This is a genomic window from Mycetohabitans sp. B46 (assembly GCF_037389205.1).
GTDB lineage: Bacteria > Pseudomonadota > Gammaproteobacteria > Burkholderiales > Burkholderiaceae > Mycetohabitans.
Map to the genome: position 1 here is coordinate 173015 of NZ_JADBGL010000005.1, position 57671 is coordinate 230685.

The following is a 57671-nucleotide window of genomic DNA, read 5'->3' on the forward strand; positions in this document are numbered from 1 at the left end:
ACTAAAGCACAATGGCCCACAAAAACAAGTTTTTGGGCAAGATTTCGGTTCAAGTTTAATTTTTTCATCTCTATAGCGCGTAGTACTTACATCTACACTGTAAATTACAGGATCTTCTTCGCATACGCCAATACCAACCAATTTATTATCTATAACAACAATTGAATTCCCCAAGATTTCCCCAATATCCTTCCTCTCCTCCTGATCCAAAAACATTAATGAATTTTTTTCTAAATTTTCATTTTGAGTTAAAACAGAAAACCATCCACTATTCGAGCGATAATTATCATAACGACTACAAGCGGCATCCGCCCATGAAAAATCCTTAACCTCAGGCCCAAATGGCACGCCATTTTCATCAAAAACAGAGCGGAGTAGATTGTATATTTTTTTTAATGATTCTTTTCCGAGCCCCTCAAAAACCTCCTTCGAAAATATATCGCCCTGCTTTAAACAAAGCCCTTGCGAAGTGCCTTCAAAATGACTCGCGGCATCGAGTTTCAGGCTTAAACCACCATTAAATTCCACGCCCCTTATCTTATCAATCTGGACGCTCAATTTATTTTGATTATTTCCCTCATCCGGGATGACCAGCCCCTTCTCTTTAATTACATCCAACTGCAAGGTAGAATCGAGCTTGAACCCACTATTTTCCTTGCACTTCAACCCCAGTCCTTCTTTTTCATCCAAGACTAATGCGTCTTTGCTCTTGAGTTTTAATTGGACTTTCTTACCTTTACCACCTTCACCGTCCTTTGTCACTTCAATGCCATAGCCCGCCTGCAGAGCAAGCATCGTCACACCACTCTTATTCTGTTCGCCCCTCAACTCATTGCCAAAAATACATCTCAAACCTTTATTATCCGAACCGATTCTTCGATCCCTGTCCACCTTGACAGCCACACTACCTGTCTTGCTGGTCATTGACCGTTTTTCATCCAGGTACACAGATAACTGATAGTTATTGTTGGGCAATTTACTTAAATATAACCCATTCGCAGGCAACTCTGGCTTTCCCTCTGAATCGATACCAATGGTCTTAAAACATTTCGACAATCCGTCCAAAATAGCCTCGAAATGCTCCTGCCGTGGAACATGTTTGGCTTCAAAGCACGATTTCAGCTTTGACAGCGACCAGGGTCCTTCTATAGAATGACCCTCTTCATCGGCAATTTTTTTCGTATCAGGATCTTTATCTAATTCCATTACTCGCTATTCGATCGAGTCCCGCTGATTCCACGTTGATACGAAGACTGTGCCCCGTTATCTAAAATTTAACGTTTTCATCAACTTTCGTCGAATCGCCCTATTTTCCCGTCAAGATTAAAAGTATTAATTTACCGCCTTTTTACTACGCGCAGCATTCTTGTTTATCCGGCTTTATCATATATTATCCTGTGCAGCTTCACATAGAAGCTGATAAATATCCTTCAGGATCTGGCGATCTGCTGGATCTTCATCGAGTTTTCTAAATGTGGCAACATCACAAAGCAACGTGTCTTCCTTTATGCGTAAAGCGTTTTGGCCATTCTCTTCGACCTTCTCTATCACGTTATCTTCTTGAGGATTAAGCAGCAAATCGACAGCACTTTCACCATTAAATATCAAACCACTATCTTTTGCCAGATTGAGTTCGAGAGTTTTATCTTGATCATTCCACTGCAACCCTTCACCCAGCACAACCTCAAGTGGCCCATTATCGATCTTGATGGCCGGCCCGCAATGGATCTGCACGCTATCTCCGTTTGTGCTGTCAAACTTCAAACCTTTTTCCTCTTGCAACTTCATCGCAAGGGTTTCTTTGCCCGGGCTCCTCATAACCTCTAGTCCTGGCCCTGTTTGGATCTGAAGCAAACCTTCCCCCTCCAGCTCCGAACTAAAAACAAGCTGAAGCTTCCCATCATCAGAAACCTGTAACGCGCCGGCCGGGTTCGTTTTCAGTTTCAATGCCTTTGACCCCGCTTGCTCGACGCCTAACTCAGTTGTCTGGCCGTCACACTTAACGCTCAACTTCAACGGACCGTCCGGTTTTGCTGACGGCGAGGACAGCTGCAAACCCGCTCCCGGATTACGATCCACTGCCCCAACTGCTTGACAGGCTTCTTGCAACAGATCCAATAGTTCGGAAAAGTCAGCTTCAGTCGGGATCTGCCCCGCTTGAAAATATTTTTTCAGCTCTGCAATCCGGTCTCTCAGCGGGTTATTCCGAACGAGCGTATTTTGCGACCTGCCGTTTTCATCGTCTGGACTCATGTCAACTCATCCTCCTCTTTTTCTTGACCTGCTTTCACTAAAATCCGCCATATCTCTTGACGCTGAGCGAGCGGCATCTTTTCAAACGTTTCGACCGAGACCAAAGCGCTCGGATCGAGCGTCAATTGACCACTGCCGTTCAGTCGCAGCGCGTTGCCTTCGACGGTATGCACACGGAGTCCGTTTGCATCGAGCGCCAACGCTGTGTCCTGCGCCAGCGCGACGTGCAGCCCGCCCTGGACACTCACACCGCTACCGCAGACCACTGCCAGCCCCTCGCGGGTCGTCAGCCCGCTGCTGGCCACCGCCACCTTTAAACCCTGCGTCGTAGCCTGAAGACCACCCACGGGTTGATTTTTGCTTTGCCAATTGCTTGGCACCACTCTTTCGACACCGCCCGCCTTTTCAACCGTCACCCCGCGCCCCGTTTGCACAGCCAGGCAGCCTTGGCCATCATGGAGCACGGGGTGGCACTTCACATCGAGCCCCTTGTCATCGGCTGTTAAACATGTGCTATCGTCAAGATGGACCGTAAGGCATGATTTTTGATCGATAGTCAACCCGCTTTTCTTATCCAGATTCAACGCAAGACGGTCTTGTTCCAATCGCAGTCCATCACCCGGTACGACTTTCGTTAAATCTTGCGTCATACCCAGCGCGTCAAACAACGATTCGAGCACATTGAACCATGACGCGTAATGCTCGGGACACGGTAACTTTTCTGTCTGAAATGCCTCTTTAAGCTGCGCAATGACCGATGCCAAGTCACCCGTGACCGCCTGAGCCGGTTGCTCTGAAGCAGCTGGCACAAAATAAACTTTGGCCAGCCCAATTTTTTCTTGATCGTTGAGGATGCCACTCAAGTGCTCATCTTCAGACTGACCCACAATATGCAGATTACCGATTGCGGAGGGTTGAGCAGTCCCTTCTAAAATCTTCCATATCTCTTGACGCTCGGCGAATGACATCTTTTCAAACGTGCTCACCGAGACTTGTGGATTAAGCGTCAATTGACCGTTCTCGTCAATCTGCAGCGCATTGCCTTTACCTGTACACACACGCAGACCATCGGCATCGAGCGCTAACGCTGTCTCCTTAGCCAGCACGATCTGCAACCCCTGCTCAGCGCTCATGCCTTTGCCGCACCTCAACGCCAACCCCTCTTGAGTAGCAAGCCCGCTATCGGCTACCTCTAACCTTAAGCCGTCCTCCGTGGCCCCAATACCGCCCACAGGTTGATTCACGCCTTGCGGCACCACTTTTTCGATACCCGCGACCGTTTTGACCGTTACGCCGAATCCTGCTTGCACAGACAAGCAGCCTTTGCCATCATGAAGCACCGGGCGGCATTCGATATAGATACCTTTGTCATCGGCCGCTAAACATGTGCCGCCGTCGAAATCGGCAAACAGATACGACGCAGTTGCGTTGATTTTCAACCCGCCCTTTGCCTCCAGATTCAACGCGAGACGGTCTTGCTCCAACCGCAGCCCATCACCCGGCACAACTTTCGTCAGATCCTGCGCCATGTCCAGCGCATCACACAATGCCTCGAGCACGTTGAACAAGAGGACATAATCGCCTTCGCTCGGTTTTCTGCCGGTCCCGAAGCGCTTTTTCAAATCAGCAATCTTAACTTCCAAACGGGCGTCCAATATTCGGCGCATGGCTTGTTGCAGCGTCATAAGCTCCTCGCCGGTAATATCAGCAGCGTCGTGCTCAAATATCGCATGGTGACTAGTACTGTTTATCTGTTAAGATATACATCACTTCATTTTTCTTAACGGTCTCTTCATCTTGATAAGTCCCATCAGGATTAAGCTTTACATCTCCATCTGTTTTATAGAGAGAGGTCGTGCCAATGCCAGCCGGTTGATCCGGCAAGCGGCTCAGTGATAGGATCTCGAGCAGCTGATACGTCTCATTGCCGAACGAATAACCACTGTTTTGCCAACCATTGTACGCATGTCCAAAGGAACGGAATGCGCTGCGGTTCAACCAGTGGACAGTCGATTGGATATGACACGGAACTTCATCCCGCACAACCTGCTCGACCCATTCGATCACATCGCTGGGTTTAGAAGAGAGAGAAAACCATTCATCCTCGCGATTCAACACGACGCCGATGCTAAACGAAAACTGGTCTGCCAGGGGTAACGAACGTTCGACATAGCAGCGCCGAAGTGTTTTGCCGTCTGCGTTGGTCCCTGGCCACTGGACACCAGTGTCGCATTTCGCTACAAAGGTACCCTGCGATACGTCTACCTGCTCGACAACCGTTTTAATTGGATCACCCGGAAGGTTTGGATTAGATGGAATATTAATTACGTCTCCGATTTGGATTGCTGTCGCGCTGGAGGCAATTTGGCAACGCTTTCGCTGACCATCCAGCAAGCCAGATTGATTAGCAGCATAGACGAGTGGATAGTCTACGCCCCACATCCATTCACTCAGTGTCTCGCAAGACAGCTGCCACGCTTTATTAGATACACCATCCACAATGTATTCGGCATCGACATACAGCTGGTTATTGTGTTGCAGATCGAACGATAGCGTAATAGCCCCCCCTTCAGCCTTCACATTTGAAACAACCGCCCAAGGATAAACACTAAAGTCGGGCGGTGGAGAGCCACCTATCACAGTCATTTTAAAGAGTTGTCCGACTTCTGGAACGTCTGCCCCCTCTCCAAAGCTCAGAGCTAGTGCTTTTTTCTCCGTTTCCTGTTCGTCTGAAAATTCAATGACTGCCTCAGACGCAGGTCCCAACTGAATGGATTTTCTGGGTTGCGACGGTAACAACAGCCAATATTCGATCAGGTAAAACGGCAGATTGTTCATCTTACCGCCGTGAGTCGGAGCAAAAAGTTCCGCGCCGATGCCCAATCGAGCGGCAATTCGCTTCTGAAGATCGGAGATCTGACCGATCTGGACATTGGCACGGTTGTAGGTCAGCGTACAAAAATGTTCGAGGTAGCCTTGCTGAACCTGAGTAAATTCACGAAGCCGCGCCTTATCACGCAACACGCCTAAGCCTTGCTGAACCCCAAAATATCCCAGCAGATAGTCGATAATCTCAAGTTCTTTAGTCCAATCCTCCGAACGCTCGACCATATAATCGGTTAGGTCATTTTTCCAGTGATCGTACAAGTCATTCAAGCGAGTATCCGACAAATAGGGCCACTGAGATCCCCATACGTTCCCTGGCGAAGCTTGCTTCAAGGTATACCGGTCGAAAGCCAATAATTTGGCAACATTGGCCGCTTGCGCTATGCCGTTCGCAATCCACTGCTCGAACGGCAAAAAGAATTGGTATTGGCGTTGCAGACGTTTCTTTTCCTCACCCTCTTGATGCTGCTTAAGGTCATCTTGCAAGCCGTAGCACGGCGGGATGCGGTTGCTCGCCGGTGCGTAGGTATCGCCACGCCAACGGCCAATCGGCACGCCTGTAGCTGCGTTAGTGACGATGGAAGGTTGCGCATCTTGAATCGCTTGTATGAGAGCGTCTCGATCAATATTTTGTAGCTCACCTCGCTTAAATAAACGGACTTTAAGTGACTCATTGTTTTTATCCACTAAAAAAGCAATCGGATCATCTCCCCAGGCGACCGGGTAGCATGTCGGGTCGATCACCATCGTCCAGGATGGTATATCGCCGATTTGCAGTTTCATTATCCTATCGACCCCGGCAAGCGCCAGTAAAGACTGAGCAAGTCCACTAATATCGACGGCACGGGACCGCGTGTAGTCAACGGCATCGGATATTGAGGTGATCCAGCCGTGCTGTAATCGTGGACCATTGTAGACGGCCTCCGCCGGGATACCTTGCTCAATGAGTTGCGGCGCCCCCACGCGCATCGTCGGTGAACGGATGCAAGCATCGACCTTTTGATACAGGTCGGCCATTGTTTTGACCGGATCCTGCCACTCATCGTCAAGTTCGATATCGATTTGCACGTCCACATATTGGGGCTCGAGCCAGATGATCCTGCGTACTTGCTCACAAAGATTACGATTGTTTTGCAAACACGTTTGCAAGACCTTCTTCGCTTTTTCTTCATCGATGCCCCGCTGCTTCGCCACATATAAGTGGTATCCCCCTAGCAAACAGAATTGATTAGTCTCGAGGTGCGAATGATCAAAAAGCAGATCAAAATCGAATCGGAAACGGTGATTGTCTTTATCGTACCGATAGCTATATATCTGTTCGAGATCGAAGGGCTCTCGTACCAGCTGCGCATCCATAAAATAGAAGCCCTGCGATAGTGCCGTAGCCTGCGTTGATTCATCCGAGCGCAGATCCAAAATAGCGCGCCGATAGTCATTTTTTGTGACCGGCGAGCAGGTTAATGCCCAATCTGGACCAAACGTCAGTGGAAAAATTCGCTTCCGATTTTTTTCTTCACGCCGTTGCACATCCCCGGGATTGAGCGTCAGCAGATCTTTTAGCGGATGCGTGTGCCGGTAGGCTAGATCGGCCACGTTATAGATGAGCGCCTGCAAGAACGTTACACCTGGATCGTGCTCGCCAAACTCAGTCCATTCTTGACCGGCGAGCGTACGCAACGAATCCAACGCCGTGTCCCACAGGCTATCAAAGTGAATCGCGTCGTATTCCTGTTTAACGTCATCCATGAAATAAGCCCAAGTCGATAAAAGTGTCCGTTCCCTGGCGCGTAGAGAGTGTGTATCGTCGAATTAACGACGGGCTCATATTGACTCTGCTGTCCGGTGATACAATAAGATCGAGTCTTGATCGCCACCCATCGCAAGTATTAAGCCATTACCACTTAAGCTCACACTTGTGCCGAACCCTATCTCCACCTCAAGCGTTTGCAGCAAGACGGGATCGGGGCCATTTACACCAGTCCAAATTTCAACCTGCTTGCCATCAGCAGCGCCGGCGGCCAGAACATAGCCGGTATCGCTCAGACTCACGCTAGTCACCGGCTGGGCCAATGCAATGCCCTTACCGGCACGTTGCCAGATGCCGTTTTGTATCTGATTAATAGTGATATCTGTTTGATACGCGCACGTGATCACCTGCGCGTTCCGGCTGAGAGTGGACACGGTACTTAAAGCACTTTCCAGTTGGACAAACTTGTCAGAATGATGGATCACGTCCGGGTACACATAAACGCCCGTACTGTCCTTGCAGTTTGCGACTAAGGGAAGCGTTCCGCCGCCATTGAGGTCAATCTGGCGATCTTTCCAATCCGGCAGCGTTATCGGGCTCTCCTGTCCTTCCTGATACGTATTGTTATTGAGTGTCCAAAAACGAAGATACCCTCCTTTCTGGGCCACAGCGATGAATTGCCCGTTGTCCTCAACGCTGAGATCCGTCACAGCGCCTTCTTTTGTGTCCACCTCGAAGCTTGGGCCGATGCCAAACGACTGGTTATTGAGCAAATCAAACTGTACAGCAGTACCGCGAAGATACGCAATACCAGGACAAGCATGCGGCCCAGCCAACTCAAATATGGCCGCCTGACCGGCATCTAGTTCAATGTGGCGCCATTGGCTGTCTGGTCCATAAATGGCAATGGCCGGGGTGTTAGGCTCCTTAGTCGCATCGACCACCAGATACTGGCCGTCATGGCTAACGCGTACGCGATTGCCAACAAGGGTATAGTCTGCAGGAAGCTTCACCTGCTGCGGTTGACCAAAAAGCGTCGAGGTGCGTTCGCCAAATGTGAGCACCAGCGCTTCTAGACCGTTCGCCACAACGGTTCGCGCTTGTCCATCAAGCAATAGGCTCTTCACCCGCATCACGATCGGCAAACGTTCGATGAAAGCAAGCATCGCATAGTAGTCGAGCGTTACGCCCATACACACTTCACTCGGGCTGGAGCCATTGGCCCATGGCATATACTGGGCACTGAGCGCTTGTGCCACTTGCCGATAGCCCTGATCAGGATTCGTGCTAGCAGTAAAGTCGATCGTATAAGCGAGCGGGACATCGCGATAAGCTGGATTGCCGATTTCAAGGTTAAGCCATAGCGTCGCTCTATCGAGGAGGAATTGTTCCATCTGCCTCAGTCGCGACGCATTGAACGCAGGACGCAATCGGTCACCGCTATCAGATTGATCAGGCTCTGGAATGACGACCAGGCGCTGAATTAAAGGATGGGCGCTCGGATCAGATTTGTCTTGCACGCGGGGAGCAGCCTCTCGTACGTCATGAATTTCTGTATAACGCTCCTTAAGCAATTGCCGGATATCGCCCCATGTCAATGCACGGCCGCGATGATGCAGGCACTGGGCAATCCGCTGATAAAATTTCTCGGTTTCTTCCACGGGTTGGCCGCCATCGGAAGGCCAGGGTTGTGCGATAGTTTGCAGGCCCTCGATGGGCTCGACGCTGCGCGTGACCGTATCAGCAGGCAGGGGCGTGGTCAGATGATCCGCGGCAATATGCTCAACATTCACAAGCGTAGCCGTCATGCAATTAACGTTCAGGCCCAACAGCCACGGAAAATCAGAAGGCCGCACCGCATCGTCACTGACCGCAAAACCATCCTGCTCCCCATCGTGCTCGTGCTGGGCAGGCGGCTTGAACTGTGCGCGTACCCAATAGCGCCCTGCGGGCATGGCCGGGTCTTGATAGCTCGCATCGTGCGGCAACGTTGTCCGCCATAAGCCGGACATTGACAATTTTCCTGTTTTATCATGCACCTGCATGTCCAGCGCTTGCCAGCAGCTCTTCTTATCCTTGTCCTGGGAAAGATAGTCCCAAGACAACAGCACATCGGGATTGGCCGCTCGCACTTTCCAGTACAGCGCCAAATCTTGTCCCGGTTGTATCCCCGCGAAACCCAGCATTAATTGACGCGCTGGCTGGCCTAACTCGCGGGCCATTGGCGCATCGTCCAAACAATGACCAAATGGCGTAAGCCGGTATTGGGTGTCGAGTGCAGTCGTCGATAGTTTGTACGACACGGATAACGAGGCCCACTGCGGCGTGTACGGGGGATGAAGCCGAATAATCGTAGGCGTCTTCTTATAGAGCGGTGCATTCTGAGAACTTCGATAGACGGCATGCTCAAAGTCTTGGCCCGTCAGTTTGAAACGAAGGTACTGGTCCCAATGGCGCGGATCGGTATCGTCAATGATTTCGGCGGTCAGCACACCAATCGCTTTAAAGGCTAACGAAGCGCCGATCGGTGGCGAAGCTTTTCCCGGCGATTTGTCTTCGAATAGCGGGAGCTTTCCGTCATCTGATAAATTGCCCGTCATCGCCAGTTGACGGCTCTCCACGGTCATTTCGACCGTGAAAACCTGATTATTCTCGGGTACGCAACCGCCATAAATAGCATAACCAAACTTCTCATCCTGGCCATCAACGCTGTCCCATTCATACCAACTCTGGAAACTCTGCGTGGGCAATCCCATCCAACTTGGATCCAGCGTGATGGTCAGCTTACAATCCGGCTTGTTGCACCAGTCCGGCGACATCAAATAAAAGCTGCTGTCCAATTCAGGAGAATCACCGAATGGCCTGTTTTCTTTATCTATTTCCGCCACACCGCTATCGGTCGCCATGATCACGTGGGGAGAATTGCGCACGGTTACGTTGATCTGCGTAACACCTGGAACCTCAGCCGATGAGCACGTCATCTTGAGCAACGGCACAAGATCATCGAAGCCATCCAACCCTTCGGGTGCCGCTACTGCGCCTTGACTGGCCTGTAATACAAATGAAGCTTTTCTATCGTCATCGATCATCTCGGTCTTCTGCAAGGGGATCCAACTTTTGTTTTCCCCACTCACCCATGCACTCAGGTCCTCTCTTGCCCCGATAGGAGCATCAAACGTCACTTCGATCACACGCTGCCCGCCGGCAACGGCCAGCACCGGCGAAGCAATGGCGCAACCCGATCCAGACGGGAGCGAGTGCCGGGTGGGCTGGCTTGTTGTCGATAACTCGTACGACACGGATAACGATGTCCACCGCGGTGTATACGGAGAATGGAGTTCGATAATCGTAGGCGTCTTCTTATATTGCGGCGCGACAAGTGAAGTCTGATAAGCGGCATGCCCAAAATCCTGGCCCGTCAATTCGAAACGAAGATACTGTGTCCAGTCGTGCGGATCGGTACTCTCGATGATGGGGGCGGTGAGTGTCTTAATTTCGTTGAAGGTCAGCAAAGCACCTATCGGCGGCGGAGCGTCTCCCGACAATTGATTTCCGAATAACGGGACCATTCCACCATCTAATTGACCATTCACCACCGTCATTTTGACCGTGAACGCCTGATTATTCCCGGGCACGCCACCGCCATAAATGGCATAGCCAAATTCTCCACCCTGGCCGCCCACGCTGTCCCATTGGTACCAATCGTGGAAATTCTGCGTGGGCAATCCCGTCCACGCCGGATTCAACGTGATGGTCAGCGTACAATCCGGCTTGTTGCACCAGTCCGGCGACATCAAATACAAGCTGCTGCCCAATGCGGGAAGTTCACCGAATGGCGTGCTCTTTTTACCCGTTTCTGCCACACTGTCATCGGTCGCCATCATCACCTGGCTGGGATTGCGCACCGTCACATTAATCTGTTTAACACGGGGAATATCAACCAATGGACACGTTATCTTGAGCAAAGGCACGGGATCGTTAAAGCCATCCAACCCCGCGGGTACCGCTATGGCGCCTTGATCGGCATGTAATACAAAGGCGGCCTTCCATCCCTCAGGCGGCATATGGATGATGGGAAGCCTCTTTAGGGGAACCCAACCTTTTTCCCCGCTCATCCATGCACTGAGTTCTTGGTCTTTTCCCATCAGGCCGCCGACACCATCAAACGTCACCTCGATCTCGCGCTCCCCTTGCGCGACAGCCAGCACCGGCGAAGCAACCACGCGCCCGGGCACCACGGTCTGGTCCCTTTGAGGATCGTAACTAAATAGCCGCACCCCTTCGTTTGGCCACACCGTGGCAGACTGACCAAGCGTATCAAGCACCACCCGCTTTGTGGCAGGATGCTGGATTTGAGGGTTATCGTCATGGTTTTCCGACTGATACCAGCACACGTCCGTGAGCATCGCCTGATTCACCCACACATCTTCATCGAGCCGATACTCCAATGGTGTCCCTGCACTATCCTGGCCCGCACTGAACCGTTCACCAGCCGGCAACATCAAGGTTGGCTGGCTTGGCGTGAATGACAGCATCACCTGATCCGGCACGGCAGGACTTTCCCGCACACCAAGCTCCTCCCGGTAATAAAGCGCGCGATGCCGAGCCGGTATCGTGTTAAGCAGAGCTCGCGGCACGTTGAGCGAGGCTAAAAATGCGACCAGAAAGGCTTGCTGAGGAGGCAGCAAGCCATTAGGCTGAGCTACCGCCTCAAGTAGTGCCGCTACTGGATCGACTGAATCATTGGCTTCATCGAACGGGAAAAAAAACTTCTTCCACGACTCATCGTCTTTATTAAAGCTGCCCGGCGTGGCAAACGGGTCATCAAATGGCAGCAAAGCCACATAGTCTCGCCAAGTCTTTAAGTGCCATGCCAAATCGCGTTGATCCAGTATGAACGACTCTTGAGGCGATAATGTCTTCTTCGCTGTCATAATAGGTTTTTTTACGCTGATCGTGAGAGAACGTTCTATTTACCCGGCTTGGACTTCTTTCTCTAAGCACTGCTCTCATTGGCTCGCCGCGTGGTGCGCATGCTCTGCTGCATCATACTGGCTCAAGGGCGCCTTATCCGGCTATTCATTGTGCAAGCCATCCTCCCTGCGGACTGCCGATATTCAGCTTGCCACCGACATGCTGCACCGTATTGTTCAGAGGAATCCGGTAAGCAATATCGATATTGAGCGTCCACGGCGAATTGCTGTCCGGTCTGAAATCAATTGAGACCAGCGTGCCCCGGGGCTCGTAGGTTTGAATCGCGTCACTGATCATCTGACGAATTTCAGTGCGCAGCCCATCGCTGATGTTCTCAAACACAAAGGTTTGCAAATCACACCCATAGCCTGCGCGCATCACCCGTTCGTACGGTTGCGTACTAAACAGTACCTGCAAACTTTCTTTGATATTGTCCGCATCGCATGACATCATCACTTGCGCTGCCTTTGGCTTGCCGGAGACACATTCGAACTGCACCGGAAACTTCCAGCCGCATCCAAGCTGATTCTGAGGTCCGTTCGCCATCCTGTCCTCCCTTCATACGATTAACCCAAGTTGACCTGGCCGCCTTTGAGGTCAGCCTTGGCTGAACCCTGCAGCGAAAGCGTTTGCGATTTGGCGCTTAGGGAGGTCCCACCCATCTTCATCTCGGATTGACCATTTTTGAGGGTGAGACCTTCTTTGGCTTCCGCCGTGATTTTTTTTGCATCGAGCGCGAACGCCTCTTCGCCATGCAAGCGCAGGCTTGCCTTGGACAGTACCAGTGTCGTCTTCTGTGCTTCCAACGTAAGCGAGCCACCGTCCTTGACGTCAAAAAGCCATTGGAACTGTGTCTTGCCGTCTTTCGCCAAAACCAAGCCCTTTTGCTCGTTTTTCTCGCTCGGCTCGAACGGTGCCTTGTTTTTCGGGTTATGCACAGCACTGACGATCACTGGAAAGCGCGGATCGTCACTCAGAAACGCCAGCATCACCTCGTCATCGGCTTCCGGATACAAGCATAAGCCGCTGCCCTTGCTGGCATAGGCCATGCCGGGCCGCACCCAGATCGGCGGCTCCTGCCCTGGCGTGCCTCCCAGGCCCGGCACACGCACCGCCATACATCCCCAACCAGTCGGGTCCTTTTCGCGACCAGGCTTCACAACCACACCGGGTGTCATACCTTGAACCCTTGGCATCAAGGGCGCATCGATCTCAGGCGCCTGAAGGCCGATCACGGCGTTAGGCCGGCCCGTCGTCACGATCGTCTTACCTTGGCCGGCACCGATCCATTGGTGCCGCACTTCGGCAATTAGCCCTTTGCCGTCGAAAGTGCCATAGCCTGACAACTCCAGAGTTTGTCCAGGTGCCAGTTTAGCCGTTGCTTCACTCCAATCCACCGTAAACTCCGCCTGGGTACCCGCCAGTTGGCAACCTAGCAAGCGGGCATCCGCGAAAGATTGCGCTTCCGTCTCGCTAAGCGGCAAGCCTGAGTTAATTGTCCAGTGCATCGCATCGGACACAGCATAGGTGAGCGGCTTGAATACGCCCGATCCGACTGTCGGAGATTTCGCCTTCACAGACCGGCTTTTCTGCTGCGTGACATCCCAATAATTCACGCTCAATTGGCTCGGTAGTCTTCGGCTATCACGCCGGTACTTCATCTCACGCAACTCGATCCCAGCATTCTGTTTCGCCGCTTTCAAGACGAGGCCTTTGGGCGCTTGTCCAATATCCGGTTTGAGAATCGACACCGATTGTTCGGGGGCACCGATCAACCAGACCGGATACGCGCTAATCCGGCTCATCAACCAGGCCCAGTCCGAGCAAGACCATTGGATCAGCTGTGCGTGCGAAACCGTCATGCCATCCATTTTCTCCACCTTGATGCCGTGCTCCTTGAATAGCTTTTGCAGAGCCTGGGCATCGGTGCCTTTTTGGGTCAACACCTGACTGCGGTGGCTGTTGGCCATTTTTTGCAGCTCATGGACCACTTCGAGCTGGCACGTTAGTTGCCGATGCACATAGCTTGGGTTCAGTGGCCTGGCAACCATCCCATCAAAAATCGGAACGCGCGTGCCCGTATCATCCGTGTAGCTGATCTTGACGGCATGAGCTGGCTGCCATGCTTTGTCTATCTGGCTTAACGATGCCCAGCTGTTGGCTGAATCTTCTATATCCACTCGGCACGTTAGCCGGGCCATTGGAATCCGGTTGACCGCATACTGAACTTCCGCTTCAATCACCGTTAAACCGAGCTTAGACAGCGGCTGGCCTTGCACCTGGATGTCAAATTTTTTACTTGTAAAGGGAAGCACCGTCACGCCTCCCTAGAGCCAGGCACACGCAAAAATTGGCCGGGTGTCAAGGCCTCCAGGCTATCCAGATCATTTTCACGGGCGTACGAGAGATAATCGCTCGCCGTCGTTTGGCTCGGCACAGACCACGCTCCCTCGGCAATATGAGCCAATGCGGCACCATCTGGAACGGGCCCGCCCTCGTACAACATACTGGCTTGCTGCGTACTACCACCGCTACCGCCTTGGCCGCCTTGCTGCGACACGTTACCGCCGCTGCCACCCTTGCCTCCCATATCCAGCTCCAACTCTTCAAGGAAGTGGACCGAGAGATTGGCACGTTGAGGCGCGCCACTGCGGTCAAAGAGCGAACATGTCACCGTCATGTTCGTCATCCAGCCGGTAAACTTCATTTGCCCCGCCCAGCCAAAATGGCCCCATTCGACTTTAACAATGTTGGGCGTACGCACCGCACCGTTGATCCTAAAAAACGTGATGTACAAACTAGTCAACTGCTCATCGACGCTTGTTTTGCTGTCTGGCAAACTGCTGTCTAGGATCAACTCCACCGCCAGTGTGCTGGGTGTCACCGCGCCAAATTTGACGCGGGTATTGGAGCTGTCGGCCAGTGACTCTTCCCGAAAAGTCGCGCCATACCCAATCGTCAATGACTCGGGGTTATACAAAACTTCGAAGGGCCCAGCCAAATTTTTGAGCGCTCCCCCCTTGTCCAGCAAATAAGGCGTCATTTTCAATTTTTGCAGCGACTGATCGCTCCCGCTCATACGCTACCTCCGTGGACATCACTGTGCCATTCATCACGCAACCGTTCCATAACTTGTCGCACAATCGCATCCACCCAGCGCGCCTCACACTGCGCTGCTTCCCAAGGAGGTATGGGCGACGCAGCCGTACCCAGTGCGGTCACCGGCACACTCCGTGTCCCTCCTGGTGTACCGATGTGCGCCTCAATGATTAATTCATGAATTTCGATCATGCCACCAATCCCATCCACTGCACATCCCGGCAAGCAAGCTCCATCGTATTAAGCAAGACGGTGTTGCTATTGGCATCGAGTTCACCCCATTGCAGCTTCACGGGTAACGCATCCATGCAAATCCAACTGCACAGCGGCAACGACGACGAATCGAGCAACAAGATGGCCACCACCAGGTATCGGCTTTTAAATTGACGCATCGTGTCGATGAACATTGTCGTCAACGGCGATAATGTCGTGACACCACGCTCCAAAACAATGTTTTCCTGTGTAAGTTCCTTTGGCAAGTGAATCTGATTAATAGGATCACCGCCTTGATGAAACATCTGTGTTTGGATCGTCCGGCCCAATCCGCTAATGCGTTGAAAACGGAAATCAACGACCGTTGGCAGTACATTGAGCGCTTGCAGATTACCCGTAAATCGCCAATTCTTCTTAGCAAAGATTTGGACTAGAAACCGGTGGCTATGCGCGTAAAAATCACCGGTGATCGGCGCCTTAGCCATCGCCTCAGCGGTTGATAATATTGCACTGCTCATGATATTGCTTTCTCCGTCGATTCTGTTAGCACAGCATCGCTGCTCGTTTGAAACAATACACGCAACTCGACAAATTCCGCCGGATATTGCATCGCAAGCTTCGCGATTAAAATTAACCGGCCCGATCGCATATCTTCTGTAGTCATGCTCTCGCCAAGTCCTAACAAGACCTGGAACGCATCGCTTTCTTCTGCCCCAACCAGTCCTCCCGCGAGCCATAGATCGCGTAGCCAGGCACGCGCCAAGCTTTTGAACGTCGTCCACGTAATCGGGGTATTCGGCTCGAACATCGTATAACGGCCAATGTCCGTTAATGTGGCCTCGATGTAGGTCAGCGTGCGCCGTACCTGAACGTAGCGCCACCGATCCGGTAACGGTGGGGCGACCAACGTGCGGCAGCCCCATACACGCACCCTGCGCCCGACAAAGCTTCGAATCAGATTAATGCTGATGTTATTTTCATCGAATAACGGCGGCGTAGAGAGCAATACATCGCGCCAACTCCGATAGTTAGGCCGGACCACTTGGGCTAATTCAACATTGGCCGGTGCCTTCCAAATACCACGATCGCGGTCGGTTTTAGCGATCGCCGCAACGACAGCACCTGAGGATGGAACGACGATTTGGCGTCGAATAGGCTGAAGGCCGTCATCGTAATCAACGTAATAGTTCGTTTGCAGACGTGGCCAATACACCGCGCCGCGCGCGCGCTGTGCCTCATCCATTAATTCCAGCCCATTCAGACACTGACGCACAAGTTGCGGATTGTCCGGTGCATCGAGCACGACAAAAACCTGCCGATTAGATTGAGTTGTGCTTAATAGCTTCCGCCACACCGACGTCCAACGTACTGCGTCTTCCTGCTGTACCTGCTGATCACTCAACCGATCGCTGTCGCTTGCCTGATAGTACCGGGGTGCCGATAACATCACCATATCGGGCACCGCTAGCAGCGTTGCATCTAGCGCCTGCTCAAGAAAATGATTCCAGTCAATTCTGGTGATGCAATCGGCAATGTCTTGCCGTGCGTAATAGTCGTCTCCTTCTGGCAAATTCGCATAGCTTCCCAATGAAACACCATAGCATGCACCACCACCGTTATCGAAATAATGCCTCACGGTGTAATAAAAAGCGGCTTCCTGCGTCAACGGGATCAATGGATTGCCAGATAACGGAAAACCACCAAAAATCCGCGTAAAATCCTCGAATGTATTCAGCAGGACGGGGGATTTTGGGCACTTTAATTCGTCATCTTGTGATTCCGGATCTTTTTCTGTATAGCCAGCAAACAACGGCACCGTCGTATCGGTCGGTGTCGTCGAACGGGCTTCCTCTTGAAAATTAAAACTGACACCAGGTTGTTCGTGATGCACTGTTCGAACTCCAAAATTCGTAAAAATCAACGCATCTCAACGCCTCCAAACGACACTCAGTGTGCCAAACTCAAGCGCTCATTCGTCCTGCTGTTTCTGTGAAAACTGCAAGATAATGAATTCGGCCGGGCGCACCGCAGCCATCCCCACCTTAACGATCATTTTGCCCGCGCGGATATCGGCATCGGTCATCGTCACATTCTTGCCCACTTGCACGAAATATGCCTCTTCCGGCTTCGCGCCTTGCAAGCCGCCGTTGCGCCATATCGTATGCAGGTAAGCATCAATAGCCGCACGAACTTTTTCCCATGTCGGCTGACTGTTCGGTTCGAACACGACTTGCCTCATTGCGGCCTTAATATCCCGTTCAGCCGCATTAAATAAGCGTCGCACTGGGATGTACCGCCAACGCTTATCAGGATTGTCGTCGGTACCGTTTTGCGTCCGGCTCCCCCAGACCACATAAGCTTGTTGATTTGTAAAATATCGGATTGCGTTGATGCCTGCTGGATTCAGTTTTTCCTGGTCCTCATCGGTCACCATCACCGGCTTAGGCGCATCCTGGAGTACTTGCTGGGGTGTGGGACAAGGCCACACTGTCCCTTTTACTGACGACAAGGTCACATTCGCCGGGGCCTTCCATACGCCACGTAATGCATCGGTACGCGCATAGACGCCCGCCATGACTCCACTTGCACGAAGAGGAATGGCTGACAACGCCCTAATCTTTCCGATCAGCTCTCCTTTATCTCTCTGTTCCGCCTCATTTTTTGGCGTATACTCAATTAATGATTTAAGTGTTGTCGGCAAGGGCGAGGTGGCAGGGGAAAAACTATTAAACTTTCCGCTTAATTTAATTTTACTATCATCCGGTATCGTCATCTGATAGCTCATCTGCAATGCAGGATAGTAAATCGCAACCTGCTCCTTATTGCCGAAATCAACATTCTTTACATTGTCAAGATTGCTGTCCGTCAGCACAAAATAGCCGAGGTTTTTTTGTGGATCGATCAAGTTTTTGAAGGTACTTTTAACGTTTTCCGGCTCCGACGGTTGATTTCCACAATAGCACAGCAGCGAAATGTCAGGGTAGGCCAGAATCGCACTTTCAATATCGGCTTGTAGCGTTGCTGGCTGAATTGGCAAAATATAGCATGGCCCACCGCCATTTTCAAAATACGCCCGTACCGATACGGCGCTGGCGGAGTCGGGCACAACGACGCACGTACCTTTAATGGTGTCGTTATCCACTTGAAGCGCGGCCTCCTTTAAATCAAGCGTGCTATCAAACTGCTTAGTAAATTCGGCCCAATTATTTACTCTGACGCAGGCTACAGGGTCGGTGCCCTCTGGTATTGAAGTTGGAGGATCACCTTTATTCTTTCCAGGCTTAAAAAACTGCCCAACAAACACTGGAATGGCCGTTGCACCAGACAGCACACTCAGCGACAACGAATGGTCTTCTTCGATGTACACGCCAGGAACTTTATAAGATCCGCCCATCACTACCCTCACTATTTATACATTTCTTAATTTTCTAGTGCATCCTATCCGCTCGACCGCCCATTCGTATTACACAGCGTGCATGTCCTGAGTGAAGCGCAGAATAATGAACTCCGCAGGAAATACGGGCGCCATACCAACTTGGACAATCATTTTGCCTTCATCGATCTCGGCCTGCGTCATCGTCACTCCCAGACCTAACCGCACAAAGTACGCCTCCTCCGGTTTCGTGCCCATAAGCCCGCCCGCCTTCCAAATACCATACAGATATGCATCGATTGCCGTCCGCACCTTCTCCCACGTCGGCTGGTTATTCGGTTCGAACACCGCAAACGCCATCGCCCGTTTGATATCTTTTTCCGCCGCACTGAATAGCCGCCGCACCGGCACGTATCGCCAACGCTCCTTCTCGCTGTCGTCCGCCAGCGTGCGTGCACCCCACACCAATGACACGCCTGTCTGAAAGCAGCGAATGATGTTCAGGGGTTTGGTATATTGATTGTAGATTCCCTGAGTTGCATCGGATACGACAAACTTCGGCACGACCCCGCCTCGTAACGGAACGTTGGCTGGTGCCTTCCACACGCCCCGGTCACGGTCAACAGAGCAGTATGCACCAGCGACCGCCGCACTCACTGGGATATCCTTTATGACCTGCGCATCTTTCCCTTTATCCGTCGTGACATACGTTGCCCAGCTTGCCTGCAATGGGGGATAGTACGCAGCAGCATACGAACTACTAGGATAATCCTTTGTCATGCTTTTACTGGGATCCGTATCAAGCTTGACGGAGGGACCGTCCAGAATCGCAAAGCGTGATTTGCCCTCTGCACATAAACCTGTACCTGGCGTAAAGACCGCGTCTGCCAATTTGGGTACCCCCGCTTGAACAATTAACGTCACGTCATCCAACTCGGGTACAGTCTTGATTAAGGTGTCGGTAGTATCCCCTTTTCCGTTCGTCGGACACACATAGCAATAGCCACCGCCATTGTCAAAATAAGTTTTTAACGCAACATAAAGTGAATAATCGACTAGATGTTTCGTAAGAGGATTTTTTGGATCTTTTGCCTCATTATCGACCGCGGTTTGAACATTGGACAAACTCATGAACGCCATCCACGAATCGATACGGGTCGGTGCCGAGATTAATTCTTGGTTAATCGCTTTATTTTTATCTTTACTTGGATCGCCAGGGTCATACGCTATCACCGGCACCGCGGTCGCCCCGCTGGTGATCGCCAAGGACAGACCCTGCTCTTCTTCGACATAGACACCCGGCCAATCGTAAGCCATGTTCTCACCTCAATCAGGATAGGCACTGGCGGCATGTGCCGCTGATCGCGCTTTCAGTGGAATGTCAACGTCAATCGATCGGCTACGAGCGTCAACTCCTCGATCGACACCTCATTGCTTGTCGCATCAAAGCTTGGTCCCGATAATTTGCTCGGGAATGCATCCGTCACATTCCACGTCACCAGCAACGCGGTACCCGCTTCGTCGGTCAGGCTAATTGAGAGATCCCGTTTGTCGATCAGATTTTTAGATATCTTGCTAATCCATTCATATAGCTCGTTTTTACCCTTAATCACGCCCCGACGCAATGTGATGTTTAACTCACTGCGCTGCCCGGGCATCCGGTACACATGCCCTGCTCCATCCTTATAGGTGATCGTCTCAAATCCCAAATCCAGCCCCGAGACATTGCTAAACGCCATCTCGTCTTTGCCAAGCGTCACTTTGAACCGGTAAACCGGAATCGGATAATCTGCTGCGATTTGATCTGCCGTGGTTGCCATAACCTCTCCTTTATTGTTTATTAGGAAACCTTGCGTCCCGATTGCATCATGAGCCCGTTCCGTTTGAATGGTACGTATTGCGTATCATTGGACACGACGCTTACCGTGCCGCTCAGTGAGATCTTGATCCGCTGACAGACGCGCACAATTCATTGGCGATAGTACGTCACTTCATTGAGAGCATGGATTGACCGGCTAAGCAAGTCGAATTTCAACGCTGCAAATATCGATACCCGGCCGCGGCTGAGCAAACGATACAGGCCAATTCAGTGTTGTCATCTTCGTATCCTTTTTATGCTTCTGGATTTTGACAATTCACCCGGTTCGCGCTGGACCCTTACCTCTGACTCGGTTCCTGCGCCAGCACCGCCCGAGTGGCTTCGTTCGCAGTCGGCAGTGTATTGCCGTGGCTAAAAGCTTAGCTCAGTGTGAGAAATAGTTTAGTACAATTTATTCCTGTAATAGATGGGAGAGGAGGCCTCAGTTGTTCGGACAGTTTTCGTGATTTTTAAGTAGAAAAGCCAGGGCAATCATGCTGCTGATTTGATCGCAGGCTGATGGAATTGCCGATAGAGCGCCGAGTGTGGCGGACTGATCCATACGCTCTTTCAGGTAAACTTTCTCGTACTTGATGCTGCGCTACACTCGTTCGACGAACACATTGTCGCACCACCTTCTTTTGCCCTCTATTGCCACTGGGATGCGCCGCCCCAGCATGGCCTCGATGAACGCGTTCGCTGTAAACTAGCTGTCTTGGTCCGTGCTCATAATTTTGGGCTGCTCGTAGCGCGCGAACGCTTCTTCAAGCACCTCGACAGCGTGCGTTGCTTCCAGCGTGATGGCGACCCGGTGCGCGGGTACCTTGCGGCTGGCCTAGTCCACCACCGCTGTTAGGTACGCGAAGCCACACACACATAGGAACATAGACCTGACGCAGATCCCCGGAATCGGACCGTATCTGGCCGTACGCCTAGTTGCCGAATGCGGTGCCCATTTGAGTCGCTGCCAACGACCCAGCGCCTCACCTGGTGGCTAACATTGTCACCGCACTGCAAGATCAGCGGCAGCAAGGTATTGTCGTCCCATACGCGCAAGATAACCAACCGCGTGGCTGCACTGCTGCAGCTGGCTGCCGCCACTATTGACAAGTCCAATACGGCGCTCGGGACGTTTTATCGTCGTTTAGCAGCATATCGGTAAGGCGAAGGCGATAACGGCACCGCCCAGAAGATTGCGGTGCTGCTCTACAACACGATGCGTTTCGGCATGACGTACGCAAACCCCGAAGCAGGTCATGACGGACAGCGTGACAGGGAGCGGGTCATCAAACAATTACATCGGCGAGCGGCGGAATTCGGCGCCTCATCGCAACCTGATCAAGGCGTCTCTTAGAAATCTTTCTTGCCTTCTTGCTCATTTCCTCGAAGCCTGTCCGATTTAATAAAGCCACTTCTGGGTGATTTTACTAAACTTTGGACAAAGGCCGGGCCATCTTGTTCTCCTCCTAGCTCGTCGCGTTCATAGCAATAAAGGGTGCGCGACATCCCCACTAAGCGGCACACACGCGCCAGACTCACAGTGAAATGCTGCCTTAAGTGATCGATTAACCTGCGACGCTTGTGTGTGCTGAGGTTCTGCGCTCGAAGAGCCTCGCTCAGCACTTCACTATCGCGCTCAAGCGATTTCACACGCTGGCGCAATCGTGCGTTTTCCCGCGTCAGTGCAGTGATACGCTCAAATACAGATACACTCAGACCGTCATAACTTTTTCTCAATTGATAAAGCGTCGTTGCACTGATACCCCATCGGCAACAAATCTGAGGCACCGCCTCACCCTCACGGAGTGCTTGTAACACCGCTATGATCTCATTTGCATTGAGCTTATGGTTTCTCACGTCATGTTATTCCTATCATTGAACAGCATGAGTAAATGAACTGCAGCCCACAACTACCTATCCTATCGCAGGCTATTTGCTATTGAAATAAAGATCGATTCATTTCTATATAAATAAATCATACTACACTAACATCTCATTTTGTCACACAAAAATTATTGAGGGAATGCAGGCGATTGCGTCGACTGCTTCGCACATGCTGCATACTTGAATGAATGCTTGCTGTGATTTAGATAAAGTCCTCATGATGATTAAATAAATGGCGTGGGAATGAAGTAGTTTTTAGATAGATAGGTAATCTATGCCCTAGTTCGCTATCACATTGATATTGGGATTGGCCATCACGGTGGCCTTACCCGAAACGGGCGGATGGGGTTGTGGAACAGGGGGCGTACCAGGTATTTGTGCCGGAACCGTGATGGTACATAGAATGTCCCAGCTGGGCGCGATAATGACAGGCAGTGGGCTCTTTGTTCGCTTGGCGGTTTCGGCCTGCGTGACCGTCAAAATAGCGACGCCTGGAATGGAGGCCGATGCCGTCTGATAGCTAGCGGTCACGATGATTTTCTTTTCATCACCAAGCTGACAAACCGGCCGCCCTTTCACCTTGGCAAAGCCGCTTCCCGACAGGGGTCGTGGAGGAATCGGGGGCATGAATAGTACATCCTGAATCTGAGCCGGAAAAACCAGCATGGCGCCCGTCACGACGATCAGCTTGCCCATCAATGATCTCCATTGCCTTCAGCTAAAAATCGGCCGCTCCACTACCAAGTCCCACGAAACCTAATGCGTATTATGATGCACTTTGAAAGATAGGCGCGGCATGAACGAGCATGAGCATGGTAAAGACAACGAAATGCAAGCCGATGAGCGTTTCAGTCAAACGCTCGTAGTCACGAGCGAATCTTCGAAAGCGATTGAGCGATCTAAACCCGCACTCGACGACCCAGCGACGCTGGCAGCAGGATAAAACCCTTCGCTCCATCTGCGTCAAATATGGAACAACGAAGCTCCATTTTTTGTCCGGCACATCGCTCTGATAGGATCAGCGTTCTCCATCTCGATTCGACTCTGAGCCTTGCTGAAAGTGCATAAAACATTTTAATTCATACTAGCCCATCCTAACTCGTCTAGTCAACGCTTTTCAAAAGCTAGCTCTTCCACATATCATGTGAAGCTTCGAGTCACGAGCTAGCCATGACTGTTACGGTTAGCCGTGGCTGTTACGCGAAGCTGCTCGCACAGTGGGCCAGATCGAGATCCTTGTATTAGACGTCTTGTCATGGCTCCGACGTTCGATCAGGCACGGCGCGATTTCTGGCACGATCTTGAGCCAAACGTACCGGTCGTGCCGACCTGCCCGTCCGACACCGAGCACGTGTTAATGGCTCTCCGTATTGAACGCATGGCGACCGTCCCATCGTCTGCCGTCCCAAACCGGCGATCCATACCCGTATTCGTCCTATTTTCCTTACTCGATAATCGTTTGAAGCCGGGCCAGCGCGTCCTCGACCCCTTCGGCTGATGCGCGTTCGCCTTGCGTGCGCCGCGCGCTTCTAAGTCAAGCATCCGCACCATATTCACCAGGGCCACCCCTAAGGCGTTAAACGCGGCGGGAGAAAGCACGAGCGCCGAGCGAAAATCGCCTTGCTGCTCACGCCCGACAGTCGGCTTCAGGCTCACACCAGCTTCAACTCCGGCTTCGGCTCGACACAGCGTGCACGCATAACGCTACCGCATCCGGACTATCTGATACCGCACGCTGTGATAGCATCATGTTGTTTTCTTCATTCCCCGTTCTCCGGTCGAGACCCGCCATGCGCGTGCTCCTGTTCCCAGTGCCTTTGCGACGTCGCCGCGCCATGCGTGCGGCGGCAGCAGCGCGCGCGATCCGAACGGACCGACCCGGTATCGACCTGCTCCGATACATCGCCACGACACCGCTTTCATTAGCCCGGCACTCGCACTGAGCGGCTCCTTGTTTCAGCCGCTGCCTGGGCGGGTACCGGGCGCACCCAACCATTTGATTTGTCGTTGCGTTGGAGAAACGAGATGAAGACCTGCTATTTGACAGAAACCGATGTCGGTCGACTTGAGCGCCATGCGGCACAAGCGAGCCCGCAATCCGGCTATCAGGCAATGCTCGATGCCCTGCTCGAGCGCGCGGCGGTGGTCGAGGCCACCGATATCGACCCGAGCGTCGTTACGATGAATTCGACTGTGACGCTGTCGAATCCGTCGTCCGGCGAACGCATGACGTGGACCGTCGTCTACCCGCCGAACGCCGATTTCTCACAGGGACGGTTGAACGTGTTCTCGCCGGTCGGCCTCGCGCTGCTCGGCGCGACGCCGGGTGACGAGTTGCACGTGACGCCCCCCAGCGGGGCACCACAGACGCTCAAGGTCGAGCAGATCGTGTTCCAGCCCGAGGCGGCGGGGGACTATCGGCTTTGACCCGCGGCCGCCCCGGCCCGGCGGCGCAGCCGCGCCGTTGGGCGTGGCCGTGCCGTTGAGTGTGGCCGTGCAAACGCCCCGCGGTCAGCCGCCGAGGTACGCGCTCTTGACGCGTTCGTTGGCCAACAGATTCGCACCCGTATCGGCCAGCATCACGCTGCCGGTTTCCAATACGTAGCCACGATCGGCCACCTGCAGCGCCTTGTTCGCGCTCTGCTCGACCAGAAACACCGTCACGCCCGCGTCGCGAATCGCGCGAATGATATCGAAGATCTGCGCGATCACCCGTGGCGCAAGCCCGAGTGTAGGCTCATCCAGCAACAGCAGCCGGGGCCGGCTCATCAGCGCGCGCCCGATGGCCAGCATCTGCTGCTCGCCACCCAACATCGTGCCCGCGCGCTAGTGCATGCGACGCTCCAGTTGCGGAAAGAGCTTATACACGTTGCCCGTAGCGTGCCGCATACGGTCATCATCAGCGTTGTCTTACCCGCCCCGTTGCAGCCAATCAGCGTGACAATCTCGCCGCGCCGGAACTCCAGCGAGCCCTCCGAGAGCGCCTTGATTGCGCCGTAGTGCGTGTGCACCTGCTCCAGTCTGAGCATCACGCCTCTCCTAGATAGGCCTTGATCACGCGCTCGTCATTGCACACTTCGTCCGGGCGGCCGGTCACGATCGGTCGGCCGTGTTCCATCACCAGGATGCGGTCCGATACGTTCATGACCAGCCCCATGTCGTGCTCAATGAGTAGGACCGCCACGCCGAACTCCCGGCGCAATCCGTCTATGAGCTGTTGCAACTCGATCTTCTCTTGCGGGTTGAGCCCCGCAGCCGACTCATCGAGCATCAGCAAGCGCGGCCCGGTGATCATGCAGCGCGCGATCTCCAGGCGCCGCTGGTGCCCGTATGACAATGTGCCCGCAGCCCGGTTGGCCACCGCGCTCAATCCGCTCACAGTGCCACACACCGCGCTCATCGTGGGCAAGCGGGCCACCACGCATTGGGCACTCGCCCATTCGCTGCAGGAAAAGACCCGGCGGTGCGGATCGAGGCCGCCGCTGCGGGCGGCAACGCCCGCCCATCTTCGTGCGATAATCCGGCCGCGTTTGCCTGCTCGCCCCCTCGCCCGTATGCCCAAGCCCGTCAAAAGACGAAAGAACATCGAATGTCCGCCCATCGGCGCGCTGATGCGCTATCGACAGCGGATCGTGCGCGTCGTCGCCGAAGCTCGCGGACAGCGCGCGATGATCGAATCGATCGATGAAACGGGGCGGACGCTGACAAGCACGGTCAAATGGATCAACCTGTCCAGCCTGGACAGGCAGCTGTTTTGACATCGAGCGCAGGTCAACATGCCTGCGCACGGCGCGGCGTCATGCGGCGTTCACCGCGTCCTTGAACGCCTTGCCGGGGATGAATTTGACGGTCTTGGCCGCGTCGATCTGCATGGGCGCCCCCGTTGCCGGATTGCGGCCGATACGCGCCGCCCGGGCGCTCGCGCCGAACGTGCCAAATCCGATCAATTGCACGGCTTCGCCGTTGGCCACCGTCGTGGTCACGGTGCAGATGATCGCATCGATCGTATCGGCGATCGCGGTCTTGCTGGTGCCGGTCGCCGCTGCGGCCGCATCGATGAGTTCCTGTTTGTTCATGATTCTCCTTCAAATGATGCCGCAGGCTCGCCGCCCTGGCGATGAACAGACAGGCAGTCAAAGCCATACGTTCCATTGTCGACGCACAACGGTAACATTTCCCTGGTCCCCTGGTCACCACACATAGATAGATTAAGCGCGCGCTGGACAACGCACGCAGCCGCTGCATAGCGGTAATCCATATTATGCGGCGCCAGGTCAAGCACACACGCGCTCTCCTTGCCCATCCGAACTTGCACGACTGCGTGTAGGATCGAGCGCCGCCCGTCCGACAGCGGCCCCGCGTTGGCTAGGATGTTGGCGGTGCGCCATGGCGCGGGCAGTCCCGTCAGCGGCGCCGCGCCGATGCGTGGATCGACATGCCGAAGCGCCGTGTCGCTGAACGACGCAAAGCCGAGCCGCTCGATGCACAACGACAGGAGCGGGCAAGCAAGCCGGTTTATGGCATGTCCGTATGCAGCGACGTGCAGTGTGCTAACGTAGCGCGGTCGCCGCCGATCAATAAGTTTCCACATGCAGACGTCCTTCACGCCTGAGATCGGCCCACACCTGTTGCCAATCCAATCCATGGCGCTGTGCAACGTCCCTGAGCGCGAGCAGCACCCCTTCTTCCATTCCCTTCAGACCGCACACATAGACGTGGGTATTGGGGTCCACCAACCATGGCCCCACGTCGGCCGCTCGTTCGCGCAGTGCATCCTGCACGTACCGCTTCGGCCGTCCCGGCACGCGAGAAAACGCGAGGTCGGCATCGATGAAGTCCTTCGGCAGTTTCGTCAGTAGTCCAAAATACGGCAATTTTTGCGACGTGCGCGCGTCAAAGAACAGCATCAACCGGCCGCGTGCGCCATCACCTCGATGTCGGCGGCGATATCCGGTCATCGCGCGCATCGGCGCGGCGCCCATGCCGGTGCAGATCATCAACAAGCGTGAACCGGGATGGTTCGGCATCAGGAACGTACTGCCGAACGGACCGATCACCGCAACCCGGTCACCTTTGTGCAGGTCGCACAAGTAATTCGAACACACGCCGAGGGCAGGGTTGCCCTCGTGGTCGCAAGTCACACGCTTGACCGTGAGCGATACATTGTTGCAACCGCGTCGCTCTCCGTCGCGCGGGTTGGCCAGCAAATATCGCCGCGCGTGGTGCGGCCTGCCGTTGGGCGCGACGCCCGGCGGCACGACACCGACCGATTGGCCTTCGAGTACGGGGAAAAGCGTCGTGCCAAAGTCCAGCACGATGTGATGGATGTCGCTGGCGGCGGACTCGTCCGTCAAGCGATAATTGTCCGCGACGATTGCCGTAGCGGGCGCATCGCACGTATACAAGTTCACATGTGGTCTAGTCGCCGACCCCGGCGGCACGCTGGCGCCCCGCAGCACGTCGCTGCTGCTGGCCGCCAAATGCTCCAGCCGGTGCAGGGCGCTCGCGACGCCCACGCCGGCACCCTGCTGGTCGGGCGACTCTCGAGGCGGGAGTTCGCCCCAAGCAAACTGGGCGTCGATACTGTTCGCATCAGCCTCGTGCACTTGGCGCCAATTGTCGATCGCGCCGGTCGGACACGGCGGCACACACGCCATGCAGCCATTGCAGACCTGCGCGTTCACAACGTAGTTGTTCGCATCGTGCGTGTTGCAACGGATGCAGACCTGCGGATCGATCAAGTGTTGATTCAGCATAGCCATTGGCGCCGGCGCATTCCAGCGGTCAATTGAACCTGACATATTGGAAGTCGATGGGCTGCCGGTTAATGCCCATCGCCGACGGCGCGATTCAGTTTGCAAACCGGCCCGGCTCGACCACGCGGCCCATTAGCGAGGCCACGAACGCGCGATCTTCCGGCGTCGGCAACCAACTCGCCTCGTTGGCGGCCCATTCGGCTTCGTCGATCACCCGGCCGTCCGGCGACACGCGCACGCCGGCAAACGAGCCGATCCTGCGGTTGAATGCCTTGTGCGGCACGCTCAGCTTCGATTCGATGCCCGCCTTCTCCAACACCTTGTTCCAACGGTTAACGCCGGCCATCGAGTCCTTGATATAGTCGTCACGCAGCACTTCGTTCATCGCGTTGAGCATCGGCACTTCGCGCTCGACCAGTTGACCATCGCGCACGTCGAGCAGCCGGTAGCGCTGTGTATCCAGCCGATGATCGTCGTCCCGCTTGCGCTCCTCAAAACGCCCCTTCAGGCCTAATGAGTAGAACGTCGCGGCATTGGATGAGTGGTCTGCGCCGAACAAGTCGATGGTCACCGAGTAATGGAAATTCAGGTAGCGCTGGATCGTCGGCAAGTCGATCACGCCCGCCGCCCGCAGCGCACTCACCTCCTCTGTGCGCAACGCGTTCATTACCTGGGCGGTGCGCTGGATCACTCGCGACACGCCAGACTCACCGACGAACATATGGTGCGCTTCCTCCATCAGCATAAAGCGGGTAGTGCGGGCCAGCGGATCGAAGCCCGATTCGGCCAGCGCCGACAGTTGAAACTTGCCGTCGCGATCGGTGAAGTACGTGAACATGAAAAAAGCTAGCCAGTCCGGCATGCGTTCGTTGAACGCGCCAAGGATGCGCGGATTATTTTCGTCGCCGGAGCGGCGCTCCAACAGCGCCTGCGCTTCCTCGCGGCCGTCGCGGCCAAAATAGCGGTGCAGCAGGTACACCATCGCCCACAGGTGCCGGCCTTCCTCGACGTTGGCCTGAAACAGGTTGCGCAAATCGTACAGCGACGGTATATGCACTATATTGCTTGACAACAGCATGCTCAACGACTAGTTTCACCCCCATCGTACTGAATGATAACCGTGGCCAGCCACCGGCATCGCATCACGGCGGCATACCGACGCCGCTGACCGACGCCCGCAACGCTACCCCGGAGACCCGCATGTCGCCACAAGACTTTCACCGCATGATCGCGCGTGTAACGGAACCGTTGGCCGGACGTGAACTTGACGGCGCGCTGGCCGACTGGCTCAATGCCCGCTGGTCGCCAGAGAGCACCGAATACCGCGAGCTGGCGCAAGCCTGTCGGGCCGGTGTCGCAAAGGGTTGGATGTGCAACCGCGAACACGCGGGCATCCGTTATGGCCGGATTTTCAAACCCGACGCCAGCATTGGCGGCTTCTCCGTCGACATGGCCGACGTGGCCGGCCCACATCACGTCCATTCGCACGGCGAGATCGACTTAATCACGCCGAACACAACGTTTGACGACCACGCTGCCGGCTGGTGCGTCTACGATCCCGGCAGCGCACATCAGCCAACGGTCTCGAATGGCCGCGCGCTGGTGATGTATCTGCTACCCCACGGCGCAATCGAATTCTCCCCCGCCTGATCGACATACCAGGCTGCGCGGCATGCGCGGCGGTCCACCGCTCGCGCACCTGCCGTGCATGTGCTTGCGCGCTAGTGTGTCATGGCTCCCTTGCGCGTCATTGTCGGAGGAAAAATGCAAGCCTTAATGGAGTCACACGCTGGCGCGACGATTGCGGCCAGCTCGCCGCCGGCCCAGTTTAACTTCGCCACGCATCTGTTCGAGTTGAATCGCCAGCGCGCACAGCGACTGGCCTACATCGACGACGCCGGGACACTGACTTATGGAGCGTTGCAGGAGCATGCATGCCGCTTCGCGAGCATCATGCGCGCGCGAGGGGTGCGGCCGGAAGAGCGGATTTTGCTGGTGATGCTGGACACCGTCGAGTTGCCAATTGCATTCCTCGGCGCGCTTTATGCCGGTGTGGTACCGGTCATTGCCAACACACTGCTCGGCCCAAGCGAATACGCGTACATGATCGCGCACAGCCGCGCACGCATCGTGATTGCTTCCGCGTCACTGCTGCCCGCCGTCTTGCCAGCACTGGATCAGGCACAGGCCGACTCATGCGAGCTAATTGTCAGCGGCGTCAACCAAGGTGCGATGCCAGCGTCTCACCACGATACTGCGCCCACGTTGCAACACTTGCTGGACACCGCAATGCCCATGGCCGAGCCGATCCGCAGTAGCCGCGACGACATCGCGTTTTGGCTCTATTCGTCCGGTTCGACCGGCAAGCCAAAGGGTGCCGTGCATACCCACGCGAACCTGTACTGGACCGCGGAACTGTATGGCAAGTCGGTGCTGGCCATCAGCGAACATGACGTCGTGTTCTCGGCGGCCAAGCTGTTCTTCGCCTACGGATTGGGCAACGCGCTGACGTTTCCGCTCTCGGTCGGCGCGACCACTGTGCTGATGGCCGAACGCCCCAGCGCCAAAGCGGTGTTCGCACGGCTCGTACGGCATCGCGCCACGATCTTCTACGGCGTGCCCACGCTGTACGCGAGCATGCTTGCCTGTGCGCGCCTGCCTTCGCGCGAGCAGGTTGCGCTGCGCATCTGCACGTCCGCCGGCGAAGCGCTGCCCAAGGCGGTCGGCGAGCGATTCAGCGCGCACTTCGGCTGTGAGATCCTCGATGGTATCGGCTCGACGGAAATGCTGCATATTTTCCTGTCGAATCGGCCAGGCGACGTCGAGTATGGCACCACCGGCAAGCCGGTGCCCGGCTACGAGGTCGAACTACGCGACGAAACCGGCGCGCCTGTCGCGGACGGCGAGATCGGCGACCTGTTCATCAAGGGCCCCAGCGCGGCGCTGATGTACTGGTGCAACCGCGAGCAGTCCCGTACGACGTTTCTCGGCGATTGGTTGCGCAGCGGCGACAAATTCCGCCGCCAGTCCAATGGCCGCTATGTGTACGCGGGTCGCAGCGACGACATGCTCAAGGTCAGCGGCCAGTACGTCTCGCCGGTCGAGGTCGAGGCGTTACTGGTACATCATGCCGCGGTGCTGGAGGCTGCCGTCGTCGGCGCCGAGCGCGACGGTTTGCTGAAGGCGCGCGCGTTCGTCGTGCTCAAAGCTCACGTGACTGCCTCGGATGCGCTGGCCAATGAGATCCGGGCATTCGTCAAGCAACGGCTCCCGCCGCACAAGTCTCCGCGCGAAATCGTATTCGTCCACGAGTTGCCAAAGACCGCAACAGGTAAAATCCAACGCTTCAAGTTGCGAGCACAATCCTGAGATCTCCATGCATCATTGCGCAAGCCCCGCGAAGGCGCACACTGCCGGGGCCGGCACACCAGGCCAAATAACCGGCGATGGCGGGCTGGCGACGCTGCCCGCCGGCACGGCGCTGGGCATCGACGCGAGCGAGCGCGGATGTGGCTCATTAGGCACAGCGACGGGGGCTCAATCGCGTTGCTATATGCCAGCGCATTTCCTAGCACGCTGGCCGGTGCGGTCGTCATCGCGCCGCATGTGAGGGTCGAGCAGGTATCGGTAGACAAGATTCAATGCCATCTGCTAGCGATCCAAGGCTACGACGACGAGTACGGCACGATGGCGCAGATTGATATGATCCAGCACACGTCCGTCACGCGCGACTGGTCAAGCTGCCCGCCTGCGGCCATTCGCCGCACTGGGACGCACCGGCCGACCTCAATCGGGTAATCGCGGACTTTGTCTGCACCGTGACATAAGCAACGCGCTCGGGCACTTGATTTCGCCCAACCCTACACTTGAGCGCTCTTCGCCCATGCCAAAGATTTGCAGCGTATCGCGTAGAAACGCCGCCAGTGCCTTTAAGTCCCACGCCACAATCTTCAACACGTAATCAATGTCTCCTATTACCGAGAAGCACTCCTGTATCTGCGCGAGTTCGGCGATCAGTTCGCGAAATCGCGCCATGTTGCGGATAGCCCCGCGCTCCATCGTCAAATGGACGAATGCGACGACGCCAATGCCCAACTGTGGTGCGGCAAAGCGGGCCTTGTACCGCCTGATCACGCCGAGTTCGCCCGGGTACCGATGGCGACGCAGCATCTGCGTCAGCGATAGCCGGATCGTCTTAGCCGGTTCAAAGCTTGATACACGCGCCTGTTCCTGTAGTACGCTCAAAAACTGGCGGATCATACGATCGAGTTCGAGTAGCTACACTTTGATTCCCGGTTCTTTGCAAAACACGTAACTTTATAGCAAGGGTTTGCCTCGGCAGATTGCATAATGCTATTTTCCGGCATAATCGATAAACTTAGCGTGTACTCAAGGGCCGCATGGCCGGCCGACAACCCCCATCGACACGGCATCGCGCCTAATTCCACAAGGATAGAGGGACACATGGCAGTAGCAGACAATACCGATACCGCACTCAAGCGCGGACTAAAAAACAGGCATATCCAATTGATCGCGTTGGGCGGCGCCATCGGCACCGGTCTGTTCCTGGGCATCGCGCAGACGATTCAAATGGCAGGACCGTCAGTATTGCTCGGCTACGCATTGGCCGGCGGCATTGCTTTTTTGATCATGCGGCAACTCGGTGAGATGGTGGTCGACGAGCCGGTCGCCGGCTCGTTCAGTTACTTCGCCGACAAGTACTGTGGCCGCTTCGCCGGCTTCTTGTCCGGTTGGAACTACTGGGTACTGTATATCCTCGTGGGCATGGCCGAATTGTCGGCCGTCGGTATTTATATCCAATATTGGTGGCCCGGCGTGCCGACGTGGGCCTCGGCGCTGGTGTTCTTCGTGCTAGTTAACGCGATCAACCTAGGCAGCGTGAAATCCTACGGTGAGATGGAATTCTGGTTCTCGATTGTCAAGGTGGCGGCGATCGCCGGCATGATCGTATTCGGCGCCTACCTGCTATTGTCCGGCTCGGCGGGCCCGCAAGCAAGCATTGCCAACCTGTGGCAACACGGTGGCTTTTTCCCGAACGGCGCCAATGGTTTGGCGATGTCGATGGCGGTGATCATGTTCTCGTTTGGCGGCCTGGAATTGATCGGCATCACGGCCGCCGAGGCCGAAGATCCGCACAGCAGTATCCCGCGAGCCATCAACCAGGTCGTCTACCGGATCCTGATTTTCTATGTCGGCGCGCTCGCCATCCTGCTGTCACTCTATCCATGGCAGCATGTCGCCAGCGGCGGCAGCCCGTTCGTGCTGATCTTCCGCGCGATGAGCAGCAACGTGGTGGCCACCGTGCTCAACGTCGTGGTACTGACCGCCGCGCTGTCCGTTTATAACAGCGGGGTCTACAGCAACAGTCGGATGCTGTACGCGCTCGCACGGCAACGCAACGCGCCGCGCGTGCTCAGCGCGGTGAACCGGCGCGGCGTGCCGGTCGCCGCCCTCGCGGTATCGTCGGCAATCACCGGCGTGTGCGTGGTGATCAATTATGTGATGCCGGCTCGGGCGCTTGAACTGTTGATGGGGCTCGTAGTATCGGCGCTGCTGATCAACTGGGCCATGATCAGCATCATCCACCTGCGTTTCCGGCAGCACAAACGCAGGATCGGCCAGACAAGTTCCTTCGCCAGCGTCGGCCATCCGTTCACGAACTATCTGTGCCTGGCGTTCCTCGCCGCAATCCTGATCGTGATGTACCGCACGCCACCGTTGCGCCCGTCGGTCTATTTGATTCCTGTCTGGCTAGCGGTGTTGGCGGTAAGCTATCGCTTTCGCCAGTCGAGTGTGCCATTGGCGATATCCGGCGGGACCCCAAAATAGTAACACTTACCTTTTCAGGATAGGCCATGTTCGAGCACGTCGAAGCGTTTCCCGGTGATCCGATCCTATCGCTCAACGAGGATTTCCAGATTGATCCTCGGTCCGACAAGGTGAATTTGAGCATTGGCGTCTACTTCGACGCGCACGGCAAGCTGCCGGTGATGGCTGCCGTGCGTGATGCGGAGCATGCGCTGGCTGGCGAGATCGGGCCCCGTCCCTATCTGCCAATGTCGGGACTGCCCGCGTATCGCGACGCAGTACAGCAACTGGTGTTCGGCGACGCATGCGGCGCGCGCACCGGGCGGCGCATCGCGACGCTGCAGACGCTGGGCGGCTCGGGTGCGCTGAAGGTCGGCGCAGACTTTCTGCGACGCGCCTTCCCCGACGTGCAGGTGTGGCTCAGCGACCCCAGTTGGGAAAACCACCGCGTGGTGTTCGAACGCGCCGGCTTCACAGTGAACACCTATCCGTACTACGATGGCACCACCGGCGGCTTGCGCTTTGATGCGATGCTCGATGCGTTGCGCGCCATTCCGAAGCACCACATCGTGCTACTGCATGCGTGTTGCCATAACCCGACCGGCGTCGACCTGGACCACGATCAATGGCGTGAGGTCATCTCGCTCATCGAGCAAAACGCGTTGCTGCCGTTCGTCGATATGGCGTACCAGGGTTTTGGCACGGATTTGGACGATGACGCCTTCGCGGTGCGAGAACTGGCCGCGCGCGGCATATCATGCCTAGTCGCGAACTCGTTTTCGAAAAACTTCTCGCTGTATGGCGAGCGCTGCGGCGGCCTAAGCATCGTGTGTCGATCCGCCGACGAGGCAACGCGCGTACTCGGGCAGCTAACCGGCGCGATACGTGCTAACTATAGCAATCCGCCGACCTATGGTGCCAAGGTGGTGCACAAAGTGCTCTGCACGCCGGCGCTACGCGCGTCGTGGCAGTCCGAGCTCGCCTCGATGTGCAAGCGCATTGCCTCGATGCGCCGTGCGATCCACCAGCAGTTGCAGGGCCATATTGCCGACGATGCCTTGTCGCGCTATATCCGACAGCGCGGCATGTTTACCTATACCGGGCTGAGCGCCGCGCAGGTGGACCGGCTGCGCACCGAGCACGGCGTGTATTTGATTCGCTCCGGGCGGATGTGCGTCGCGGGTCTGAACGAGCAAAACGTCGGCGTGGTCGCCAACGCCATCGCAAGCGTGCTGCGCGCGTGACGGTGGGCCGACACTAGACCCGCACGGCTCACTCGCCCACTGAAAAAGGCGTCGCCCGCGTCACAGCCGACCCGCGATGAACATCGCCCATTCCTTTCAGTGAGTCGAACCAATATGATCAGTGCGGTTGCGCTCGGCGCACCCGTCGTCATAGTCCAGCGCGATCTGCACGAGCATGTCGTTGCCGTATGGCTTGTGATAGCCGGCACCATCTATGACGCTGGTAAAAGCCATTGTCGAACTGCATGCAAAAGCCCAGGCCGAACTCCGGCCGGTAACTGCGACTGCCCAGTAGCGCGGTGCTACACCACCGCCGGCCACGATCGTATCGGTGTTCTCAGCATGAGCCAGTGGCACGACAGGCAGCATGGCCAGCAATAATGCCAGAGAGAGCGGACGTTTGTACGCGGGTCGCAAAAGGTTGTGATGGAAACGATAGCCTAAGAGCGCATCGACTTTACCTCTGTTTTGAAGTTGTACAGATTATGTCCAAGCTTAACAGGTTGTCCTGGGCTGTCTGTGCACTATCATGGCACCGCCAAGCCGGATAGAATCGGCCAGTGCGACGCAAGAAAAACCATGGAAGACGTACCATTCAAACACAAGGCCCTGCTGGTCGAGGATAACGACCGGCTCACGCAGTGGGTGCGCGAGTACCTCGACAGCTACACATTCTCGTTCCATGGAGCCCGGCGCAAGAATGCCGCGCTGAATGCGCTGCGCGAGCACCGTCTCGCGCTGATGATCCTGGAGCTGATGCCGCCGAACCTGGACGATATGGCAGCGTGCCACCGCATCCGCAAACTGTCCAGCGTGCCGTGCTGATCTTGACCGCACGCGTGGACATCGACGATCAGATCGCCTCCAGCATCTCGCGAGTCAGGCGACGCTGCAAAGCTTTGTCGGAGCCGCGCAAGGTCAAGACCATCTGGAGACGCGGCGACCTATTCAGCCCGTCCGCGTGGGAGGAGTAAATGATTCGTTCGCTGATCCGTCTGTACTTGGCCGTCATCGTCGTCGCGGTCGCGGGCGTCGCTCTCGCATTGGTCGACGTGTTAGCCGTTCGCATTTTTCCCGAGCGCGCCGCGGCGCTACGCGCGTTGAGCAAGCATGGCACCGAGGGCTTCCGCTTCATGACATGGCAGGACGGCGAGCAGCTGCCCGACGCGCGGCAGGTGAACGAACTGCGTGCCAGCAAAATCGTGCTGAGCATGGATACCAAGCATGACGCCATGCCATTGCCGGACGGCATGATCGTGCACGCCAATCCGGATGAACTGACCAATCTGGACATTCAGATCTACGCATACGGGTTCATCGTGCTCGCCACGCTGCTGGCCGTCGGGGCATGGGTTCATTACCACTGGCGCGATCTGCGCAAGCTAGAAGCCGCCACCCGTGCATTCGGCGCAGGCAAGCTATCCACGCGGGCCCAAATATCCAGCAAGTCGAGCATCTATGAGCTGTCGCGACAATTCAACGAGATGGCCGAGCAGATCGAGGCCTCGATCCTGCAGCAGCGTGACATGATGTACGGTATTTCGCACGAGCTGAAGACGCCGCTGGCCAGACTCGAGTTTGGGCTGGCACTGCTTGCGTCGCCGGACTCGCCTGAGCGCCAACGCGAACGCTACGACGCGCTGCACGCTGACGTGCGGGAACTCGACGATCTGGTTACCGAATTGCTGACACTATGCCGTTTTGAGCAGCGGGCGTCGCACAAGACGCCGATGCGCGTGGCGGTCAGCGAGTTGCTCGATAGCGTCGCCGACAGCGTCGCACACGATGTCGGCGACCGAGGGCTGACGCTGTCGGTATCGACGCAGGGGGCGCCACAGCGGCACGTATGCGATCCGAAGCTGGTCACCCGCGCGTTATTAAACCTGGTCCGCAACAGCCTGCGCTATGCAGGCAGCACCATCACGCTAAGCGCGACGACTGACGCGCATGGCGCGCTGCAGCTTGCTGTCGAAGACGACGGCCCGGGCATCCCCGTCGAAGATCGACAACGAATATTTGAGCCGTTCTACCGGCCGCATGCCAGCCGCGACCGGCAAACTGGCGGCTTCGGCTTAGGACTGGCGATCGTGCGGCGCGTCGCGCTGCTGCACGGCGGCAGCGTATGGCACGAACAGGGTGAGCTTGGGGGCGCGCGCTTTGTCATGACATTGCCTGCGCTGCCGGGCGAGGAACCCCAACAATCGCTGACGGAGGCCCCTGCACCCGCCGCGGCGTGAAGCGGCCACCCCTACGGACGGCGCGTCCCCGGACTTTAGCGAAAGATCGACCAGTGGATAGGCCCTCTCGTAGCAAACGGCCACCATGTCGGCTACCTGCAGCAGGGCGTGATGCAAGGATGTGGCGACCACCTTGCCTTTAAAGGCTTGCTTTCATTTGGCCAGCATCTCGGGCCCCTTGTCGTGCGATCGGCTGCGTGCTGCGGGTCTTCGCGAGAAAGCTGCTTATCGCGGGGGGGTTCTTCGCGCATCCGGTCAGTATCGATAATCACGGCACCGTCGCTGCTGCGTAGCTCACGAATCACTTCAGCAGGCCAGTACAGACTTGACAGAGCCCAGTTGGCCGCCCAGCCTAACCGCCTTAGGCTGCTCTTGGGCCTGGGTTCTCGCCAAGGCATGGCGCTCTACGTTCTTGTAGTCGCTTTCCACCGTGTACTTGGACGTTTCGCCGGGCATCGTGTCCTCCGTCCTCAGTAACCGTACAGTTCGCGGGCCTGTGGGGCGTACTGCTGGATCACGCGCTCGATAGCTTCAGGTTCCTTGGATCAAGTTCGTCGCGCACTGCGTCTAATGCATCCTGCTCCTGCAGCGCACGCTCTAGCGTAGTACAGCACAACGACTTCGCAAAGACACAGATCATGACGGATTGCTCCTCGTGACAAGAAACCAACGCGGGATGCGACCGCGCCGATCGGCCACGACCGGCTTCAGCCGCGCTGTGCAAAATATGCCATGCAAGCCTGACGGACCTCCCCGACGCATGCCGGTGAATCATGATACTGATTGATACCGGTCAGAACTCGACCATCGCGAAGTCCGCCTTGCCAACGTCGCAAAGCGGGCACCGCCAATCGGCAGGCACGTCGTCCCAGCGGGTCCCTGGCGGGATTCCGTCGTCCGGCGCGCCGTACGCCTCGTCATAGACCCAGCCGCAGATCACGCAAACCCATTGCCGGAACGCAGCCACGTCGGGCCCCGCCGAAGCCGGCTGGACCGCGGCGGCGGTATCAAGCCCTGCAGCGGGGTCCGCCTGACGTGGTGTGTCACGCGCTGGGTCGTGCCCAGCCGCCGGTGCGTCCAACGATACGATAAGCGGCTGAGCCTGCGGCGTTGCATTGGCAAACCTGGCGTGCAATTGCCGATACAGCGTCACCGCCTCGTCCGGGCCCAGGTCGATCCAGTAAGGCTCCCCTGCATGGTCGTTGAGCCGGTGGGCGGTGAATTGAATCTCGACAACAGCGCCTTTCTTATACATACGGAAAATCGTGACAAGGAGGAAAGCGCGACGCCCTAGCCGTCAGCGCGAAGCCGATATTCTATCGGCAACGTCCGGTTAAATTGTGTCATTGGCGTTGTCAATTGGTTTCGGGATTCGCAACACCGCGCCGCTCAATGGAACGGCGGGGGAACTTTTCCGCCATTGGCGGCCAGCGCATGCATCAACTTGCCATGCAGCCGCTCGATTGTCGCCGGGTCGTCAATCGGGCCATTGCAACCCAATTCGCCGGCAAGCCGGCTGCGCTGCGCAAGGCCGTCGTCGACATCCAACGCGGCCAACAGGTCGGTCAACGATCGCCGCCAATCCAGCGCACGCCCGCTTTCGCGCACTCGGGCATCCAGCACGGCGGCGACATCGATGCCAATCAGCGGTGTCGGCGCTGGAAACGGCGCGTCGGTCGACACGGTAGCCGCTGCCGGGTCCGGGGCGGGTTCTAGCGAAACGATGCATGCATTTGGCCTCGTGCTATGCAGCAACTCGCTCACGATATCACCAAAGATCGTCATTGCTTCCTCCGCAGACTTGAAACACCGAGCGGCAACGGCAGTCGCAACAGCGCTCTTCTATGCTACGAGACGCCGTAACAATGATTCCGCCATTTATATTGGATATTCTCAATGGCCGGCAGCTACGCGATCGACAATGGATATCATCTAACCGCCACTTAATGCCCAATACAGCGTTACTGCGTTGGTCAGCCATAATTGCTTCAACCGTATCAGCTCCTGCACGGATTCGTCGCCGCTGCGCTGTGCAACGAGCCGTTCGAGGTAAGTTGCCACTCCACTGCGATAGCACCGCTTGATCAGACGCCCGCGATCGGCATCAACATCAACATCAACATCGTAGACCGCCTATTGTGCGACAAGCGACAAGCGACACGCCAAGCGCATGGCGCGCGGATAGCCCGCCGTCGCAGTAGGTCGGACGGCAGCCCCGCCGCCACTGGCGGCAAAAGACAGTTGACGAAGTGCCTGGCTAAGTCCCGGCGGCACGGCGCTCTCTAGGGAAGCCGTGGCCTTTCCCCTATCAGGTGCTTGCCACCGCGCGCTGTGACGCGCCGCCGTGGCGCCCGATAGCGAAGCGTCGGCATGAAGCTTGCTCTCCCAGCGGGCAAAGTGCACCATCGAAGTCCCTAACCATCGAAAATCGCCGCCTTTAACATCAACGGCCTGCGGGCGCGACTCGACTAATTGTTTGTAGGCGCGACTCGGCCAACTGCTGGAATGGCTCGAGCACGAGGGGCTTGACAGATGCATTGCTACAGCCGCAGGGCCGGCAGCGATATGCGCGGCTGCTCGCGCAAGCCTGGACCAACGCGCTGCACGTGCTGCATCCTGATAAGTGGAACGACGCGTTCTGCGATGACTTCCGGCAACACTGGCAGACTAACGCCGGGCTGCAGATCGACCCTCTGCCACTCAACCGCATGCTTGCGCCGGCGTTGACCGCCGCGGGGGTGGACAGCTGAGTGCGCGACCGGCGGCAGGCAAGCGACTATGCGCCGACCTGGGTCGAATTGCGATGGGATAGGGACGCAGACGGCGGGCCGGCCCCCCCAAGCGCGACACGCAAGCTCGACGCACGAACGGAGACCATGATGCGAAAGGCACGAGATGAATACACGCGTAAGCGCGACTTCGACACCACCCCAGAGCCGCCGATGCAAACAGGCAAGCCCCCGGCACAACAGGAGCGCGCCAATCATGCATTGCAGTTCTGCGTGCAGAAGCACGACGCGACGCGGTTGCACTACGACTTACGCCTCGAGTTGGATGGCACGTTGAAAAGCTGGGCGGTCCCGAAGGGGCCTAGCCTGGACCCGCATGTCAAGCGCATCGCGATCCAGGTGGAGGATCACCCGCTCGACTATGCGGCGTTCGAAGGCCATATCCCAGAAGGCCACTATGGCGCGGGCGACGTGATCGTATGGGACCGCGGCGTCTGGGTGCCGGACGGCGATCCCGCCGAGGCCTACCGAAAAGGCCGACTGACCTTCCGCCTTGACGGCGAAAAGCTCGCCGGCCGCTAGCATCTTGTACGCACCCGGCTGAAAGGCAAGCAAGAGCAATGGCTGCTGATCAAATCGGACGACAACGATGCGCGCCCGCAATCCGAGTACGATATTGTGCAAGCGCTACCGGACAGCGTGCTCAGCGAGCGCATTCTCCGGCTCGCGACATCGGCCCGACACCCTGCGACGCGTCAGGCGGCGCGCCAACGGCAACCTGGAACGGCAAGCGACGCGTCGGCGCACGTCCCCCTGCGCAAGCCCGTCACGACACAGAACCGGCGTGGGTCCCGCTGGCCCGCGCTGGACGGTGCACGCGCCGCACCGCTGCCCAAAGCGCTCAAACCGGCGCTCGCGACGCTGGTGGACGCCGCTCCGGCCGGCCACTGGCGGTATGAAATTAAGTTTGATGGTTATCGGATCCTGGCGCGGATCGACGGCGATGAGGTCAAACTGTTCACCCGCAACGGCAACGACTGGACCTCTAAGATGCCGCGCCAAGCCGAGGCGCTGGGCCGTCTGGGACTCGACTCGGCATGGTTGGACGGCGAAGTGGTAGTCCTCGACGAAGCGGGACTGCCCAACTTCCAGTCATTGCAAAACGCGTTCGATGCGCGGCGCAGCAACAAGATTGTCTATTATTTGTTTGACGTGCCTTACTTGAATGGCATGGATCTGCGCAACGTGCCGCTGGAGCCGCGCCGCGCTGACTGCGCTGCTCGAGCACCATGAAGGCGACGTGCTGCGGCTGTCGCGCGATTTCGATGAGTCACCGGAGTCGATGCTCGACAGCGCATGTGACATCCAGCTCGAAGGCGTGATCGGCAAGCAAGCTGGCAGCCTGTACGCGTCGCGCCGCACCACCGACTGGATCAAGCTCAAATGCAAGCACCGGCAGGAGTTCGTCGTGGTCGGCTACACCGAGCCGAAAGGCAGCCGGCAGGCATTCGGCGCATTGCTGCTCGGCCTACACGATCCCGATACCGGCGCACTGCGATACGCGGGCAAAGTCGGCGCCGGATTCAGCGAAGCGACGCTGCAATCCGTGCGCGGACAGCTAGACCTGCTGCGCACAAGACATGCCACGTTGGACAACCTGCCGAGCAGACGCGAGGCAACGGGCGTGCACTGGACCCGACCTGAATGGCTTGCCGAGGTGGCCTACGCAGAGATGACGCGCGAGGGCATCATCCGTCATGCCGTCTTTCGCGGATTGCGCACCGATAAGCCAGCCAGCGACATTCGGCCAGAACACGTAGTGCCGGCCGACTCCGTTGCGGCCACGGTCCCCGCACGTCGCGGTCGCGCGCGGGCCAGCCCGCCGGCCGATGCACCACCCCACGCACGCGCCGAGACGGAGACGGAGATGGTCCGCAGCGTCCGGATTACGCATCCGCAGCGCATTATCGATTCAGCCAGCGCGACGACCAAGCGCGAACTCGTGGAATATTACGCATTGATCGCGTCGCGAATGCTGCCGCACCTGAAATCGCGCCCCGTGGCGCTGGTGCGCGCGCCAGACGGCATCACGGGCGAGTTATTCTTTCAGAAGAGCGCCGGCAAGCTGCCGATTCCCCATATCCACACGTTGGACAAGACCTGCGCGGGCCAGCCTGTGATGACGATCGACAGCGCGCAAGCGCTCGTGGGGACGGCACAGATGGGCGCCATCGAGTTGCATACATGGAACGCAACCACCGCGCGGCTCGACCAGCCCGACCGCTTTGTACTAGACCTCGATCCCGACCCGGCGCTACCGTGGAAACGAATGATCGAAGCGACACAACTCACACTGGCCGTGCTGGACGAACTTGGCCTAAAATCATTTTTGAAAACAAGCGGCGGCAAGGGGATTCATCTGGTGGTGCCGTTGACGCCGTCGCAGGGATGGGCAGACGTGAAAGAGTTCACGCAAGCGCTTGTCCAGCATATGGCGCGACAGCTGCCGGACCGATTCTCGGCGGTATCCGGCCCGAGGAACCGGATCGGTCGTATTTTCATCGACTATCTACGCAACGGCCAAGGCGCGACGACGATCGCGCCATACGCGGTCCGTGCCCGAGAGCAGTTGCCTGTTTCGGTCCCAATCCGGCGTGACGAACTCACGTCACTGAAGCGCGCCAACCAATGGACGATCGCCAACCTTCACCACCGTCTCGCCGAACAGGATACCGATCCGTGGCACGGCTACGCCCGCGTACGGCAGACGATCACCGCGCAGATGCGCGAGCGAATCGGCATGAAGCGATTCGCTTGATCCGCGGCGCCGCTTATCGACAAGCCAGCGCTGGTGTACGCGCCACTCTGCTGAGCATCGACGCACGCCTGCGCGGCGTGCATGTCACCGCGCGTGGCACGCGAAGGTCATGGCCGTCCCAGTACCGCGCACAACTGCTCCACAGTGTACGGTTTGCGCAACGCTTCCCAGGCGAAACCCAGATCGCAATCGCACGGAACATCGTTGCCAGAAGTGAAGATCACGCGCAGACTGCGCTGCACGTCGACCGAGCGTTGGGCCAATTCGATCCCCGACATGCCAGGCAGCATGATATCCGTGAGCAATATGTCAAACTGGTCGCGCCGAATCGCGTCCAGCGCCTCCTCCGCCGTGCCCGCCGCGATCGTCACATGCCCCTGCATCGACAGGATTTCCCGCACCGCCTCGGTCGCCGCCGCGTTGTCGTCGACCAGCAGGATGCGCAAGCGCTCGGCACGCGCGGCCGGGTCGTCCAGCGCCGGGAACTGGCGCGCACTGGCCACCCCCTGCAACGGCTGGTCAACGCGTTTTGCGGGCTGCGGGGCACGGCGGGGCGCAGCAACCGCATCGCTCGAAGCCGGCATCAGCGAGTGGGCCCGGCCCGTGGCAACGGACACGTCGTAGTTGCCAAGTACGGCGCGCAAACGCGCCGCCAACTGCTCACGGCTGTATGGCTTGCGCAGCAGATCGATGCTGTTGTCCAGCCGCGCATTGTCCTCGATCGCGTCCTTGGTGTAGCCGGACGTGAACACGATCTTCAACCGCGGCCGCAAGCGCAGCGCAGCGCGCGCAAGCTCGGGGCTGCGGATCGAACCCGGCATCACCACATCCGAAAGCAGTACGTCGACATGCACGCCGCTGCGGATCAATGCCAGTGCCTGATCTGCGTTGTCCGCGCGCAGCACCCGGTAGCCGAGTCCCATCAACGTCTCGGCCACGGTGGCCTGCACCGCCTGGTCGTCCTCGACCACTAGGATCGTCTCGTGGCCGCCCTGCGGTGCCGCACTCGGCGGCACCCGCACCGTATCGGCCGGTGCCGTGGAGCGCGGTAGGTAGATGCGCACGGTCGTGCCCCGTCCCGGCTCGCTACGGATCAGGATATGCCCGCCGCTTTGCTTCACGAAGCCGTACGCCATGCTCAAGCCCAGCCCCGTGCCCTGCCCTTCCGGCTTAGTGGTGAAAAATGGATCAAACGCCCGCTCGATCACGCTGGGCGGCATGCCAGTGCCAGTATCGGTGACCGCCAACGTCACATACTCACCAGGGCGCAAATCCGGAATGCCGGCCACCGGTTGCGGGCCGAGCACCGCATTGGCTAGCGTCAGCACTAGCCGGCCTCCGTCGGGCATCGCATCGCGGGCGTTGATGGCCAGATTCAGGAGCACGTTTTCGAGCTGATGGCTGTCCACCAGCGTGTTCCAGAGCCCGTCGATCACCGTCGTCTCGATATGGATTGTCTCGCCCAGCACGCGTCGCAGCAGGTCGTCCATGCCGTGCAGCACACCGCTGAGATTGACGACCCGGGGCTTGAGCGGCTGCTGACGGCCCAGCGCTAGCAATTGAGCAGCCAGCTTGGCTCCACGGTTCACCGCGTCGATGGCCTTACCGAGACGCTCACGGCTCCACGCATCGCTGCCATGGCGATTCTCGAGCAACTCGAGGTTGCCACGCAGCACCTGCAGCACATTGTTGAAGTCATGCGCGACACCGCCGGTCAGCTTGCCGATCGCCTCCATTTTCTGCGACTGGAACAGCGCGGTGCGGGTTTCCTCCAGCGCTTGGGCCGCCTCGCGTCGCTCCGTGATATCGCGCGTGATCTTGGCAAAGCCGATCAACTCGCCATCATCGTCGCGGATGGCATCGATCACCACATGCGCCCAAAAACGTGAGCCGTCGCGCCGCACGCGCCAGCCTTCCGACTCCCAGCGACCTTCGCGCGCCGCCACTTCGAGGCCGCGTTGCGGCACCCCGGCGGCAGCCTCTTGCGGCGTGTAGAAGCGGGAAAAATGCGAGCCGATGATCTCCTCGGCCTGGTAGCCCTTGATGCGTCGCGCGCCTTGGTTCCAGTTCGTGACAATGCCCTGTGGCGACAGCATGAAGATCGCATAGTCGGTCACGCCCTGAACGAGTAGCCGGAAGCGCCGCTCGCTCTCCATCGCCACATCGTGCACTTTCTTCTTGTCGCTCATGTCGCGCACGATCTTGCCAAAGCCGAGTAGCTGGCCGTGCGCGCCATGCAGCGGCGTCATCACGACGCTGCCCCAGAACATCGTACCGTCGCGGCGCACGCGCCATCCCTCACTCTCGTAACGGCCGTCGCGCGCCGCCGTGCGCAGCGCGGCCACGGGCGTGCCGGCCCGGCGATCCTGGTCCGGATACAGGTCGTCGAGCATGCGCTCCAGGGCTTGCTCACGGGTGTACCCGTAGATACGCTCGCCACCGGCATTCCAGCTCAGTATGCGGCCATCCGGTGACAACGCAAATATCGCGTAGTCGGCAATCGTTTCAACCCACAACATCGGCCAGATGGACGTCAGGCTGTTGAGGGCAGGTCCGCGGTTGGTCATCGGCACATGGCTCTTCGCAATAGGCTCGATTACAGCGTGGCAAATCGTACATCGAAACCGCGCAACACGGCATCGCGCGCACCGCTCTGCGCGCGGCCGGCGCGTGGCCCATCGCGCGACAGCCAACAGCCGATCTGACTTATTCTATCCCAGCGCGGCGCCCTTGCACCCGCTTACAGCAGGTTACGGACCAGCGCTTTAAAAAATCCGCCGCCGCACTTGTCTTATTGGCAAGCGGCAACGATGAATATCAAACAATGCGCCGCACACCACCCGACGTGCTCCGGCATACAGGGCGCGACAGCGAGGGGCTACGTGTCGAATGGGTCGTCCGGACGTGCCACCTCACCCGCCAGGTTAGACTTCGCCCGCATCGCCGCCAGCACCGCGGCAATGTCTTTCTTGTAGCCGGCCGCGTTGCTGAAGTGTCTGAGCGTCCAGTCGCATCCGGATGCGTCGGGCGGTTGCACGCGCGGCCGCGGCACGCGGATCTTCACGCCGTCGTCGGCGATGTGATAAAGCCGGTGGAGTCGGCACTCGAACTCCTGCTGTAGCCGCGTCGCGGTCAACGCCCTTCGAATCATGAACCATTCGGCAGCCACCGGCGCGATCGAGTGCGCCGGTGGCTGCCGCCTTCATGGAGTTCATCGGGTATGATAGCCAAACGGCAGCCGGCCGCCATGTCGTCGGCACGGCTGCTGGCGAACCTAGCCCGTCTCTGGAAGTCCTGTCAATTGCCGACCTACACGCTCGCCTCTGCCGTCCACGCGGAACGGGATATTCGCAAGAGCCGCTTTGTCAGCGCCGTCGTGCCAGTCGAAAACCGCGATACTGCGATGGCCGAAGTCCATCGCCTGCGCAGCGTCCACCCGAATGCGACGCACGTTTGCTGGGCGCTACTCGCCGGCGGCCAGTCCGGCATGTCCGATGACGGCGAGCCGTCCGGCACCGCGGGCCGCCCGATGCTGGAGGTGCTGCGCCATCACGACCTGGACGGCGTGCTCGCGACGGTGGTGCGCTACTACGGCGGCATCAAGCTTGGTGCGGGCGGACTCGTGCGCGCATACACGGACGCGGTTGCAACAGCGCTGCAGCACGCGCAGCGCATCGAACGCATCGCCCAGAAAAATTTGACCATTGACGCAGACTATGCGGATGAGGCACGTATCCGACACTGGATTGCGCAGCAAGGCCATGTGCTCGCCGATAGCCAGCATGGCATGCGTGTCACGCTGACCCTCGTGTTGCCGCAGGATACACTGGACGCTGTCCAGCAAGCATTGCTCGACCTCACCCATGGGCGTGCCGCGCTCGCGCCGCACTAAAGCACGCTTACGGCATTCGCTCGTCGCATTTTGCGTCGTCGTCGTGTCGTCGTGTCGTTGCACCGTGATCAGCGTAACGGCCGCGGCGTCGCCACGGCGATCAGCCGCGACGCAAGCGCATCGAATGCAGTGCAGATCAGTACATAGATGAAGGCGACCAGCGCGAAAATCTGCGCTGGATAGACCATCAACCGATTATTGACCTGCGTGGCGAGCAACGACAATTCCGGCACGCCAACGATGTACGCCAGCGACGTATCCTTGATTAGCGACACCCACTGGTTAATGAACGATGGTGCCATGATCCGCAACGCCTGCGGCAGCACCACGAAGCGCAGCGCCTGCATCCGTGTGAAACCCAGCGACAGCCCGGCCTGCAGTTGAGCGGTACCCACCGCGCGGATGCCCGCATGCACCGCATGCGACAGGTAGGCGCCGCCGATCAGCGACAGCGCACAGACGACGGTCAGTTGACCGGGCGCATCGATATGCAGCACGATGGGCAACAAAAAATATGTCCAAAATATCAGCATCAACACGGGAATCGCGCGGAAGAACCCGAGCACCGCGAGCAGCACCGTATGAACGACACCGCGCGTCACCGCCAATGCGACGCCTCCGGCGAGCCCAAGCACGCCGGAGGCGAAGGCCGACGTCAGCGCGAGCACCAGCGTCAATGCCACGCCGCCAAGCGGCCCGTTCGGGAATGTGCCGACTAGCAAGTACGGTAGATTGTCCAACAGGATCGAGACGTCCATCGTCACCCCGCGCGGGCAGCCGGGTGACGCCGCTGCACCACGTGCGCGAGCGCCTCGATCACTGCGATCGTGCCGATATATAGCGCCGTCGCCACGCCGAATGCGGCAAACGTCTTGAACGTCTCGGTCTCGACCTGGCGACACGCATATGAAAGCTCGGCTAGGCCGATCGCCATCGTCAACGACGAGTTCTTCACGATGTTCATGTATTGGCCGAATAACGGCGGCATCGCGTTGCGGGCCGCCTGCGGCAGCACGACATGGCAGAACGCCTGCCAGCGTGTCAGCCCGAGCGCGGCGGCAGCCTGACGTTGTCCGCCGGACACGCCTCGCAGGCCGGCGCGAAACTCCTCGCCCACGAATGCGCACGAGTAGAACGTCAGCCCGAGCCAACCGGCGACAAATTCGAATGGCGGCCAGCGTAGCGACAATGCACCGAACTGGATCGCATGCGGCGCGTTCAGCCACTGCATCAGCCCATCCGGCAGCAATGTCGCCGCGCCGAAATACCAGAACATCAGTTGCACCAGTAACGGCGAATTGCGAAACACCAGCACGTAGGCCGCGGCAGCGCGACGCACTAGCCGCGCATCGGCGCTATGCGCCATCGCCAGCGCGAAGCCGCTCGCCGTGGCGGCGACGATCACCGTCGCCGCTAGCGCCAATGTGACCCCCAAACCCTGCAGCAGCCAGCCGACGTACTTCGGCGCCAAGACCCACTCCTGCGGCACGGCTCAGACCTTGTCGCCGATCTTGAACAGGCGCGGCAGCGGCGTGCTCGTGTGCGGGCCAAACCAGCGATTGTAGATTTGTTCGGCCGTGCCCTCCTTCTCCAGCCCGCGCAGCGTATCGTTGACGAACGCGATCAGCCGCGTCTCGCCCTTCGGCATACCCACGCCCATATAGTCGTTAGAAATCATGAAGGCCGGGATTTCGTAGTGCTGCTTGTCGGGCACGTTGGCGAGCAGGCCAACCAGCTTAGGACCGTCCTGCGTGATCGCCTGCACGTTGCCGGCTCGAAGCGCGGCGAACGCAAACGGCGTGTCGTCGTACGCGACAACAGTGGCCTGGGGGAATTTCTCGCGCAGCGTAATTTCGTTGGTCGTGCCCTTGTCCGCGCCGATCCGCAGACCGTTGAGCTGCTCGGCCGACTTGAGCGTGCCCTTCTTGGCAAGGAACTGCTGGCCGGAAGAGAAATATGGAATACTAAAGTCCACTTGCTTGGCGCGCTCCTCGGTGATCGTGAAGTTTGCCAACACAAGATCAACCTTTCTGGACGTGAGGAACGGAATCCGATTCGCCGGATTAGTCGACCGCAACTCGAGCTTCACACCGAGCTTATCAGCCAGAGCTTTGGCGTAATCGACGTCCAAGCCGACGATGTGATGCGTCTTCGCATCAACGAAGCCGAATGGCGGATTGCTGTCGAACGTCGCCACCCGCAACACGCCCGCCTTCTTGATGTCATCAAGCCGGTCAGCGTGGGCGACGCCGGCCGCGACGATCAGCAAGCCGGCCAGCAGCGTGGAGAACACTGTCGATTTCATATCTTGTAAACCCTTAGGATTGAGCGGCGCGTGCACCAGGCCAGTAACGCAAGGTCGCTTAACATAACATCGACAGGACGATTCTCAAACCAATAAATGCTGCACAGCATAGAACACCCCAGAATAATGCCCACGCGGGTTTTCAGCCACGCCATGCGGCGATGCAGCGTGCGCCCGGGCGCGCCAGCCACCCCATTGCCGCAGTCAGTCACTTGAGTGCGTTCTTGATGCGCTTGACCGCGGCTCGCAGCTCTGGATGCATTTGCAGGGCTGCATGATACCGGACACTGTTGATGCGCGGAGCATGCTCGATACCGAACAACGGGGACGATTGGATATCGCGTATTTGTTTGAGCAAGTGCAACCGCTGTTCTGCGCTCCACGAAGATGCCTCTTCGGCCAGTCGTGGACCGCACCCTTGCAGGAACGCGACGTCGCCGCTCGCGATGGCAAGGTCCAGCACGCGCGCCCACTGATCGGCAGACTGACCGTGGATCTCGGGCATCGCGCCCGCGCTGCTGCGGCCGGCCTTCAGCAGTCGTGCGTCGGGCGCGGCCAGCGCAATCATCGGGTTGTCGGGGAAAAGGTCCTCAAAGTAATCAGCGAAAGATTTACCCGTATCGCTGCCGGAAGAGCCGCCAGGCGTCACCCTGCTTGTCCGGCTCTGCCGCCCGTGATCGCCGCGGAAACAGATCCTCGACTCCGTGCCGGTCTGGTTGGGATCATAGCAATAGACATAGCACTGCACGCTTGCCTGCGCGCGTCTGCCGTGCTCGCGATCATCGTCGGCGTGCCGAGCAGCGCCATCCATCTCGCCGGCGGCGACGGGAACGATCTCCCACCACAACGCGGTCGCATGCCCGGGCCCTCCTCCGACGAGCGGCGACGCCAGGCAAAGCGCAGCGTACTGCGTGCGGCCGATGCGCCTCATTTCAGCGAACACGCCGCCGACCATGCCCGCAAACTGACGCTTTTCGATGCATACGCCGTTGCGTATCACGTCGCGAAACGCCTGCTCGTTGAATATTCTTTGCCGATTTGCTGACGCATACTCGCGCAAGCTGTCGTCGCCTTGCGCCGCCTCCAGGAATGAGCCGCGATCCAGCATATAGGCCAGCGACAAATGCCGGCACACAAGCCGTTTTGGCTTACGGTACCACTCGCGCGACATCCACACTTGTCCATTCCGATTGATGGGTGGCGCAAAGTCGTTGCGCTCATCGTCGCGCAGGCCCCGCGGCGCCACCGGGACGTCGGCGCCGCGGTCCAAACTCGCGAAGCGTCCAGCGTCGCGGGCCGAAGGCAGGGCGGCTATGGCCATCGCCTGCGTCGCCGCCGTTTCCTGGCTCGACGTCGCGGCGACGGCGTTGGCCCATGAAATTCTTCTCGTTTCCACACTCGGTCCATCCTACAGCAACGGGAGACTGGCTTGGCTCCCGCACGAGGGCTCGAATTGTGCGGCGCCGCTGCACCGGCAAACATCACCGGACGCGAACCGGCATCATCTGACACGAATGCGCGGCCGTATCACAGCACCGCCCGAACTGCGACGGGGCACGTCACAGGGATCGTCGCGGTCAGCCTATGCGTCGCCGACCAGCGTCGCCTTTGCATACTGTTCATCGGTTATCAACCCAGGCAACCCGCTACCGCGCAATGCCGCCACCACCGCATCGTGCTTGCGGTCGCCGCTGGCGAAGGCAATCGTCAATCGTTGCGGCGGCAAGTCGGGCGATTCGGGATCGGCGAACGTCAAAATTTTTAGTAATCTTGCATTTTGGCTGCTGCGTCGGCGCCCTGCACCGGCGCAGCCCCACACCGGAAGCATGCAATGAACTGGACTCTGATTGGAATAGCTGGCCCGGTCAACAACCTAGAGTTGGTCGGGCGACTGCTGATGGCAGCGGCGCTCGGCAGCGTGATCGGCATCGAACGGGAACGGCTGCAGTGGGCAGCCGGACTGCGCACCCACATGCTGGTCTGCGTTGGCTCTGCCCTGATCATGATCGTGTCGACGTACGGCTTCACACAGGTGCAAGGCAAGGAAGGCGTGGTGCTGGATCCGTCACGGGTCGCAGCCCAGGTGGTGTCCGGCATCGGGTTTCTTGGTGCCGGCTCGATCCTACTGCGCGGAGAAGTCATCCGGGGGCTAACGACCGCGGCGAGCCTGTGGACCGTGGCTGGCGTCGGGCTGGCCGTAGGCGGCGGACTGTACGTCGCGTCCAGCGCCGCGACGGCGATCATCTTGGTGATCCTGGTTGGCGTGAAGCCGCTCGAGCGACGCTTCATCGCGACCAAGCTCCGCCGCGAAGTTCGGCTCGTCGCCAACCGCGGTGCGTTGTCGATCGATACCTTGTCGGAGGTGCTTGGCCCGGGCAGCGAGCGCATCAAGCGCTTCATCGTGCAGCAACAGGAAGACGGCGGCGACATCGATGATGTGACGATCGCGTTCTCGCGGGTCACCGATCCGGAATTCGCGACCATTGTGCGCCGGCTCAAGCAGATGCAGGGTGTGCACCACGTACGTGAAGTCGTTCCGTCATAGCCCGCGCGCGGGGCATCACGCTGCTGGGTTAAAGCCAGCCTGCCTTTCTAAATCGCCACCACAATACCGCATCGACCGCCAGCATGACCGCCAGACACGCCGGATAGCCATACTGCCAATGCAGCTCCGGTATGCTCTGGAAATTCATCCCGTAGATCCCCGCAATCATCGTCGGACTGGCGAACAACGCGGCGAATGCGCCGAGCCGCTTAGTCGTCTCGCTTTCAGCCAGCGAGATCATGCCTAGGTTCACCTGGATCGCGGTCGAGATCATCTCGCGGCGGCCCTCGATCAGCTTGTCGATGCGCACTAAATGATCATAGACGTCCCGGAAGTACGCCTCCATGCCGGCGCACAGCGCCGGGACGCGGCCACCCTGCAACTTCCCCACCGCCTCCAGCAAAGGCGCGACGTGGTGATGCAGCCGCACGAAACGGCGCTTGAGCGAATACAGGTCCTCAACCACGTCACGCGAGGCCGCAGTGCCCTTATTCTCGAAGATCCGGTCCTCGACGATCTCCGACTCGTCGATCAATGCTTCGACGACAGGAAAATAGCGGTCCACCACGCTGTCGATCAGTGCGTACAGCACGAAAGCCGAGCCGTGCCGCAACAAATGCACGTCGCGCTCGCAACGGGCACGCACGTCCTGGAAACCCTGTTTGCTGCCGGCACGAATGGTCAACACATAGTTTGCGCCGACAAAGACCGCCACCTCGCCGACTTCCAATTCTTTGTCTGACGTTTGCTCGACCGTGTGCAGCACAGCGAACAGCGACGCGCCATACTCTTCGATCTTCGGCCGTTGATGACCGTGGCGTGCGTCCTCGACCGCCAGCTCGTGCAAGCCGAATTCGTGTGCCATCTGCGCCAGTTCCTCGGGATCGGGGTCTTTCAGCGCCACCCAGACAAAACAGTCCGGTTTCGCGACGTATTCGCTAATGTCACTCACCGGGATGTCGCCCATCTTGCGACCATCGTGGTATGCAGCGCAATTGATCAGCATCGGTGTCTCCGCTTTTTGCAACCGCCGAAGGATAAGCCAGTTGGCGCAAGACGGCGAGGCCCCTGATGCGATGCAAGCGTCGCCGCCGCGCCCGATGAGCCGGTCAATGTCGCGGGCCGCGTTTGTCGATGAACACCTAGACGCCGTCCAGCGCGGCTCCCTCTATCCTGTGATAGGCCGGGCATCGACACCCATCCCGGCCTGCCGGTAAAACAGGTCCTTGCCGAGGGCCACCCCGTGCGGCGGCTGCGCGCGCATTTCCTTGAGGTCGTGGCCCGCGCAAAACGCCTTACCGGCGCCTTGCAACACCATTACGCGTGCCGGCGTGCGCGCAAGCGCGTCGAACGACTGCTGCAGCGCATCCAGCATCGCGTCGGACAGCGCGTCGTAGGCATTAGGCCGATTCATCGTCGCTCGGACCACACCACGCAAGGCATACGCACCGTGCTCGACCTGGACCGGCCCGACCGCCTTCGGTACGCCGTGCCGCGACATTTGGCTCATGGCGTCATGGGTCACACCGGAACGTATCGCGTTCGCTTGTGGCCCGCTCCTTGCGGGTCCGGAAACACCTATTGTGGCGGGTTTCCCACGCGGCCGTCAATCGCGCACCGCTCTATTGTCGTGAGCCCATAATTTGCGCAACCCATAGCGGTCGGTGTTTGACACCCATACCCGCGCAACGACGCGAGCCTGAGTTCGTGTTGCAGTGTGTTGCTTCGTGATCACCGAACTCCACCCGGTTCAGCATGGCATCGTTGTGCTGCTCGGTGGCTGAAAGCTAGCCGAGTACTCATGTACTTAAAGGAGGGCGTTAAGATGTCTATGTTTATCGGCGGTACCGTTGGCAACACTCCTATGGACAGGAGCAATATTGACCGTCTAACGGCGCTAGACCCAAAAACCATGTCGGCAGATGATGCAAAACAGCTCGAGACTCTCAGGCAGTTCTGCGACACTAAGGGCGTCGGCGGCGCCAATATGTTTTCACCATTCTTCGGCAATAGCAATGAGCTTGCAGCCAAGATCAAGGGGATGATCGACACCTACCACACGGCTCACCCCGACACGCAGCAAGCATAACCTCACAGGCACCGGCCGGCTGTGTGGTCAATATAGACATCGCTTACACGAGCATGGGCCGCTTGACCGCCCAGTCGGGCCGGTTTCTACGACGGCAATCGGGATACCACCTAAGCGCGCAAACAGCAGCCATGCGCGGGAGAATTCCGAAGCGTCAGGCTCGGCCGGCGTTCTTCCAGCGCCACGGCGCATGAGCGGCGAACCAAGTGGTACGTCGGACACGCAAGAAGATCTCCTTCGTCGCCGCTATGCCCGCGCGTGATGCCGCACGACGCAAAACGTATTCGTAACGCCAGTACGCGTAGATCGACGGACCCGGACACGACATCGTCAACACCGACATCGAGCAGTGCTTGAACGTGGAGCGCCCACTATCCCAGTGTATCGACCGCCAGATGCACTTTCGAACTCTTGCGGCACTTTGCACCGTCGTAGCCAGCGCGCCCCACATGCGCCGCTGGCGCGACCGCCGTGCACCGCCGCCCTCGGGCACACGAACGCGGCGGCACGCGACTAGCGAGCGTGCCTCGCCGCACTCGGCTCTAGCGACGCCTAAGCCGCCGCGCTGCTCGCCAGGCTGACCGACGCCTCGCGCAATGCGAACCGCCTCAGCTTGCCGCTCTCGGTACGCGGCAAGTCGTCGGTAAACACGATGCTGCGCGGATACTTGTATGGCGCGATCGTCTGTTTCACATGCGCCTGCAATTGCGAAACCAACGCGTCTCCAGGCTCGTACCCCGCCGCCAGGATGACGAACGCCTTGACAATTTGCCCTCGCTCCCCGTCGGGCACGCCAACCACACCGCACTCGGCCACGGCCGGGTGCTGCATCAGCGCCCCCTCGACTTCCGGCCCCGCAATGTTGTAGCCGGCCGAGATAATCATGTCGTCAGCTCGCCCTTGATAGAATACGTAGCCATCCTCATCGATTACCACGGTATCACCCGATAGATTCCAGCCGTTGCGCACGGCTTTCGCCTGCCGCTCGTCAGCGAGATACTTGCAGCCGGTCGGGCCCTTCACGGCAAGCTTGCCCGGCATGCCCGGTGGCACCGGCTGCATCTGGTCGTCCAGTGCCTGCACCACGTAGCCGGGCACCGCCTTGCCGATGGCGTTGCGCCGCACATCCGCACCGGCGCTGCCGACGAAGATATGGAGCATTTCGGTGCTGCCGATACCATCGACCATCTCCAGCCCACTCGCCTGTTTCCACGCCTGGCGCGTTGCGTCTGGCAGCGCTTCGCCAGCCGACACGCTGCTACGCAGCGACCCGATATCGTGCCGGGCAGCCAGCGGCGCCATCTGCCGATAGAAGGTCGGCGCGGTGAAGACCCTCGTCGCGCGAAAGCGCTCGATCGTGGCCAGCAAGCTGTCCGGCGTCAACTTCTCGATCAGCACAGTCGATGCGCCAACACGCAGCGGAAAGCACAGCAGTCCGCCCAGGCCATACGTAAAGGCCAACGGCGGCGTGCCACAAAATATGTCGTCGGCTCGAGGCTTAAGCAAATGACGGGAGAACAAATCGCAGATCGCAAGCACCTCGCGGTGAAAATGCATGCAGCCCTTTGGTGCTCCGGTTGTGCCACTGGTAAAGATAATCAGGCAAACGTCGTCGCTCGCGGTATCGCACGCGTCGAACTCGGGAGCCTTGGCGCGCGCCAGCACATCAATCGAATCCGGGGCGTCATGGTGGAAAAAGCGCACATCCTTCAGCGTCGCACAGAAGTGCTCGTGTCCGGGTGTGCGGCAAGACTCGATTTCTTCGGCCAGTCGCACGTCACATAGCGCGGCGGCGATCTGCGCCTTGTCGATGATCTGCTTGAGTTCTTTCGCACGCAGCAGCGGCATCGTTGGCACCGTCACGAGGCCCGCCTTCACTGCGGCTAGCCACATCACCGCCATGTCCAGCGTGTTCGGCCCGCGCAGCAGTACCCGGTTGCCGGGCACCAGCCCCATGTCCTGCGTCAATACCCTGGCGGTACGGTTCACCAGCGCCTGCAATTCGCGATAGCTGGTCGCGTGCCGCTCACCCTCTCGATTCGACCAGACCGCGCAGCGTTCGCCGTGGCCCGCCTCAACCGCGCGATCGAGCAACTCGACCGCGCAATTGAGGCGCGCCGGATAGGCAATGTCGGGATTGTCAAGCAACAATTCAGGCCATTGCTCCGGCAGCGGCAAGTGGTCGCGGGCAAAGGTATCGAGATGAGCGGACTGTTCCATCACTACTTGTCTCCTAGAAATCAAGCAGCACGGCTGCCCGACCCAGCATTGACCTAGGATGCCAGCCCGTGGTTCCTAGCCAAGACTTTAGCCAGTGGTTCTGGTTGAGCGCGCCGGCTCGCACATATCCCCCGCGAGTCGACAAGGCCGCTCCCTGCTAGCCGTGCATGGCCTCGTCGTCGGGGATGACCGCGGTCGCCTCGATCTCGACCTTTGCGTCGTCCTCGATCAATGCCACGACCTGGATCGCGCTCATCGCGATGTCGTAGTGGCCGACGATCTCGCGGAACGCGGTCCCCACTTCCTTAGCTGCTGCTAAATACTCGCGCTTGTCGGTCACGTACCAGGTCATACGCACCAAGTGCTCGCCGCGACCACCGGCCTGCTCGAGCACGGCCATCAGGTTGGCCAGCGCTTGTCGCGCCTGGCCGGCAAAATCGTGCGCGCGCAATACGCACTCGGCGTCCCAGCCAATCTGCCCGGCAATGTAGACTTGCGTGCCGTTTGTCGCCACACCGTTTGCGTAGCCGCGCGGCTTGGCCCAACCCGTGGGCTGAAGTACTCGTTTCATCTGCGTCAGTTCCTAGGTTGCGCCGCTTGCGGCAGATAACGTTGCAGCCCTGCAAGTACATCGGACGGCAACGGGATCGAGCGATGCGTATCGAGCGATGTCGAGACCAGTATTTGCTCGGTTCGGAAGCGCAGTTGCTGGTGCGCCGAGCCGCTGATCGACAGTCGCAGCGAACTGCGACCGGCGGCCAACACCGATAGGGACAGCGTCAACGTATCGCCAATGCGACTCGGCGCGACGAATTCGCAATCGAGCTTGACAATTGGCAGCCCAAGGCGTCGCGTCGTCACGAAGGCACCGTAGTCAATCTGCAAGCCTTCGTTGAACCAGTCCTCGACCAGGCCATTAGTCATCACCAGGTATTGAGGGAAAAACACGATGCCAGCCGGATCGCAATGCGCGAAGCGAACTTGCTGTGGCCGCTCGAAGACGATGCCGCCCGCTTGTGCCGCTCCCTGCGAGGGCAGCGTTGAAGCTGTCATTTCGCCTCTCCTATGGCGAGCGCGTCACGCGCCTGCTTTAACAGGTCACGGCCGATGATCAACTGCTGCACCTCGGTGGCACCTTCATAAATACGCAGCGCGCGGATCTCGCGGTACAGTTGCTCGACGGGCGTACCGAGCGTGACACCCTGGCCACCCCACAGCTGCACCGCTGCGTCGATCACCTGCTGCGCGCCCTCGGTCGCGCTCATCTTCGCCATCGCGGCCTCGCGCGTCACGTTGCGGCCCTGGTCGCGCAGCCATGCGGCGCGATACACGAGCAATGCAGCGCTGTCGATTGTCGTGGCCATCTGGGCAAGCTTGGCTTGCGTCAACTGGAAGTCGCCGAGCGTCTGGCCGAACATGCGCCGCGTCGCCGCGCGCTGCAACCCTTCCTGCAACGCGTGGCGTGCGAAACCGAGCGCCGCTGCCGCCACCGAGGTCCGGAAAATATCCAGCGTACGCATCGCCAGCTTGAAGCCCTGCGCGGGTGCGCCGAGCCGCTGTGCGCGCGAGAGGCGCACGCCGTCGAAATGCAAGCGCGCAAGGGGATGCGGCGCGATCACCTCGATCCGCTCGGCAATCGTCAACCCGGGTGTCTGCGCGTCAACCACAAAAGCGGAGATGCCGCGGGCGCCCGGCGCCTCGCCGGTACGCGCGAACACCA

At 58.1% G+C, this 57671-nt stretch carries 50 protein-coding genes and 7 pseudogenes (2 of these 57 running past the window's edge); 15 read left to right on the forward strand and 42 right to left on the reverse strand.

Features of this window, described 5'->3' with window-relative positions; all coding sequences use genetic code 11:
• The 16 genes and pseudogenes from IHE30_RS07515 to IHE30_RS07590 all read right to left on the reverse strand — a co-directional run.
• Nucleotides 1-1206, reverse strand: partial view of a hypothetical protein gene (locus IHE30_RS07515; RefSeq protein WP_337689748.1) — the 5' portion only. It extends 567 nt beyond the left edge of the window; only the first 1206 of its 1773 coding nucleotides appear in the window; the start codon lies at nucleotides 1204-1206; its stop codon lies off the left edge, out of view.
• Between the two features lie 177 nt (nucleotides 1207-1383).
• Complete coding sequence (locus tag IHE30_RS07520; protein ID WP_337689749.1) at nucleotides 1384-2253, reverse strand: hypothetical protein; 870 nt, start codon at nucleotides 2251-2253, stop codon at nucleotides 1384-1386.
• Nucleotides 2250-3938 (reverse strand): hypothetical protein, encoded by a 1689-nt coding sequence (locus IHE30_RS07525; protein ID WP_337689750.1) that lies wholly within the window; start codon nucleotides 3936-3938, stop codon nucleotides 2250-2252. The genes IHE30_RS07520 and IHE30_RS07525 overlap by 4 nt, the downstream gene beginning before the upstream one ends.
• A gap of 52 nt (nucleotides 3939-3990) precedes the next feature.
• The gene (locus tag IHE30_RS07530) at nucleotides 3991-6885 is read right to left on the reverse strand and encodes a hypothetical protein (protein ID WP_337689751.1); all 2895 of its coding nucleotides are present in this window, start codon (nucleotides 6883-6885) and stop codon (nucleotides 3991-3993) included.
• A 75-nt stretch (nucleotides 6886-6960) separates the two neighbouring features.
• The gene (locus IHE30_RS07535) at nucleotides 6961-11820 is read right to left on the reverse strand and encodes a hypothetical protein (RefSeq protein WP_337689752.1); all 4860 of its coding nucleotides are present in this window, start codon (nucleotides 11818-11820) and stop codon (nucleotides 6961-6963) included.
• A gap of 145 nt (nucleotides 11821-11965) precedes the next feature.
• Nucleotides 11966-12358 carry a GPW/gp25 family protein gene (locus IHE30_RS07540; protein WP_337689753.1) on the reverse strand — a complete coding sequence of 131 codons (393 nt, stop codon included), beginning with the start codon at nucleotides 12356-12358 and terminating at the stop codon, nucleotides 11966-11968.
• A 68-nt stretch (nucleotides 12359-12426) separates the two neighbouring features.
• Entirely contained in the window at nucleotides 12427-14175 is a 1749-nt protein-coding gene (locus IHE30_RS07545) for a phage baseplate assembly protein V (RefSeq protein WP_337689754.1), read from the reverse strand.
• A 2-nt stretch (nucleotides 14176-14177) separates the two neighbouring features.
• On the reverse strand, nucleotides 14178-14939 hold the full coding sequence (locus IHE30_RS07550) for a CIS tube protein (RefSeq protein WP_337689755.1): 762 nt from the start codon (nucleotides 14937-14939) through the stop codon (nucleotides 14178-14180).
• 208 nt (nucleotides 14940-15147) lie between these two features.
• A complete protein-coding gene (locus IHE30_RS07555; RefSeq protein WP_337689756.1) occupies nucleotides 15148-15657 on the reverse strand; it encodes a phage tail protein in 510 nt (169 codons plus the stop codon).
• Between the two features lie 29 nt (nucleotides 15658-15686).
• Nucleotides 15687-17063 carry a phage tail sheath family protein gene (locus IHE30_RS07560; protein WP_337689757.1) on the reverse strand — a complete coding sequence of 459 codons (1377 nt, stop codon included), beginning with the start codon at nucleotides 17061-17063 and terminating at the stop codon, nucleotides 15687-15689.
• A gap of 78 nt (nucleotides 17064-17141) precedes the next feature.
• Entirely contained in the window at nucleotides 17142-18566 is a 1425-nt protein-coding gene (locus IHE30_RS07565) for a phage tail sheath family protein (protein ID WP_337689758.1), read from the reverse strand.
• Nucleotides 18567-18635: 69 nt separating this feature from the next.
• The gene (locus IHE30_RS07570; RefSeq protein WP_337689759.1) at nucleotides 18636-19862 is read right to left on the reverse strand and encodes a phage tail sheath family protein; all 1227 of its coding nucleotides are present in this window, start codon (nucleotides 19860-19862) and stop codon (nucleotides 18636-18638) included.
• 53 nt (nucleotides 19863-19915) lie between these two features.
• A complete protein-coding gene (locus tag IHE30_RS07575; protein ID WP_337689760.1) occupies nucleotides 19916-20365 on the reverse strand; it encodes a phage tail protein in 450 nt (149 codons plus the stop codon).
• 1388 nt (nucleotides 20366-21753) lie between these two features.
• Nucleotides 21754-22260, reverse strand: coding sequence for a transposase (locus IHE30_RS07580; protein ID WP_337689761.1), 507 nt, complete (start codon nucleotides 22258-22260; stop codon nucleotides 21754-21756).
• A gap of 306 nt (nucleotides 22261-22566) precedes the next feature.
• On the reverse strand, nucleotides 22567-22983 hold the full coding sequence (locus IHE30_RS07585) for a hypothetical protein (protein WP_337689762.1): 417 nt from the start codon (nucleotides 22981-22983) through the stop codon (nucleotides 22567-22569).
• 70 nt (nucleotides 22984-23053) lie between these two features.
• A pseudogene (locus tag IHE30_RS07590) lies at nucleotides 23054-23246 on the reverse strand (transposase); the annotation flags it as partial.
• A gap of 296 nt (nucleotides 23247-23542) precedes the next feature.
• Between IHE30_RS07590 and IHE30_RS07595 the strand changes: the two are divergent.
• Nucleotides 23543-23785 carry a hypothetical protein gene (locus IHE30_RS07595; protein WP_337689817.1) on the forward strand — a complete coding sequence of 81 codons (243 nt, stop codon included), beginning with the start codon at nucleotides 23543-23545 and terminating at the stop codon, nucleotides 23783-23785.
• Here IHE30_RS07595 and IHE30_RS07600 read toward each other — a convergent pair.
• Nucleotides 23732-23976 (reverse strand): annotated as a pseudogene (locus IHE30_RS07600) (hypothetical protein). The gene IHE30_RS07595 and the pseudogene IHE30_RS07600 overlap by 54 nt on opposite strands.
• A gap of 336 nt (nucleotides 23977-24312) precedes the next feature.
• On the opposite strand from IHE30_RS07600, the gene IHE30_RS07605 reads away from it, so the two are divergent.
• Nucleotides 24313-24714: a GreA/GreB family elongation factor gene (locus tag IHE30_RS07605; RefSeq protein WP_337689763.1), complete on the forward strand. Its 402-nt coding sequence runs from the start codon at nucleotides 24313-24315 to the stop codon at nucleotides 24712-24714.
• A gap of 84 nt (nucleotides 24715-24798) precedes the next feature.
• Here the strand turns inward: IHE30_RS07605 and IHE30_RS07610 are convergent.
• Together IHE30_RS07610 and IHE30_RS07615 are read right to left on the reverse strand one after the other, a co-directional pair.
• Nucleotides 24799-25316 (reverse strand): annotated as a pseudogene (locus IHE30_RS07610) (ABC transporter ATP-binding protein).
• Nucleotides 25316-25888, reverse strand: coding sequence for an ATP-binding cassette domain-containing protein (locus tag IHE30_RS07615; RefSeq protein ID WP_337689764.1), 573 nt, complete (start codon nucleotides 25886-25888; stop codon nucleotides 25316-25318). Before IHE30_RS07615 ends, IHE30_RS07610 begins: the two are co-directional and overlap by 1 nt.
• A 10-nt stretch (nucleotides 25889-25898) precedes the next feature.
• Here IHE30_RS07615 and IHE30_RS07620 point away from each other — a divergent pair, with 10 nt between their 5' ends.
• The gene (locus IHE30_RS07620; protein ID WP_337689765.1) at nucleotides 25899-26045 is read left to right on the forward strand and encodes a hypothetical protein; all 147 of its coding nucleotides are present in this window, start codon (nucleotides 25899-25901) and stop codon (nucleotides 26043-26045) included.
• 39 nt (nucleotides 26046-26084) lie between these two features.
• Here IHE30_RS07620 and IHE30_RS07625 read toward each other — a convergent pair whose 3' ends face one another.
• The 4 genes and pseudogenes from IHE30_RS07625 to boxB form a co-directional block, all read right to left on the reverse strand.
• Nucleotides 26085-26363 (reverse strand): HU family DNA-binding protein, encoded by a 279-nt coding sequence (locus IHE30_RS07625; RefSeq protein WP_337689766.1) that lies wholly within the window; start codon nucleotides 26361-26363, stop codon nucleotides 26085-26087.
• On the reverse strand, nucleotides 26360-26878 hold the full coding sequence (locus IHE30_RS07630; RefSeq protein WP_337689767.1) for a hypothetical protein: 519 nt from the start codon (nucleotides 26876-26878) through the stop codon (nucleotides 26360-26362). The genes IHE30_RS07625 and IHE30_RS07630 overlap by 4 nt, the downstream gene beginning before the upstream one ends.
• The gene (gene boxA / locus IHE30_RS07635; protein ID WP_337689768.1) at nucleotides 26862-28088 is read right to left on the reverse strand and encodes a benzoyl-CoA 2,3-epoxidase subunit BoxA; all 1227 of its coding nucleotides are present in this window, start codon (nucleotides 28086-28088) and stop codon (nucleotides 26862-26864) included. The genes IHE30_RS07630 and boxA overlap by 17 nt, the downstream gene beginning before the upstream one ends.
• A pseudogene (gene boxB, locus IHE30_RS07640) lies at nucleotides 28072-29091 on the reverse strand (benzoyl-CoA 2,3-epoxidase subunit BoxB); the annotation flags it as partial. The pseudogene boxB and the gene boxA, both read right to left, overlap by 17 nt.
• Nucleotides 29092-29243: 152 nt before the next feature.
• Here boxB and IHE30_RS07645 point away from each other — a divergent pair.
• The 3 genes and pseudogenes from IHE30_RS07645 to IHE30_RS07655 form a co-directional block, all read left to right on the forward strand.
• Complete coding sequence (locus tag IHE30_RS07645) at nucleotides 29244-29693, forward strand: 4-hydroxylaminobenzoate lyase (RefSeq protein WP_337689769.1); 450 nt, start codon at nucleotides 29244-29246, stop codon at nucleotides 29691-29693.
• 114 nt (nucleotides 29694-29807) lie between these two features.
• The gene (locus IHE30_RS07650; protein ID WP_337689770.1) at nucleotides 29808-31412 is read left to right on the forward strand and encodes a benzoate-CoA ligase family protein; all 1605 of its coding nucleotides are present in this window, start codon (nucleotides 29808-29810) and stop codon (nucleotides 31410-31412) included.
• A 123-nt stretch (nucleotides 31413-31535) separates the two neighbouring features.
• A pseudogene (locus IHE30_RS07655) lies at nucleotides 31536-31870 on the forward strand (alpha/beta fold hydrolase); the annotation flags it as partial.
• On the opposite strand, the gene IHE30_RS07660 reads toward IHE30_RS07655, so the two are convergent.
• The gene (locus IHE30_RS07660; RefSeq protein ID WP_337689771.1) at nucleotides 31830-32303 is read right to left on the reverse strand and encodes an Lrp/AsnC family transcriptional regulator; all 474 of its coding nucleotides are present in this window, start codon (nucleotides 32301-32303) and stop codon (nucleotides 31830-31832) included. The pseudogene IHE30_RS07655 and the gene IHE30_RS07660 overlap by 41 nt on opposite strands.
• A 204-nt stretch (nucleotides 32304-32507) precedes the next feature.
• On the opposite strand from IHE30_RS07660, the gene IHE30_RS07665 reads away from it, so the two are divergent.
• Both IHE30_RS07665 and IHE30_RS07670 read left to right on the forward strand, forming a co-directional pair.
• Entirely contained in the window at nucleotides 32508-33893 is a 1386-nt protein-coding gene (locus IHE30_RS07665; RefSeq protein WP_337689772.1) for an amino acid permease, read from the forward strand.
• Between the two features lie 26 nt (nucleotides 33894-33919).
• A complete protein-coding gene (locus IHE30_RS07670) occupies nucleotides 33920-35116 on the forward strand; it encodes an amino acid aminotransferase (RefSeq protein WP_337689773.1) in 1197 nt (398 codons plus the stop codon).
• A 96-nt stretch (nucleotides 35117-35212) separates the two neighbouring features.
• Here IHE30_RS07670 and IHE30_RS07675 read toward each other — a convergent pair whose 3' ends face one another.
• The gene (locus tag IHE30_RS07675; RefSeq protein WP_337689774.1) at nucleotides 35213-35494 is read right to left on the reverse strand and encodes a hypothetical protein; all 282 of its coding nucleotides are present in this window, start codon (nucleotides 35492-35494) and stop codon (nucleotides 35213-35215) included.
• 201 nt (nucleotides 35495-35695) lie between these two features.
• Here IHE30_RS07675 and IHE30_RS15140 point away from each other — a divergent pair, with 201 nt between their 5' ends.
• Complete coding sequence (locus tag IHE30_RS15140; protein WP_443193620.1) at nucleotides 35696-35941, forward strand: response regulator; 246 nt, start codon at nucleotides 35696-35698, stop codon at nucleotides 35939-35941.
• Between the two features lie 149 nt (nucleotides 35942-36090).
• A complete protein-coding gene (locus IHE30_RS07685; RefSeq protein WP_337689775.1) occupies nucleotides 36091-37353 on the forward strand; it encodes an ATP-binding protein in 1263 nt (420 codons plus the stop codon).
• Between the two features lie 514 nt (nucleotides 37354-37867).
• On the opposite strand, the gene IHE30_RS07690 is transcribed toward IHE30_RS07685, so the two are convergent.
• The 4 genes and pseudogenes from IHE30_RS07690 to IHE30_RS07705 form a co-directional block, all read right to left on the reverse strand.
• Complete coding sequence (locus tag IHE30_RS07690; protein WP_337689776.1) at nucleotides 37868-37993, reverse strand: hypothetical protein; 126 nt, start codon at nucleotides 37991-37993, stop codon at nucleotides 37868-37870.
• Between the two features lie 153 nt (nucleotides 37994-38146).
• Nucleotides 38147-38608 carry a rubredoxin gene (locus tag IHE30_RS07695; protein ID WP_337689777.1) on the reverse strand — a complete coding sequence of 154 codons (462 nt, stop codon included), beginning with the start codon at nucleotides 38606-38608 and terminating at the stop codon, nucleotides 38147-38149.
• A 134-nt stretch (nucleotides 38609-38742) separates the two neighbouring features.
• A complete protein-coding gene (locus IHE30_RS07700) occupies nucleotides 38743-39138 on the reverse strand; it encodes a DUF3597 domain-containing protein (RefSeq protein ID WP_337689778.1) in 396 nt (131 codons plus the stop codon).
• Between the two features lie 147 nt (nucleotides 39139-39285).
• A pseudogene (locus tag IHE30_RS07705) lies at nucleotides 39286-39459 on the reverse strand (multidrug transporter); the annotation flags it as partial.
• Between the two features lie 419 nt (nucleotides 39460-39878).
• Between IHE30_RS07705 and IHE30_RS07710 the strand changes: the two are divergent.
• Nucleotides 39879-40103 (forward strand): hypothetical protein, encoded by a 225-nt coding sequence (locus IHE30_RS07710; protein WP_337689779.1) that lies wholly within the window; start codon nucleotides 39879-39881, stop codon nucleotides 40101-40103.
• 129 nt (nucleotides 40104-40232) lie between these two features.
• Nucleotides 40233-42900 (forward strand): annotated as a pseudogene (gene ligD / locus IHE30_RS07715) (DNA ligase D).
• Nucleotides 42901-43007: 107 nt separating this feature from the next.
• On the opposite strand, the gene IHE30_RS07720 reads toward ligD, so the two are convergent.
• Together IHE30_RS07720 and IHE30_RS07725 are read right to left on the reverse strand one after the other, a co-directional pair.
• On the reverse strand, nucleotides 43008-45467 hold the full coding sequence (locus IHE30_RS07720; protein WP_337689780.1) for a hybrid sensor histidine kinase/response regulator: 2460 nt from the start codon (nucleotides 45465-45467) through the stop codon (nucleotides 43008-43010).
• A gap of 311 nt (nucleotides 45468-45778) precedes the next feature.
• Nucleotides 45779-46051 carry a hypothetical protein gene (locus IHE30_RS07725; protein ID WP_337689781.1) on the reverse strand — a complete coding sequence of 91 codons (273 nt, stop codon included), beginning with the start codon at nucleotides 46049-46051 and terminating at the stop codon, nucleotides 45779-45781.
• Between the two features lie 96 nt (nucleotides 46052-46147).
• Between IHE30_RS07725 and IHE30_RS07730 the strand changes: the two genes are divergently transcribed.
• Complete coding sequence (locus tag IHE30_RS07730) at nucleotides 46148-46792, forward strand: IMPACT family protein (protein ID WP_337689816.1); 645 nt, start codon at nucleotides 46148-46150, stop codon at nucleotides 46790-46792.
• A 68-nt stretch (nucleotides 46793-46860) separates the two neighbouring features.
• On the opposite strand, the gene IHE30_RS07735 is transcribed toward IHE30_RS07730, so the two are convergent.
• The 5 genes from IHE30_RS07735 to IHE30_RS07755 all read right to left on the reverse strand — a co-directional run bounded on the left by IHE30_RS07735 (nucleotide 46861) and on the right by IHE30_RS07755 (nucleotide 50853).
• The gene (locus IHE30_RS07735; protein WP_337689782.1) at nucleotides 46861-47550 is read right to left on the reverse strand and encodes an amino acid ABC transporter permease; all 690 of its coding nucleotides are present in this window, start codon (nucleotides 47548-47550) and stop codon (nucleotides 46861-46863) included.
• Nucleotides 47551-47552: 2 nt separating this feature from the next.
• Complete coding sequence (locus tag IHE30_RS07740) at nucleotides 47553-48263, reverse strand: amino acid ABC transporter permease (RefSeq protein WP_443193621.1); 711 nt, start codon at nucleotides 48261-48263, stop codon at nucleotides 47553-47555.
• Nucleotides 48264-48284: 21 nt separating this feature from the next.
• Nucleotides 48285-49097 carry an ABC transporter substrate-binding protein gene (locus IHE30_RS07745; protein ID WP_337689784.1) on the reverse strand — a complete coding sequence of 271 codons (813 nt, stop codon included), beginning with the start codon at nucleotides 49095-49097 and terminating at the stop codon, nucleotides 48285-48287.
• 208 nt (nucleotides 49098-49305) lie between these two features.
• Nucleotides 49306-50493: a hypothetical protein gene (locus IHE30_RS07750; protein WP_337689785.1), complete on the reverse strand. Its 1188-nt coding sequence runs from the start codon at nucleotides 50491-50493 to the stop codon at nucleotides 49306-49308.
• A 186-nt stretch (nucleotides 50494-50679) separates the two neighbouring features.
• The gene (locus IHE30_RS07755; RefSeq protein ID WP_443193622.1) at nucleotides 50680-50853 is read right to left on the reverse strand and encodes a sugar-binding domain-containing protein; all 174 of its coding nucleotides are present in this window, start codon (nucleotides 50851-50853) and stop codon (nucleotides 50680-50682) included.
• Nucleotides 50854-50928: 75 nt separating this feature from the next.
• On the opposite strand from IHE30_RS07755, the gene IHE30_RS07760 reads away from it, so the two are divergent.
• The gene (locus tag IHE30_RS07760) at nucleotides 50929-51642 is read left to right on the forward strand and encodes an MgtC/SapB family protein (protein ID WP_337689786.1); all 714 of its coding nucleotides are present in this window, start codon (nucleotides 50929-50931) and stop codon (nucleotides 51640-51642) included.
• Between the two features lie 28 nt (nucleotides 51643-51670).
• Here the strand turns inward: IHE30_RS07760 and corA are convergent, their stop codons facing one another.
• Both corA and IHE30_RS07770 read right to left on the reverse strand, forming a co-directional pair.
• On the reverse strand, nucleotides 51671-52648 hold the full coding sequence (gene corA / locus IHE30_RS07765) for a magnesium/cobalt transporter CorA (protein ID WP_337689787.1): 978 nt from the start codon (nucleotides 52646-52648) through the stop codon (nucleotides 51671-51673).
• Between the two features lie 162 nt (nucleotides 52649-52810).
• Complete coding sequence (locus IHE30_RS07770; protein WP_443193623.1) at nucleotides 52811-53152, reverse strand: enoyl-CoA hydratase-related protein; 342 nt, start codon at nucleotides 53150-53152, stop codon at nucleotides 52811-52813.
• Between the two features lie 315 nt (nucleotides 53153-53467).
• Here IHE30_RS07770 and IHE30_RS07775 point away from each other — a divergent pair, with 315 nt between their 5' ends.
• Nucleotides 53468-53731, forward strand: a complete 264-nt coding sequence (locus IHE30_RS07775) for a hypothetical protein (protein ID WP_337689788.1) — start codon at nucleotides 53468-53470, stop codon at nucleotides 53729-53731.
• Between the two features lie 552 nt (nucleotides 53732-54283).
• Here the strand turns inward: IHE30_RS07775 and IHE30_RS07780 are convergent.
• The 4 genes from IHE30_RS07780 to IHE30_RS07795 form a co-directional block, all read right to left on the reverse strand.
• The gene (locus tag IHE30_RS07780; protein ID WP_337689789.1) at nucleotides 54284-55951 is read right to left on the reverse strand and encodes an AMP-binding protein; all 1668 of its coding nucleotides are present in this window, start codon (nucleotides 55949-55951) and stop codon (nucleotides 54284-54286) included.
• 157 nt (nucleotides 55952-56108) lie between these two features.
• Nucleotides 56109-56522, reverse strand: coding sequence for a RidA family protein (locus IHE30_RS07785; protein ID WP_337689790.1), 414 nt, complete (start codon nucleotides 56520-56522; stop codon nucleotides 56109-56111).
• 5 nt (nucleotides 56523-56527) lie between these two features.
• Nucleotides 56528-57004, reverse strand: a complete 477-nt coding sequence (locus IHE30_RS07790) for an acyl-CoA thioesterase (protein WP_337689791.1) — start codon at nucleotides 57002-57004, stop codon at nucleotides 56528-56530.
• Nucleotides 57001-57671: the 3' portion of an acyl-CoA dehydrogenase family protein gene (locus tag IHE30_RS07795; protein ID WP_337689792.1), read on the reverse strand. Its footprint extends 520 nt past the window's final position; only the last 671 of its 1191 coding nucleotides appear in the window; its start codon lies off the right edge, out of view — the gene reads right to left on this strand; its stop codon occupies nucleotides 57001-57003. Before IHE30_RS07795 ends, IHE30_RS07790 begins: the two co-directional genes overlap by 4 nt.

Coding starts and splice junctions, on each gene's coding strand:
- IHE30_RS07520 (WP_337689749.1), bottom strand. CDS start 2,253: ATGAGTCCAGACGATGAAAACGGCAGGTCGCAAAATACGCTCGTTCGG.
- IHE30_RS07525 (WP_337689750.1), bottom strand. CDS start 3,938: ATGACGCTGCAACAAGCCATGCGCCGAATATTGGACGCCCGTTTGGAA.
- IHE30_RS07530 (WP_337689751.1), bottom strand. CDS start 6,885: ATGGATGACGTTAAACAGGAATACGACGCGATTCACTTTGATAGCCTG.
- IHE30_RS07535 (WP_337689752.1), bottom strand. CDS start 11,820: ATGACAGCGAAGAAGACATTATCGCCTCAAGAGTCGTTCATACTGGAT.
- IHE30_RS07550 (WP_337689755.1), bottom strand. CDS start 14,939: ATGAGCGGGAGCGATCAGTCGCTGCAAAAATTGAAAATGACGCCTTAT.
- IHE30_RS07555 (WP_337689756.1), bottom strand. CDS start 15,657: ATGGCTAAGGCGCCGATCACCGGTGATTTTTACGCGCATAGCCACCGG.
- IHE30_RS07565 (WP_337689758.1), bottom strand. CDS start 18,566: ATGGGCGGATCTTATAAAGTTCCTGGCGTGTACATCGAAGAAGACCAT.
- IHE30_RS07570 (WP_337689759.1), bottom strand. CDS start 19,862: ATGGCTTACGATTGGCCGGGTGTCTATGTCGAAGAAGAGCAGGGTCTG.
- IHE30_RS07575 (WP_337689760.1), bottom strand. CDS start 20,365: ATGGCAACCACGGCAGATCAAATCGCAGCAGATTATCCGATTCCGGTT.
- IHE30_RS07585 (WP_337689762.1), bottom strand. CDS start 22,983: ATGGGCAAGCTGATCGTCGTGACGGGCGCCATGCTGGTTTTTCCGGCT.
- IHE30_RS07595 (WP_337689817.1), top strand. CDS start 23,543: ATGGCTCCGACGTTCGATCAGGCACGGCGCGATTTCTGGCACGATCTT.
- IHE30_RS07605 (WP_337689763.1), top strand. CDS start 24,313: ATGAAGACCTGCTATTTGACAGAAACCGATGTCGGTCGACTTGAGCGC.
- IHE30_RS07615 (WP_337689764.1), bottom strand. CDS start 25,888: ATGGGCGGACATTCGATGTTCTTTCGTCTTTTGACGGGCTTGGGCATA.
- IHE30_RS07620 (WP_337689765.1), top strand. CDS start 25,899: ATGCGCTATCGACAGCGGATCGTGCGCGTCGTCGCCGAAGCTCGCGGA.
- IHE30_RS07625 (WP_337689766.1), bottom strand. CDS start 26,363: ATGAACAAACAGGAACTCATCGATGCGGCCGCAGCGGCGACCGGCACC.
- IHE30_RS07630 (WP_337689767.1), bottom strand. CDS start 26,878: ATGTGGAAACTTATTGATCGGCGGCGACCGCGCTACGTTAGCACACTG.
- boxA (WP_337689768.1), bottom strand. CDS start 28,088: ATGTCAGGTTCAATTGACCGCTGGAATGCGCCGGCGCCAATGGCTATG.
- IHE30_RS07645 (WP_337689769.1), top strand. CDS start 29,244: ATGTCGCCACAAGACTTTCACCGCATGATCGCGCGTGTAACGGAACCG.
- IHE30_RS07650 (WP_337689770.1), top strand. CDS start 29,808: ATGCAAGCCTTAATGGAGTCACACGCTGGCGCGACGATTGCGGCCAGC.
- IHE30_RS07660 (WP_337689771.1), bottom strand. CDS start 32,303: ATGATCCGCCAGTTTTTGAGCGTACTACAGGAACAGGCGCGTGTATCA.
- IHE30_RS07665 (WP_337689772.1), top strand. CDS start 32,508: ATGGCAGTAGCAGACAATACCGATACCGCACTCAAGCGCGGACTAAAA.
- IHE30_RS07670 (WP_337689773.1), top strand. CDS start 33,920: ATGTTCGAGCACGTCGAAGCGTTTCCCGGTGATCCGATCCTATCGCTC.
- IHE30_RS15140 (WP_443193620.1), top strand. CDS start 35,696: ATGGAAGACGTACCATTCAAACACAAGGCCCTGCTGGTCGAGGATAAC.
- IHE30_RS07685 (WP_337689775.1), top strand. CDS start 36,091: ATGATTCGTTCGCTGATCCGTCTGTACTTGGCCGTCATCGTCGTCGCG.
- IHE30_RS07690 (WP_337689776.1), bottom strand. CDS start 37,993: ATGATCTGTGTCTTTGCGAAGTCGTTGTGCTGTACTACGCTAGAGCGT.
- IHE30_RS07695 (WP_337689777.1), bottom strand. CDS start 38,608: ATGTATAAGAAAGGCGCTGTTGTCGAGATTCAATTCACCGCCCACCGG.
- IHE30_RS07700 (WP_337689778.1), bottom strand. CDS start 39,138: ATGACGATCTTTGGTGATATCGTGAGCGAGTTGCTGCATAGCACGAGG.
- IHE30_RS07720 (WP_337689780.1), bottom strand. CDS start 45,467: ATGACCAACCGCGGACCTGCCCTCAACAGCCTGACGTCCATCTGGCCG.
- IHE30_RS07725 (WP_337689781.1), bottom strand. CDS start 46,051: ATGATTCGAAGGGCGTTGACCGCGACGCGGCTACAGCAGGAGTTCGAG.
- IHE30_RS07730 (WP_337689816.1), top strand. CDS start 46,148: ATGTCGTCGGCACGGCTGCTGGCGAACCTAGCCCGTCTCTGGAAGTCC.
- IHE30_RS07735 (WP_337689782.1), bottom strand. CDS start 47,550: ATGGACGTCTCGATCCTGTTGGACAATCTACCGTACTTGCTAGTCGGC.
- IHE30_RS07745 (WP_337689784.1), bottom strand. CDS start 49,097: ATGAAATCGACAGTGTTCTCCACGCTGCTGGCCGGCTTGCTGATCGTC.
- IHE30_RS07760 (WP_337689786.1), top strand. CDS start 50,929: ATGAACTGGACTCTGATTGGAATAGCTGGCCCGGTCAACAACCTAGAG.
- corA (WP_337689787.1), bottom strand. CDS start 52,648: ATGCTGATCAATTGCGCTGCATACCACGATGGTCGCAAGATGGGCGAC.
- IHE30_RS07770 (WP_443193623.1), bottom strand. CDS start 53,152: ATGAGCCAAATGTCGCGGCACGGCGTACCGAAGGCGGTCGGGCCGGTC.
- IHE30_RS07775 (WP_337689788.1), top strand. CDS start 53,468: ATGTCTATGTTTATCGGCGGTACCGTTGGCAACACTCCTATGGACAGG.
- IHE30_RS07780 (WP_337689789.1), bottom strand. CDS start 55,951: ATGGAACAGTCCGCTCATCTCGATACCTTTGCCCGCGACCACTTGCCG.
- IHE30_RS07785 (WP_337689790.1), bottom strand. CDS start 56,522: ATGAAACGAGTACTTCAGCCCACGGGTTGGGCCAAGCCGCGCGGCTAC.
- IHE30_RS07790 (WP_337689791.1), bottom strand. CDS start 57,004: ATGACAGCTTCAACGCTGCCCTCGCAGGGAGCGGCACAAGCGGGCGGC.